41 protein-coding genes, 1 tRNA gene, 2 pseudogenes and 1 other annotated feature (2 of these 45 only partly in view) are annotated in these 57,671 nt (G+C 40.6%); of the genes and pseudogenes, 25 read left to right on the forward strand and 19 right to left on the reverse strand.

The genetic code is table 11. The annotated features are described in order from the left end of the window. Window positions 1-618: IS1 family transposase (locus tag B4K26_RS04050; protein WP_296243718.1), on the reverse strand; the 618-nt coding region annotated here is incomplete at its 3' end. A 199-nt stretch (window positions 619-817) separates the two neighbouring features. On the opposite strand from B4K26_RS04050, the gene B4K26_RS04055 reads away from it, so the two are divergent. The 8 genes from B4K26_RS04055 to brxL all read left to right on the forward strand — a co-directional run bounded on the left by B4K26_RS04055 (window position 818) and on the right by brxL (window position 17,109). Next, window positions 818-2,575: a DUF262 domain-containing protein gene (locus tag B4K26_RS04055; RefSeq protein ID WP_218690648.1), complete on the forward strand. Its 1,758-nt coding sequence runs from the start codon at window positions 818-820 to the stop codon at window positions 2,573-2,575. Window positions 2,576-2,739: 164 nt separating this feature from the next. Further along, window positions 2,740-3,255, forward strand: a complete 516-nt coding sequence (locus tag B4K26_RS04060) for a BrxE family protein (protein WP_218690649.1) — start codon at window positions 2,740-2,742, stop codon at window positions 3,253-3,255. After that, window positions 3,255-4,046, forward strand: coding sequence for a BrxA family protein (locus B4K26_RS04065; protein ID WP_296243721.1), 792 nt, complete (start codon window positions 3,255-3,257; stop codon window positions 4,044-4,046). Before B4K26_RS04060 ends, B4K26_RS04065 begins: the two co-directional genes overlap by 1 nt. Further along, entirely contained in the window at window positions 4,027-4,608 is a 582-nt protein-coding gene (locus tag B4K26_RS04070; protein WP_296243723.1) for a BREX protein BrxB domain-containing protein, read from the forward strand. Before B4K26_RS04065 ends, B4K26_RS04070 begins: the two co-directional genes overlap by 20 nt. A gap of 63 nt (window positions 4,609-4,671) precedes the next feature. After that, complete coding sequence (gene brxC / locus B4K26_RS04075) at window positions 4,672-8,313, forward strand: BREX system P-loop protein BrxC (protein ID WP_296243724.1); 3,642 nt, start codon at window positions 4,672-4,674, stop codon at window positions 8,311-8,313. Window positions 8,314-8,324: 11 nt separating this feature from the next. After that, window positions 8,325-12,332: a BREX-1 system adenine-specific DNA-methyltransferase PglX gene (pglX, locus tag B4K26_RS04080; protein ID WP_296243725.1), complete on the forward strand. Its 4,008-nt coding sequence runs from the start codon at window positions 8,325-8,327 to the stop codon at window positions 12,330-12,332. Window positions 12,333-12,441: 109 nt separating this feature from the next. Beyond that, window positions 12,442-14,994 (forward strand): PglZ domain-containing protein, encoded by a 2,553-nt coding sequence (locus tag B4K26_RS04085; RefSeq protein ID WP_296243727.1) that lies wholly within the window; start codon window positions 12,442-12,444, stop codon window positions 14,992-14,994. Between the two features lie 3 nt (window positions 14,995-14,997). Next, the gene (gene brxL, locus B4K26_RS04090; RefSeq protein ID WP_296243728.1) at window positions 14,998-17,109 is read left to right on the forward strand and encodes a BREX system Lon protease-like protein BrxL; all 2,112 of its coding nucleotides are present in this window, start codon (window positions 14,998-15,000) and stop codon (window positions 17,107-17,109) included. A gap of 268 nt (window positions 17,110-17,377) precedes the next feature. Here the strand turns inward: brxL and B4K26_RS04095 are convergent, their stop codons facing one another. Then, window positions 17,378-18,241, reverse strand: a complete 864-nt coding sequence (locus B4K26_RS04095; protein ID WP_296243729.1) for a leucine-rich repeat domain-containing protein — start codon at window positions 18,239-18,241, stop codon at window positions 17,378-17,380. A 535-nt stretch (window positions 18,242-18,776) separates the two neighbouring features. Here B4K26_RS04095 and B4K26_RS04100 point away from each other — a divergent pair. The 4 genes and pseudogenes from B4K26_RS04100 to B4K26_RS04115 all read left to right on the forward strand — a co-directional run. Then, a pseudogene (locus B4K26_RS04100) lies at window positions 18,777-18,905 on the forward strand (transposase); the annotation flags it as partial. A 199-nt stretch (window positions 18,906-19,104) separates the two neighbouring features. Then, window positions 19,105-20,082, forward strand: a complete 978-nt coding sequence (locus B4K26_RS04105; RefSeq protein ID WP_296243731.1) for an adenosine deaminase family protein — start codon at window positions 19,105-19,107, stop codon at window positions 20,080-20,082. Continuing rightward, the gene (locus B4K26_RS04110) at window positions 20,082-20,636 is read left to right on the forward strand and encodes a non-canonical purine NTP pyrophosphatase (RefSeq protein WP_296243732.1); all 555 of its coding nucleotides are present in this window, start codon (window positions 20,082-20,084) and stop codon (window positions 20,634-20,636) included. The genes B4K26_RS04105 and B4K26_RS04110 overlap by 1 nt, the downstream gene beginning before the upstream one ends. Beyond that, window positions 20,636-21,433 carry an SIR2 family NAD-dependent protein deacylase gene (locus B4K26_RS04115; RefSeq protein WP_296243733.1) on the forward strand — a complete coding sequence of 266 codons (798 nt, stop codon included), beginning with the start codon at window positions 20,636-20,638 and terminating at the stop codon, window positions 21,431-21,433. Before B4K26_RS04110 ends, B4K26_RS04115 begins: the two co-directional genes overlap by 1 nt. A gap of 431 nt (window positions 21,434-21,864) precedes the next feature. Here the strand turns inward: B4K26_RS04115 and B4K26_RS04120 are convergent, their stop codons facing one another. Genes B4K26_RS04120 through B4K26_RS04130 form a run of 3 tightly spaced genes read right to left on the reverse strand, consistent with a single transcriptional unit; the run spans window position 21,865 to window position 23,631 of the window. Then, window positions 21,865-22,158, reverse strand: coding sequence for a hypothetical protein (locus B4K26_RS04120; RefSeq protein ID WP_296243734.1), 294 nt, complete (start codon window positions 22,156-22,158; stop codon window positions 21,865-21,867). Continuing rightward, on the reverse strand, window positions 22,155-23,399 hold the full coding sequence (locus B4K26_RS04125) for a site-specific integrase (protein WP_296243735.1): 1,245 nt from the start codon (window positions 23,397-23,399) through the stop codon (window positions 22,155-22,157). The genes B4K26_RS04120 and B4K26_RS04125 overlap by 4 nt, the downstream gene beginning before the upstream one ends. A gap of 16 nt (window positions 23,400-23,415) precedes the next feature. Next, window positions 23,416-23,631: a hypothetical protein gene (locus B4K26_RS04130; protein WP_011513303.1), complete on the reverse strand. Its 216-nt coding sequence runs from the start codon at window positions 23,629-23,631 to the stop codon at window positions 23,416-23,418. A gap of 196 nt (window positions 23,632-23,827) precedes the next feature. On the opposite strand from B4K26_RS04130, the gene B4K26_RS04135 reads away from it, so the two are divergent. Continuing rightward, complete coding sequence (locus B4K26_RS04135) at window positions 23,828-24,052, forward strand: helix-turn-helix domain-containing protein (protein ID WP_062844818.1); 225 nt, start codon at window positions 23,828-23,830, stop codon at window positions 24,050-24,052. A gap of 428 nt (window positions 24,053-24,480) precedes the next feature. On the opposite strand, the gene B4K26_RS04140 is transcribed toward B4K26_RS04135, so the two are convergent. After that, a tRNA-Gly gene (locus tag B4K26_RS04140) sits at window positions 24,481-24,555 on the reverse strand. 259 nt (window positions 24,556-24,814) lie between these two features. Here B4K26_RS04140 and B4K26_RS04145 point away from each other — a divergent pair. The 3 genes from B4K26_RS04145 to B4K26_RS04155 all read left to right on the forward strand — a co-directional run bounded on the left by B4K26_RS04145 (window position 24,815) and on the right by B4K26_RS04155 (window position 29,173). Continuing rightward, window positions 24,815-26,479, forward strand: a complete 1,665-nt coding sequence (locus tag B4K26_RS04145) for an alpha-keto acid decarboxylase family protein (RefSeq protein ID WP_296243737.1) — start codon at window positions 24,815-24,817, stop codon at window positions 26,477-26,479. Between the two features lie 247 nt (window positions 26,480-26,726). Further along, entirely contained in the window at window positions 26,727-27,062 is a 336-nt protein-coding gene (locus B4K26_RS04150; protein ID WP_296243739.1) for a GlpM family protein, read from the forward strand. A gap of 320 nt (window positions 27,063-27,382) precedes the next feature. Beyond that, window positions 27,383-29,173 carry a potassium/proton antiporter gene (locus B4K26_RS04155; RefSeq protein ID WP_296243740.1) on the forward strand — a complete coding sequence of 597 codons (1,791 nt, stop codon included), beginning with the start codon at window positions 27,383-27,385 and terminating at the stop codon, window positions 29,171-29,173. Window positions 29,174-29,358: 185 nt separating this feature from the next. Here B4K26_RS04155 and B4K26_RS04160 read toward each other — a convergent pair whose 3' ends face one another. The 5 genes from B4K26_RS04160 to B4K26_RS04180 all read right to left on the reverse strand — a co-directional run bounded on the left by B4K26_RS04160 (window position 29,359) and on the right by B4K26_RS04180 (window position 34,917). Next, entirely contained in the window at window positions 29,359-29,892 is a 534-nt protein-coding gene (locus B4K26_RS04160) for a DUF2058 domain-containing protein (protein ID WP_296243742.1), read from the reverse strand. A 315-nt stretch (window positions 29,893-30,207) separates the two neighbouring features. Further along, window positions 30,208-31,713 carry a tripartite tricarboxylate transporter permease gene (locus B4K26_RS04165; RefSeq protein WP_296243743.1) on the reverse strand — a complete coding sequence of 502 codons (1,506 nt, stop codon included), beginning with the start codon at window positions 31,711-31,713 and terminating at the stop codon, window positions 30,208-30,210. Between the two features lie 5 nt (window positions 31,714-31,718). Then, window positions 31,719-32,174 carry a tripartite tricarboxylate transporter TctB family protein gene (locus B4K26_RS04170; protein WP_296243746.1) on the reverse strand — a complete coding sequence of 152 codons (456 nt, stop codon included), beginning with the start codon at window positions 32,172-32,174 and terminating at the stop codon, window positions 31,719-31,721. Between the two features lie 117 nt (window positions 32,175-32,291). Beyond that, entirely contained in the window at window positions 32,292-33,329 is a 1,038-nt protein-coding gene (locus B4K26_RS04175; protein ID WP_296243748.1) for a Bug family tripartite tricarboxylate transporter substrate binding protein, read from the reverse strand. Between the two features lie 298 nt (window positions 33,330-33,627). After that, a complete protein-coding gene (locus tag B4K26_RS04180; RefSeq protein WP_296243750.1) occupies window positions 33,628-34,917 on the reverse strand; it encodes an SLC13 family permease in 1,290 nt (429 codons plus the stop codon). 304 nt (window positions 34,918-35,221) lie between these two features. Here B4K26_RS04180 and B4K26_RS04185 point away from each other — a divergent pair, with 304 nt between their 5' ends. Then, complete coding sequence (locus tag B4K26_RS04185) at window positions 35,222-35,947, forward strand: GntR family transcriptional regulator (protein WP_296243751.1); 726 nt, start codon at window positions 35,222-35,224, stop codon at window positions 35,945-35,947. A gap of 457 nt (window positions 35,948-36,404) precedes the next feature. Here B4K26_RS04185 and ppc read toward each other — a convergent pair whose 3' ends face one another. After that, complete coding sequence (ppc, locus tag B4K26_RS04190; protein WP_296243752.1) at window positions 36,405-39,185, reverse strand: phosphoenolpyruvate carboxylase; 2,781 nt, start codon at window positions 39,183-39,185, stop codon at window positions 36,405-36,407. 449 nt (window positions 39,186-39,634) lie between these two features. Here ppc and B4K26_RS04195 point away from each other — a divergent pair, with 449 nt between their 5' ends. After that, the gene (locus tag B4K26_RS04195; RefSeq protein ID WP_296243754.1) at window positions 39,635-41,017 is read left to right on the forward strand and encodes an SLC13 family permease; all 1,383 of its coding nucleotides are present in this window, start codon (window positions 39,635-39,637) and stop codon (window positions 41,015-41,017) included. A gap of 139 nt (window positions 41,018-41,156) precedes the next feature. Here B4K26_RS04195 and B4K26_RS04200 read toward each other — a convergent pair whose 3' ends face one another. Beyond that, window positions 41,157-42,068: a LysR family transcriptional regulator gene (locus B4K26_RS04200; protein ID WP_296243756.1), complete on the reverse strand. Its 912-nt coding sequence runs from the start codon at window positions 42,066-42,068 to the stop codon at window positions 41,157-41,159. A gap of 264 nt (window positions 42,069-42,332) precedes the next feature. Here B4K26_RS04200 and B4K26_RS04205 point away from each other — a divergent pair, with 264 nt between their 5' ends. The 5 genes from B4K26_RS04205 to B4K26_RS04225 all read left to right on the forward strand — a co-directional run bounded on the left by B4K26_RS04205 (window position 42,333) and on the right by B4K26_RS04225 (window position 47,961). Continuing rightward, the gene (locus B4K26_RS04205; RefSeq protein ID WP_296243757.1) at window positions 42,333-43,178 is read left to right on the forward strand and encodes an FAS1-like dehydratase domain-containing protein; all 846 of its coding nucleotides are present in this window, start codon (window positions 42,333-42,335) and stop codon (window positions 43,176-43,178) included. A gap of 77 nt (window positions 43,179-43,255) precedes the next feature. Then, the gene (locus B4K26_RS04210; protein WP_296243758.1) at window positions 43,256-44,422 is read left to right on the forward strand and encodes an acyl-CoA dehydrogenase family protein; all 1,167 of its coding nucleotides are present in this window, start codon (window positions 43,256-43,258) and stop codon (window positions 44,420-44,422) included. Window positions 44,423-44,556: 134 nt separating this feature from the next. Then, on the forward strand, window positions 44,557-45,723 hold the full coding sequence (locus B4K26_RS04215; RefSeq protein WP_296243759.1) for a CaiB/BaiF CoA transferase family protein: 1,167 nt from the start codon (window positions 44,557-44,559) through the stop codon (window positions 45,721-45,723). Between the two features lie 50 nt (window positions 45,724-45,773). Further along, the gene (locus tag B4K26_RS04220) at window positions 45,774-46,628 is read left to right on the forward strand and encodes an HpcH/HpaI aldolase/citrate lyase family protein (protein ID WP_296243760.1); all 855 of its coding nucleotides are present in this window, start codon (window positions 45,774-45,776) and stop codon (window positions 46,626-46,628) included. A gap of 124 nt (window positions 46,629-46,752) precedes the next feature. Beyond that, window positions 46,753-47,961, forward strand: coding sequence for an MFS transporter (locus B4K26_RS04225; protein WP_296243761.1), 1,209 nt, complete (start codon window positions 46,753-46,755; stop codon window positions 47,959-47,961). Between the two features lie 562 nt (window positions 47,962-48,523). Here B4K26_RS04225 and B4K26_RS04230 read toward each other — a convergent pair. The 5 genes from B4K26_RS04230 to B4K26_RS04250 form a co-directional block, all read right to left on the reverse strand. Beyond that, complete coding sequence (locus tag B4K26_RS04230; protein ID WP_296243762.1) at window positions 48,524-49,972, reverse strand: alanine/glycine:cation symporter family protein; 1,449 nt, start codon at window positions 49,970-49,972, stop codon at window positions 48,524-48,526. Between the two features lie 59 nt (window positions 49,973-50,031). Continuing rightward, window positions 50,032-51,516: an aldehyde dehydrogenase gene (locus B4K26_RS04235; RefSeq protein WP_296243764.1), complete on the reverse strand. Its 1,485-nt coding sequence runs from the start codon at window positions 51,514-51,516 to the stop codon at window positions 50,032-50,034. A 53-nt stretch (window positions 51,517-51,569) separates the two neighbouring features. Then, window positions 51,570-52,433, reverse strand: coding sequence for a 4-hydroxy-tetrahydrodipicolinate synthase (gene dapA, locus B4K26_RS04240; protein ID WP_296243766.1), 864 nt, complete (start codon window positions 52,431-52,433; stop codon window positions 51,570-51,572). A 96-nt stretch (window positions 52,434-52,529) separates the two neighbouring features. Continuing rightward, window positions 52,530-53,777 carry an NAD(P)/FAD-dependent oxidoreductase gene (locus B4K26_RS04245; RefSeq protein WP_296243768.1) on the reverse strand — a complete coding sequence of 416 codons (1,248 nt, stop codon included), beginning with the start codon at window positions 53,775-53,777 and terminating at the stop codon, window positions 52,530-52,532. 124 nt (window positions 53,778-53,901) lie between these two features. Next, window positions 53,902-54,894 (reverse strand): proline racemase family protein, encoded by a 993-nt coding sequence (locus B4K26_RS04250; protein WP_296243769.1) that lies wholly within the window; start codon window positions 54,892-54,894, stop codon window positions 53,902-53,904. A gap of 342 nt (window positions 54,895-55,236) precedes the next feature. On the opposite strand from B4K26_RS04250, the gene B4K26_RS04255 reads away from it, so the two are divergent. Then, window positions 55,237-56,040, forward strand: a complete 804-nt coding sequence (locus B4K26_RS04255; protein WP_296243770.1) for a helix-turn-helix domain-containing protein — start codon at window positions 55,237-55,239, stop codon at window positions 56,038-56,040. Between the two features lie 103 nt (window positions 56,041-56,143). Further along, window positions 56,144-56,284 (forward strand): transposase, encoded by a 141-nt coding sequence (locus tag B4K26_RS12850; RefSeq protein WP_068407396.1) that lies wholly within the window; start codon window positions 56,144-56,146, stop codon window positions 56,282-56,284. A 519-nt stretch (window positions 56,285-56,803) separates the two neighbouring features. Here B4K26_RS12850 and B4K26_RS04260 read toward each other — a convergent pair. Then, window positions 56,804-57,671 (reverse strand): annotated as a pseudogene (locus B4K26_RS04260) (IS3 family transposase); it runs 357 nt beyond the window's last position. Beyond that, window positions 57,637-57,671 (reverse strand) — a sequence feature (AL1L pseudoknot) (it continues 82 nt past the right edge of the window). It overlaps the preceding pseudogene by 117 nt.

A 57,671-nucleotide genomic window follows, 5' to 3' on the forward strand; every position in this document is an offset into this window, starting at 1 on the left:
GGATTTGACGGCAGGGGTCAATCGGTGTCTCAAGCGACAGTTATTGCCTTCTATACCTACTGTATGCTGTTTGCCAATGCGTTTGTTATCTAGCTTGAAGGCAGTGATAAAGCTGTCCCAGTTATCCATGCTAACAGAACCGTAACTTACTTTAAGTTGCTTAAGACGACATCGTAGCTTTCTTGCCGTTTTTAGGTCACGCTTGCCCCATACATAAGCGACAATCTCACTGGTAGCACGGTCATAAGCGTAAATGAGCCAAACTTTACGTTTCTTGCGGTACACGTAAGTCCAAAACTCATCAACCTCTAAGTGCTCATAGTAGCTCTTTTTAGGGGCAATCTTATAAATCGATGAGCCTAAGGTGCTAAGCACTTTGCCAATACTAACTGAGGCTATAATAGCAATGTCTCTAACACCACAACCTCTAACCGTCATTAGCCGTATAATGTCTTCTATTTTAGAATGACAGCCATGATAAGTTAAGGCATGATCGCCAATAAACTGACGCTTGCAGTCTTTACATTGGTAGTTCTGCTTGCCATAGCTTTTGATGCCATTCTTCTTTAAACTGGGACTGTGACAGTCGGGGCAGCTGATTTCTATTTGTGTCTTCATAACCTCAAATATATCAGCTTGCTTCGGCTGTCACTCCTCCTTTTATTTCCTCAGCATACTTTCTGATACACCACCAAATAAGTTAATGGCCTGTACTGTTGAGGGTGGGATTAACTAAATAGGTGATCCCAAAGTGGTTAGCAGGAAAGTTTAGAAGATAATGATAAAAATTTAAAACTATATTAAAGAGATTCTTATAATGGCGTACCAAACCCCTATCACCATCAAGTCAGCTATTGATAATATTAAAAAGCGCAACTATGTACTGCCCTCTATTCAGCGTGAATTTGTTTGGGATACATATCAAATCGAAACTTTATTTGATTCATTGATGCGAGATTATCCAATCAGTACCTTTCTTTTTTGGAAAGTAAATAAAAACAAAATAAAAGATTTCCAGTTTTATGAGTTTCTAAAAAACTATCATGAAAAAGACAATAGGCATAACCGTAAAGCAGAGTTGAGCGGTGATGAAGATATCATTGCGTTACTAGATGGTCAGCAAAGAATGACTTCAATGTATGTTGCGCTCACTGGAACGTATGCAAAGAAAATACCTTATTATCGGTGGGATAGTGCACATGCTTTTCCTGCTAAAAAACTCTATTTGAATTTACTAAAACCAGCAGAAGAGCTTGAAGTCGAATACGACTTTAAATTCTTAACAGAGGATGAAGCTCAACCTACAGATGGTTATTTTTGGTTCGAATGTGGGAAAATATTAGAAATTACTGATATGGGTAAATCATCCATGTTTCTAGTAGAAAACAAATTGATGGATACTTCTGTTTACAGCGGGGAGGAGTGCGCATTTGCCATTAATACACTTAATGGCTTTTTCAATGTGATCCACCAAAAAGGTACCATCAGCTATTACTTAGAAGAAAGCGAGGAACTTGACAAAGTCTTGCAAATATTTATTAGAACCAACAGTGGTGGAACCAAGCTAAGCTATTCTGACCTTTTGTTATCTATCGCAACAGCAGAATGGCAAGAAAAGGCTGCACGTGAAGTTATTCATGAGTTTGTTGATGAGATAAATATGATCGGGGATGGTTTCGCTTTCAACAAAGATATTGTTCTGAAATCATGTCTCGTATTAGCAGATTTCGATGTTAAGTTTAAGATCAATAACTTTACTAAGAATAATATGATTGTGATTGAGCGTAATTGGGATGAAACCTCTCAGGCAATGCGCTCTGCCATTCAGTTAGTATCTAAGCTTGGCTACAGTCGAGATAATTTAACGGCAACTAACACGATCATCCCGATTGCATACTTTATTTATAAAAACAAATTCTCAGACAGTATCGTCCATTCTAGCCAGCGTGAAGATGATAGAAAAGCAATTAAAGAATGGTTAGCAAGAGTGCTATTGAAGGGCGTGTTTGGTGGTCAACCAGATAGCATTTACCCAAAAATGCGTGATCTAGTTAATGAAAACTTAGGTAAGTTTCCGTTACAAGAAACGATTGCATATTATAGAGGAAGTCGTAAATCTATTAGTTTTAGTGAGGATGATATTGAAAGCTTGCTAGACCTGCAGTACGGTAAAGCTAAAACCTATTGCGCTCTTACTCTTTTATACCCAGGCTTGAACTACAACTTTAAATATCACCAAGACCATATTCATCCATCATCTTTTTTTAATAAAAAATACTTGCGAAAAATGGGGTTGAGTGAAGAGGATGTTGAAGCTTATATTACTGTATGCAATGGCTTGCCGAATCTACAATTACTGCAATCGACACAAAACATCCAAAAAAGCGACAAGTCTTTAGTTGATTGGTTGTCGCTCACTTATACGTCTCTTTCTGATAAAGAGAGCTTTTTAAGGCAGAATTATATTGGTACTAGTGACTCTCTGAGCTTTGATGATTTCCTTGATTTTATCGTTGCTAGACGCACAGCTTTAAAAAATCAGTTTATGAATATGCTTAATGTTAGCTCTGTTTAGATGTTATCACTTGATAAGCTTACTCAGAGACTCAGTTAAAGTGAACCTTTGAATTCAATATCTTAAAACACATTACGTCCAGACCTAGTAAGTTAGGGCTATAAATAAAACCTAAATGCGAACATTTTAGGAATTAATAAGTGGAAATTAGGAAGTAATAGTCCATGAATCTAAACGAGTTAATAGCAAAGACTAGAGTATTGATAGGATACTTAGGCGAAAGCAATCAGTTCAATTGGTGGAGTAGTGGTTTCTATACGCCAGCTAGTATGGCTTATCTATCCCCGATATATCCAAGAACGATATTTCTAGCCCAATATAATGGAGTTTGTGAAGCATCTAGAAAAACACATGATGAGCACATTGGAGTGGGAAAGACCTACCATCTATATAGACTGCCTGATGCTATAGAGCGCAATGTCTTTAGATGTATTCAAGATCAAAATTTAGAAAGTTATTTAAAAGACATTATACAAAGCTCTGAGAGCGCTATTGATGCACTAAGTGAGTTAGTAAATAAAGAACTTCTGAATAAAAGTAAAGATCGAAATGAAGGGCCGACTAACATAGGTGTCTATAACGATGAAGAATTAGAAAACTCTTTATTAAAGATGATTGTTCATTATATAGATGCGTTCGAAAACAATTATAAATGTTTTCCTTATTTAAGGGAGTCGTAATGAGCTCTGAGAGTGATAAAAAGTACTATACAACTCAGCTTGGAGCTGGATTAGGACTGATTGAAGAAACAAAGATATTGCTTAACTTATATCAGCCAGGAATGACAGTCGCTGAGCTTTATGAAATTGCCTTAAGTTCGGGTTACTTCCCTTCTGTAACTGCACGGCGATTACGGAATATTATCGCAGAGTGTTTTTCTCCACGTTATATGAAGACCGATAGTGCTGTCCATTTAAAATCACTTAGTAATGCTATGTCTTCACAAAGCATCAACCAAGTTCTTCTTATTCATACTGCTCTTGCAAACCAAGTTTTAGAGGACTTTATTATAGAAGTTTATTGGCAGCGCTATATAGGAGGTTATGATGAGATATCTGTTAGCGAAGCTAGAGAGTTTGTTACGAATGCAGTAAATGAAGGGAAGACGCAAAAACCGTGGGCAGAATCAGTTATAAAGCGAGTATCCTCCTATGTGGTTGGGTGCTGTGCTGACTACGGGCTTTTATCTTCTGGTAGAGCTTCAAAACGAGCTATATTACCAGTAAGGATCCAGGGTGATGTCTCGTTATATTTGGCCTACTGGTTGCATCTATCTGGTTTAGGAGATAACGCTGTTATTAATCATTCAGCATGGAAGTTATTTGGTCTGGAACCGATGGATGTACGCGAAGAATTGAAAAAAATGGCAAAAAATAATTGGTTAATTGTCCAGTCTGCTGGCGAGGTAACTCGTATAAGTTGGCAGTTCAGTACTATGGAGGAGGTAATAAATGTCATCTCTAACAAATGACTTTAAAGGCCTAATGGAAAAAGTTGATGCAGGCAGAGAGTTTGGGCACGCCAGCTTTGAACCAATCTATTATTTGATCTTTGCTCCTAGCCAAATTTTAGATGTGAAGCGTGAGCTACCAGCGTGGATAGCGACTTTAAAAAATAATGGCTGGGATGTCTCTGTTTTTTCTATGACTCAAGCGATCCAAGAGCTTTTTGATAGTATGCCTCCATTTATTAAGAAGACTTGGACAACTCAAGATGCTAAGTCACCTTTAGACTGGGAAAAGACAAACAAGTCACTTGCCGAGGCTGTTAATAAAAAAGGGGCTTTACAGTCTCAATTAGAAAAAAAGCTAAAAGAGTTAGAAGAAGACTCAAAAGCCATTTTGCTAATAACCGATACAGAAGCACTACATCCCTATATACGCATAGGCTCTATAGAAAGTCAGCTATATGGAAAGTTTAAGGTGCCGACCATCATCTTATATCCTGGTGTAAGTACGGGAAAGACCCAGCTAAAGTTCTTAGGGTTTTATCCAGAAGATGGTAACTACCGTTCAGTTCATCATGGTGGTTAATTAAACAAAGCATGAAAAATCGACTATAAATAACCAATAAATTATCCATCAAAAGAGAAGAAAATGGAAATTAAGACCCTATTTGATAGTAATAAAGACATATATCGTAATATTGAAAAAGTTATCACCTATGGCGTGTCTCAAGAAGACCGTTTGCGAGCTGAGATTTCGGAGTATGTGGTTACAGACAGTATAGAAGACCAGTTCGAAAAACTGCTGAGAAAAATGCAGGATGCTATGGAAGCAGGTGGTCAAAATGAAGTAGGTGTTTGGGTATCTGGATTCTATGGTTCAGGTAAAAGTTCTTTTACCAAATACCTTGGGTTGGCTTTTGACGATAATGTCACTATTGATGGCACACCTTTTATTCAGTACTTAGAGGATCGGTTGCAAAGGGCTACGACAAAGGCACTATTGAATACCGTTGCAAAGCGATTTCCAGCGGCTGTGATGATGTTGGACTTGGCTAGTGAACAGCTGGCAGGTGCAACCATGGAGGAGGTGTCTACTGTTCTTTATTATAAGGTTTTACAATGGGCAGGGTATTCAAGAAACTTAAAAGTCGCTGCCTTTGAAAGAAAGCTGAAAAAAGACAATCGGCATGAAGAGTTCCAGAATGTATTTAAAGAGTATACCCAAGGGTTGGAGTGGAGTGAATATCGCAATGATGAGTTAATCGTTGATAGTACCATTCCTTCTATTGCGCATCAGATGTATCCAGAGGTTTTTAAAACAGAGAGTAGCTTAAGTACAGAAGATTCAGACTTCATACGTTTTGAGAATGACCGTGTTGAAGAGATGATTGAAATTGCCCGAGAGGCCTCAGGTAAAGAGCATATTATTTTTATTGTGGATGAGGTCGGTCAATATGTCGGCTCCAAGCAAGACCTAATCTTAAACTTAGATGGCTTAGCTAAAAACCTGAAAAATATTGGCGATGGCAAGGTGTGGCTAATAGGTACGGCTCAGCAAACGTTAACAGAAGATGATCCAAAAGCATCTTTAAACTCACCAGAGCTATATAAGCTTAAAGATAGGTTTCCAATCCAAATTGACTTGGAAGCCAATGATATTAAAGAAATTTGTTATAGACGCTTGTTGAGTAAATCTGCGCAAGGTGAACAAACTTTAGGCGACCTGTTTGATCAACATGGTCAAGCATTACGTAATCATACTAAGCTTGAGAACACTCAAGTATATGGTACAGACTTTGATAAACAAACATTCATTAATTTATATCCGTTTTTACCTGCGCACTTTGATATTTTACTACATCTCTTAGGTGCTCTTGCAAAGTCAACAGGCGGATTTGGGCTACGATCAGCTATTAAGGTGGTTCAGGATATATTGGTAGGCAGTACTAATGAGCACATCGCTATTGCGAGTCAACCAATAGGTTGGCTAGCCAGTACTGTCACTATTTACGATGCACTTAGAAAAGACATTGAGAAAGGAGCGCCTTCTCTCTATCAGTCAGTACAAAAAGTAATTATTCAGTACCCTAATTCAAAAATTCATCAAGAAGTCGCAAAAACAGTTTGTGTACTTCAAGTGTTGGGTAATCTGCCTATTACTACTCAAAACATCAGTGGTTTAATGCAATCTAGTATTGATACCAGTCTTAATGTGGATGAAGTGAAAAAAGCCGTTAATGATTTAATCAGTAACCAATTTATACCTTTTGGTGAAAAAGAAGGGTCATTTTGCTTTTTCAGCGAAAAGCTAAACGACATAGAGCAAGACCGTGCAAACTTTGCTTTAAGGAACTCTGAATTACAACGCATTCAAAATGAGGCTCTAAAAGAGGCCTATAAACCTTTGCCGTCAGCTAAAGTGAAGGATGGGGTATTAGTGGTATCCACTGGATTAAGAGCTGTTAATTCAGATGGCAGAGAGGTCATTATATCTGGGCATGGTAGTAACGCTATACAAACTGTGGTTGAGTTGGTTGACCCTCAGCAATATGAAAATATAAAAGAACGACTCATCGATGATAGCCGACAAAAACTAAATGTACATAATATCTATCTCATCGGCCGTAAAAAACTAGATATGCAGAACTTAGCAGCTGATGTTTTTAGATGTATGGAAGTTGCTAATAAATATCGTAATGAGCCTGACCAAGAAGTTAAAGAGTATTGTGCGAGTCAAGGAGAGATCGCCAATCGTAAGCGTAATGAGTTAGAGCGATTAATTAAAGGTGGTTTACTTCAAGGCTCGTTTATCTTTAGAGGAGAAGTAGTCGCTGTAGATACGCTAAGTCAGGATTTGACTCAGGCAGCCAATAAGCATTTAGGTGGTGTTGCAGAGCAGGTATACAATCGACATAGTGAGGCTCCACATAGAGCCCAAACCAATCTTGCTGAGAAGTTTTTGGGCGCAAACAGTTTAAATGGTATCACAAGCGATATTGATCCTTTAGGTCTAGTGAAGCGTGAAAAAGGAACGCCTACAATTAATATCGAGCATAAAGCGCTTATTAGTATTAGGGATATCGTTAAGCGCCAGGGCAATATTGAAGGCAGTCGTTTATTGGATGTATTCGCAGATGCTCCTTATGGTTGGTCTCAAGATACCATACGTTATTTGGTTGCGGCAATGCTATATGCTGGTGAGATAAAGGTTAAATCTGCCGGTCGTGAAATTGTAGTGACTGGGCAACATGCTATAGACGCTTTGAAAAATAATAATAGTTTTAAGAAAATAGGCATATCACTGCGTGATGAACGTCCAAGCAGAGATGTGATGGCCAAAGCTTCTGAGAGGCTAACAGAGTTGAGTGGAAACACAGTAGTGCCGTTAGAGAACGAAATTAGTAAGGCCACTACTAAGCTTTTCCCTACTCTACAACATCAATATGCTCCTCTGGCAGGCAAGTTAACTCGTCTCAGTCTTCAGGGTGTTGAGAGGCTAGAAGCTTTAGCGAATGATCTCAGAGATATCTTATCTAATGACGGTTCAGATGCACCAACTCGGCTAGGAGCCGAAGATTCTGAGCTTTACAGCAGCTTGAAGTGGGCCGCAGAGCTTGATAGAAGCTTTAAAAATGGTTTGGATGAGACGTTGACATTATTGCAATCGCATAGAGATGGATTGAATGATTTTCCTGATAATGGAATCCCCGGACAACTGAAATCGGATTTAGCAGAGATGCTTGAAAGCCTAGATCAGCGTCTAATGATGCCTGATTTTTATAAACATAGCACTGATTTTTCCTCCGCTTTAACAGAGATAAAAAGTAAAGTAGCGCAGACTGTTGAGCAGATGTTACATAAACAAAGTGAGAGTATAAAATCCGCAAAGCAAGATTTACGTAACGTGCCTGAATGGTCAGCATTGATTCAACAAGAGCAAGATAATGCAGTGAGTGGGCTTGATGGAGTATTCAAATCTGTATCCAAAGATATAGAGGGATTAAAAGCCTTACTGCGACAAGAGCATGATTTTAATTACTTGTTGCAAGACATTAAATCTAGCGTGGTTAAAACGGTACAAAAGCGCCAGCAAGAAAAAGTAGTCGAAGAGCAAAAGATAGACTATCAAGAAGGTAGGACTGTATTGACTCGGAAAATGACGATTAAGCCAGCTATTACTAGTATGACAGAGTTAAATCAGCTGATTAATGAGTTGAAGCGTCTGCAAGGTGAGCTACAACAGGCTCATGAGTTTGAATTAAATTTGTCTTTTGATGATACTAACGAGTAGGAGAAGTACTTATGGCATTTGATCAAACTACTCGTAACCGCTTACAGTCTTTTGTTAGTAAAGCACGAGCTATCTTGAGTGAAGAGTTTACGCGGCAGCTGCAAGCGACATACGGATTAGATCCCAAGCAAGGGACAATTGCTGATATAGATTCACTGAGCCATTTAGATAACTATCAGCTGCAAACGGCTCATATCTTACGTGATACATTGCAGCATTATATGACTACAACGGCCAGTAAAACTCAAAAAGAACAAGTCAAACTTGTGTTAGAGCGTATTGTACGAGAGCAGGCTTTTACGGTTCTAAATCGCTTAGCTGCCTTACGTATGGCAGAAGCACGTGGCTTTCTACTGGAGTCGATTGGCTCTGGATATAGTTCGCAAGGCTTTCAGCTCTATCAAATGCTAGAGGACGGGAGCCATGGAGAAACAGGTGACGCATATCAGAGCTACCTGTTTAGCCTATTTGATGAGTTCGGTCTGGATCTAGCGGTATTGTTTGATCGCTTTAGTGTTCAAGGTCGCTTATTCCCTCGCGAGACGGCTTTATTGCAGTTGCTTGAACAAATTAATGACTACGAAATTGAGCCTTTATGGGCAGAAGATGAAACTATTGGGTGGATTTATCAGTATTTTAATTCTCAAGAAGAGCGTAAAAAAATGCGCTCTGAGTCTTCAGCGCCTCGTAATAGCCGTGAGTTAGCTGTTCGAAACCAGTTTTTCACCCCACGCTATGTGGTGGAGTTTTTGACTGATAATACCTTAGGACGCATTTGGTATGAAATGACTAAAGGTAATACTGCGTTGGTTGATAGCTGTCAATATCTGGTTAAACGCCCTAACGAGGTATTTTTAAGTCAAGGCGAAATCAGCCCTATTCAAAGTGAGTCAAATCTTGATGAGAATGTAGAGGCGATGACGCAAGAAGAGATTTTGAGTCAGCCTGTTTATATTCCGCACCGACCGCTAAAAGATCCTCGTACTATTAGAATGTTAGATCCGGCATGTGGATCTATGCATTTTGGTCTCTACGCCTTTGATCTATTTGAGCATATTTATCTCGAATCGTGGCAAATTGAAGCAGAACAAGGTGCAGACGTATTTAAAAGAGAATCAGATTTAGTATCCTTGCACAGTACTTTTGAAGATATAGAGTCCTTTAAACAGCAAATTCCGAAGCTGATTATCGAATACAATATTCATGGTGTAGATATCGATCCACGAGCTGTTCAGATTGCAGGACTAAGCTTATGGCAGCGCGCGCAGCGTGCCTGGCATGAGCAAGCTATAAAACCCAATCAGCGTCCCACGATTGTAAAGTCAAACATTGTCTGTGCAGAGCCGATGCCAGGGGAGCAGAACTTATTAAAAGAGTTTGCCAGCACTTTAAACCCTCCTGCATTAGGTCAACTAGTAGAAGTTATCTTTGAAAAGATGGCGCTGGCAGGCGAGGCAGGAACGTTGTTAAAAATAGAGCAGGAGATAGAGTCTGCTATCAGCAAAGCCCGCCAACAATGGGACAAAACTAAAGATGTTAATGGCGGCATAAGAGATCTTTTTGCAGAAGAGCTGTTAGCAGCTACTCCTCAGAAAGAGCTAGGTTTTGACCTAAGTGGTATTGATGATGAAACCTTTTGGGAAGATGCTGAGCAGCTTATTTTAAAGGCATTAAAAGACTACTCAGAAAAAGCAGGATCATTAGTAGCTGAAAAACGACTGTTTGCTGAAGACGCTGCTAAAGGCTTTGCTTTCATTGATTTAAGTCGTAAACGGTTTGATGTAGTATTAATGAACCCACCATTCGGGGACTCAGCTATAAAAGCAAAAAAATATGTTATAGAAAATTATGATGACTGTTTTTATGATGTATTTGGAGCTTTTGTAAAGCGTGGTTCATATATGTTAGTTAATGGGGGTTTGCTAGGAGCATTAACTAGTAGGACTGGCTTTTATCTATCTAGACTTGAAAGTTGGAGAAGAGATATAGTTTTTGGAAACTCTCAAATGAGACTTATGGCTGATCTAGGGTTAGGGGTGCTTGATAATGCTATGGTCGAAACAGCTGCTTATACATTGGAGAGAGATGTTGGTTCAGAAAATTCAAAAGTCTGTTTCTTTGGGTTGATGGATGAAAAGGATAAAGAATCAAACTTGTTGAAGGCTACACAAGGTAAAGGTAATGACATAACACACTTAGCAAGTTCGAAAGCTTTGAGTATCTTGCCAGGCGCACCCTTGTCATACTGGGCCTCTGATATTAAAAGGCAAGTGTTTTCGAAATATCCTTCGTTTTCAGATATTCAAGGAGAAATTAAGCAAGGTTTAGCAACTGGAGACGATTATAGGTTTCTGAGATCTATATGGGAGGTTCCAGAAAAAAATATGGGTATTGAAAAAACATGGATTCCTTTTGCAAAAGGTGGAGAGTATCAAAAATACTATTATGACCTTGATCTAGTAGTTAACTGGAGCAAAGGAGCTAAAGAAACTTATAGTCTTAGAACTACTCAGTTTCCTGTCTTATTAACTAAGAACGCAGATAAATACCTTTACCGTAAAGGTTTGACTTATCCGCAGCGAACCCAAAAAGGGTTTAGCGTAAGGCAATTGCCGGAAAACTGCATTTTTGGTGGTAAGGGACCAGCAATATTCCCGGAAGATGATAGTGAACTTCTATACTACCTAGGATTATTTAACTCGGATATAGCAGAAGAGCTAATTCAGTTACTTATCTGCTTTGGTTCATATAATGAGGGGTATGTTTCTAAACTTCCTATACCTAAAGCTAGTAAAGAAGATAAAGATCTAGTTTCAAAAATTACATTATTATTGGCGGGTCAGAAGTGGAGCGCCGGACTCTCTAATGAACTCACTTTAAACTACCAGAATCCTTATGTTGGAAATCTATTAAGTGATAGTGATGAGTATGCCCTAGCTCTATTTTTAAATAGGTATGTTATGTTTTTATACGGTTTAGAAGATAAGCCAGTAGGAAACCCTTTAGTTAATATAAATCTAAACAAAGGAGGCAATAAGAAAAAACAAGTTGAGCCATATGATGAACTTTCGTTTTTAATGGGGCTGTACTTTGGACGCTGGGAAAGCCAACCTTTAGATTATCAAATAAATATTGATGATTTTAGTCCCTTCAGTGAATATAGAATTCAGAGCCAAGATAATAAATACGTAAGTCAAAAAAATATTTTTGAATTGGATTATAGGGATAATAATATCAGCAATATTTTTACTGACATTGCCAATAAGGTTGATATTGATATATATAGTATTGAAAAGAAAATAAGCATTGATACTAAGTATGACTTTAATAAACTTTTAATCTCTACCAATAACTTTTTTGATTACCATATTAAAAAGTATTCGAAAAGTCGCCGTCAAACCCCTATCTACTGGCCACTACAGACTTCATCAGGCTCATATACACTCTGGGTCTATTATCACCGTTTAAATTCGCAAACACTATATAGCTGTGTTAATGACTTTGTCGAGCCAAAGCTAACATTGGTTACTGAAGATTTAAATGCTTTAAGCAATAGATCTAATCGTAGCAGCACAGATGAAAAAGAGCTGACTAAACTCACTGATTTGCAGAATGAGTTAAAAGACTTTCGAGACGAGCTACTGCGCTTAGCAAAAATATGGAGGCCCAACTTAAATGATGGGGTCCAGATTACAGCAGCGCCATTATGGAAGCTATTTCAGCATACTGCTTGGCAGAAAAAGCTAAAAGAAACCTGGGAAAAGCTAGAAGAAGGTGAATACGATTGGGCACATTTAGCAGCCAGTATGTGGCCAGATCGTGTGCTAAGAAAATGCCATCAAGACAGAAGCCTTGCTATAGCACATGATGTAGAAGATGTGTTTTGGCAAGAAGTCGAAGTGCCAATTATGCGTGGGAAAAAGCCCACTGGAAAAACTAAGCTAGAATGGCAACCCATACCCGCGTCTGAAACTACGCTGAATGATATGGTCAATGAGGCTAAAGCCCGATTACAATAATTTAGTAGGCCAAGCTTGTGATTTTAGTTAGTAAGCTTGGTCTGTCATAACCCAAGTTTGACTGCTTATAAGGTGCAGAAAGCTGCATGTCTTAGGATATAAATAACGTATGAATATTGAAGATTATATTAAGCAACAAAAGCTTGAGCCTTTATTGCAAGCCAAGCAAGTATTGATAGTATATGACACAGATCAAAGGTATCGAGAGATCTGTCTCAGTATGGCACAAGATACAACCATCGTGGTAGATACAACTGAGTCTAGTATTATTAGTCGTGCAGCTGCCCTAGATGCACTTAGCAAGATTGGAACAAAAGAGGTCGATGAGCTGCTAGTATACGTGCCTGCCAGCCCACCATTAACTGATGAGCAGAAACAAATTGACCCATTCTCTATCTATGCAGAATGTGGCGCTGTATTTCCTGATCCCAAAAAAGACAGCGATAGCTTTTTATCAATCTGCCTAACAGCCAAACCAGATTATGCGGCTCAAATACGCAATATATTTAAAGAGGATAGTAGCCCAAGCTTTGCTGTTATTAATGCAATAGGGGGCGGGGATAGCTGGCCAAACTTGAAGTCGTTATTAAATACAGATTCGGCCAATGAAATTATTCTGGCGTTGCTGCATCCTAATGACATGCAAGAAGCTGCACTTAGTAATAGTGATAAAGACCCCCAAATTTGGATTAGTGAAGCCGAGAGGCTACTAAAAGCTATTATTGGTCTTAATCTGAAGAAGACACATAGTAAATCTTGGTCAGTTATATCTGATGAGCTGTGGCGTTATGTTTTATTTAGTGAGTTTGTGTTTGATTTGCCAGAATCACTGCCTTCTAAGCTAGAGGATGTGGCTAGAGCAGATGATAATGCGGTACCTACCATTGAAAAGATATGTGCAAGACTTCGCAATGATATACGAACGAGAGATATCTATATAGATAAAGCTCAGGAAGTCGAAAGGGATCTAGGTTTGGCTGCTATTTGTCAAAGTATTAGTGATCTAGGCGTAAAAGACACCTTCCCGTTTGAAGAAAGAACTTTCTTATCCACAGCAATAAGCGCCATGCAGCGACATGATATGCGGGCAGCGCGAGATATTATCTCAAGACAGTCTGATTCTGTATGGATGAGCCGGGGTGAGAGTCAGCTACAGTGGGATTTATTAAGATCTGCATTGGCCTTGTTAGAATCCTGTACTGAGTATGAAGGGATGATTCCAAGTAAGGCTCGGAATATGGATCAGCTTATCGAGCTATATACTAGCCATTTGCGTGAGGTGGACCGTCTACACCGTGAGTTCGAGCAAGCGGTAACTTTATGTAGTGGGCAAGACTTTGAAGAAATAACCAAGCCAATTCAAGCTCAAGCTCGCCAACGATACGGCAAGCTGATGGAGAAAGTTCAATCGTTATTTACTCGGTATTTACAAAATGAAGGTTGGCCTGTCTTAGGTTATCTCCCCAATACTGATGTATTTGATAAACTAGTAGCGCCAAAATTACAGCAAAATGGCTATAAAGTGGCCTATCTGATGGTTGATGCTTTACGCTATGAAATGGGTATGGCTTTAAAGGAGCAGATTGAGAACGAAGGAGCGGTTGAGATAACGACAGCATTGGCTCAATTACCCAGTATAACCTTGGTAGGCATGGCAAGCTTACTTCCTGGTGCCAGTACAGGGTTTAGATTAGAAAAATCTGGAAAAGATATTGTACCTTATATTGACGATCAAGAAGTCAAAACAGTTGAGCAACGTATGAACTTAGTACGAAAGCGCTATGGTCAACGGTTTGATGAAGGAAGGCTTGAGAAATATGCGCGAGGTACAGGTAAGAAAGTTGATGAGAACGTTGAGTTGTTTATTCTTCGGTCAGTTGAGATAGACAGTCAGTTTGAAAATCACCCCGAAACAGCACCTGATGCAGTGACTAGTGCGCTCAAAAACATTCGCACAGCCATCCTTAAACTAAAAGCGATTGGATTTAATGAAGTTGTTATAGTGACTGATCATGGCTTCTTTATGAATACGCATGCAGAAGCGGGTGATACTTGTAATAAACCGCAAGGCGACTGGAAAGTAATTCATGAGCGCTGCGTATTAGGAGATGGTGATAGTGACTTGCATCACTATCGCCTAAGCAGTGAGCAGGCAGGAATCAAGGGTGACTTTAAGCAAGTTGCAGGACCGCTTTCATTTGCCACTTATAAATCAGGCATGCTTTATTATCATGGTGGAGCATCACTTCAAGAGTGTGTTGTTCCGGTTATTACAGTGAAGCTAGATGGTTCAAAAGATAGCCAGGTTTCGGTAGAGAAATTCAAAGTGGCCATTAATTACAAAAATGGCGCTAAAAGAATTACCACAAGAATGCCGGTAGTAGCACTTACATTACAAACCGAAGATATGTTTTCTGTAGATGCGCAAGTAGAAGTCTTGTTAGAGGCACATAATAAAAAAGGTGAGATAGTTGGCGAGGCAAAAACCGGGGGTCTGGTTAATACTGCTACAGGTACCATTATGATGACACCGAATAATGAACAAAAAATAACTCTGAAAATGGATATGGAGTTCGAGGGTAAGTTTATCTTAAAAGCGTTTAATCCTTCGACCATGGCAGTATATGAGCAGATAGAGCTTGAAACAGATTATACGGTGTAAATTATGGATGCTTTAGACAAAAAACTAAATGAGCTTTTTGATGGCAAAGTAGTCAGAAAAGACTTGGTACATCGGATCAAAAAAGGCACGAACGTTCCTACATTTGTGCTTGAGTTTTTATTGGCACGGTATTGTGCGAGCGATGACCCAGATGAAATTAAAGCTGGTATGGAAGCCGTATTAGAGACTTTAAATGACAATTATGTGCGGCCCAATGAGGCAAATCACGCACAGTCTAAAGTAGCTACTAAAGGTAAATTCCGTTTTATTGATAAAGTGCATGTGAACTATATTGAAAAAGATAAGAGGCACTGGGCAGCTTTAGAAAACTTCGACTCTAGAAGAATTGCTATCAGTGAAAAATATTACAAAGATCACGATCGTCTTTTACAAGGTGGGCTCTGGGCGGAAGTAACCATTGCTTATAACGATATTGAAGAGGATGATTACGCTTTTTATATTGAAGACTTACGACCGATTCAGCTCAGCCGTTTTAATTTCAACCAGTACTGTGAAGGGCGAGCTCAATGTACCCGTGATGAATGGCTCAGTTTTATATTACGGTCTGTCGGCCTAGAACCTGACAAGTTAACGCAACGAGTTAAGATGCATTTTTTAGCTCGTTTAATGCCTTTAGTGGAGCCAAACTTTAACTTCATTGAGCTTGGCCCACGAGGTACAGGTAAGTCGTACTTCTTCAGTGAATTTTCACCTTACTCTACGTTAATCAGTGGTGGTCAGGCAACTAAAGCGACTTTATTTTATAATAACCAACGCAAACAAATTGGATTAGTAGGATTCTGGGATACGGTTGCTTTTGATGAAGTTGGTGGTATCAAGATTAGAGATCAAGATACTATTCAAATTATGAAAGACTTTATGGCGAATGGTCGCTTTTCTCGAGGGGTGGAAGTCATTGCAGATGCTTCAATGGCTTTTGTGGGTAATTTAGATTTATCAGTAGAGCAAGTCGTAAATTCCGAAGTGTATGATCTTTTTCAGCCACTACCTAAAGAGTTTGATTTAGCAATGATGGACCGTTTTGCTTGCTATTTACCAGGGTGGGAAATGCCTAAAAATAGTAGCGAGTTTTTAACAAGCAACTATGGGTTTATTACAGACTATATAGCGGAAGCATTTCATTACCAGTTAAAACAGACTAATCGTTATGAAGAGGTGAGTAGCCGTATTAAATTAGGTAATGCAGTAGAAGGGCGTGACGAAAAAGGTATAAAAAAAATAGTTGCTGCATTCCTTAAGATATTACATCCAGATGGACCACCTAGTGATGAAGAGTTTGAAGAGTATGTGGTTTATGCCATTGAGTCTCGTCGTCGAGTAAAAGAGCAAATGAATAAGCGTAAGTCAGATGATGAGTTTGCAAAAATTAATTTATCTTATATCAATACTAAGGGTGAAGAGGTTATCGTTTACTGTCCAGAATCGCGTTTTGCGCTTGCAACACAAGATCCTTACCGTAGAAATATCCATGTCGATCATGATTTAAGCTTTGGAAAACAAGATTTATCTGGCACTAAAGAAAAGGACAATCCGGTAACTATTAAAGAGTCTGTAGCATATGTAGATGATTCAGCCATACTGAGCAGAGGAACTGAAGCTCAAGATGTTGATCTTTTGGAAGATAAAGTAGTAGAGAGGCACTTTGAGATTCGCTACGGTGATACTGGGTATAGTTATGAATCAATAATTGGACCTTATTTGAAGGGTGTCAAATCTGTTGAAATAGATGATCCATATATTAGAGCATCTCACCAGGTTCATAACTTTGTTAGGCTTTGTGAAGTTTTTGTCAAAGTACCAAGTATTAAAAAAATTGTATTAGTGACTAGTTACGATCAACAAACTGACGTCAAAGAAATGTCAGATCGTTTAGGTGAACTTAAACAAAGCCTTTTGGAACTTGATATTGTACTTGAAGTTAAGGTCAATGAGGATTCACATGACTGTGAAATTAGACTGGATAATGGCTGGATTATAAAAATTAGTAGAGGATTAGATTTTTATCAAAAACCTGAGCTTTCGTTTGGTATTGGTAACAATGACTTAGCCTTAAGGAAATGTTTAGAGACTAAGGTGGATATCTTTAAAGCTTAAAGGCTCACTCAAATCTTAAGTTTAACTATTAGCACAGGCCTAATAAGGCACAGAATCTGGGATACTCTTAATAGTAATCAATAACCATACATGATTCGATTTTATAATTTAGGCCATTAAATGTTAGATACATTAGAGTACAAATGTATCAGTGATACCGTTGTACTCAGCATAATCTAATGTTTTTATATAAAGTCTTGTATTGCAATGATTGACGTGTTTAAGTAATTGAGTGAGCCTGGAAACCAGTTGCGTGTTCTACTTATTTCTAAGTCACCTTACCACCAGTATTCCCCAAAAATCGACTTACAGTTTCTGATATACCCGATAAAGAGTTTTCACTAACATCGAGTTGTTCCAGTGCTTGTAGGTTGGTAATGCTGTCGGGTAAACTTTGCAGACCATTTTGATATAGGCCAAGACTTTTCAATTGATGTAGATTTCCTATGGAATTTGGCAAGGTTTTGAAATCAGAAGCACGTATGTCTATCTTTTCAAGGTTTGTTAAATTTCCGATACTATCAGGCAAGGCTTTCAATTTTTCGTTAGCATACAGCTCAATACTTGTGAGTTTGCTTAGATTGCCAATAGCGTCTGGTAACTCCTGAACCTGCGTTCCTCTCATATCAAAATGGGTAAGCGATGTTAGATTTCCGAGCTCATCAGGAAACCTCTCCAAGCTTTTTGAAAAGATATTAAGCGATTTAAGATTCTTTAACTTACACAGTACCTTTGGGAACTCAGTAAAAGAGCACTTCATATAAACCAGCGTCTCTAAGCTATCTAATTGAGCAATCTCTTCTGGTAGTTCATTAAAACCTCTTAGTCTAAGGTACTTTAGATTTGTTAAATTGCCGATAGCGCCAGGTAATGGCTTAGTAGACTCACTTTCGCTTTGTAATACTGATTTATTATCAATATAGCTATAACGTTTAGATTTTCCATATCCCAAATCCAGTCGCTCTAACTGGCGTAATGCTTCAGGATCACGAGGTACAGTGCTGTCAGAGCTGCCTTCTATATTATGGTTATCAATCCAGTCCCATATCTCTGTCATCCAGTCTTCAACGCGCGTATCTTGATTGCGAGTGGCGTTGTTATGTTGGTTGGTTTTATCACTATATACTGTCATAAGGTTACCTTTTAATAATCGTTAAATGAGGTGAGTGCATTCGAATTTTTAGCTGGTCTTATTACTGTGCGTCAAACTGCAGAGTGGATGGGCATAGTAATAAACCAAGGTAAGCCATATGCTTAACAAAGCTTGGTATACCAGTGGCTGAGACTGATAAAGGTTTATGAAGCCATTTAGAGGGTTTGCTTAAAAAAGCGGAATAGCATAAAGCGCTCATAAGACTCAGTAACTGAGTATGAGGAGAATGTTTGAGAAATATAAAGGTTGGAATCAATCGACTGGAAGTAGTCATAAAGAAATCTCCTGTTGCTCTGTCTGTGCCAAATTGAAACGACACAGTCACCTTACAGAGCGAAAAGGAGTTGTGCGTTTTACCAGTCTTTGTTTTTCATCGCGCTGGAAGTAGCCGTAAACCCACGATGTTTTTTTATCATAACAAGCTCTTTATTATTTGTCAAAATTGAAATTGAGCGGTGCTAAAGAAACCCTAGAATTAAAGTCGGTAAACTAACGACTCGATGAGGAGTTTACTATGACTAAGAAAATAAGAACTTATAGCACAGAATTCAAAGCCGAAGCCGTAAAGAAGATAGCATACAATAACGGCAATATTTCAGCTAGTGCAAGGCAGCTAAGCATAGCAATGCAAAAATTATCTAACTAGCAGAACAAAGCGAATGAAGATTGTCGTATACTTTCAGCATGTTTAGTCTCTAGCAGTACTGAGGCGGCTCAGCTATAAGTGGTCTATTGATAGGTGTAAAGGGCGAAATAGCTAGTTACCTTGAAGTATAAAATGTAAGATCCGACTAAAATCTATGGCATACCTAATTTCAATAAACTAACTAATGTGATAATAAATGAATTTAGACAGTATAAGGAAAATGGATAAAGGCGAGCTACATGTTCATCTAAATGGCTTAGTAAGCACTGAAGTTATAAAAAAAATGGTTGAGAATGAGTTATGTGAAATACCTGAAAATTTTGACTTGAGTGTGGATTTAAACGTATTAAGGCCTGCAAAATCGCTTGTAGACTATCTGCTACCTTGGCAAGTGTTAAGACTTATACCAAGAAATAGAAATAGTCTTAGACTTATCGTAGAAAGTGCATTTGAAAACCTGAAGGCTGACAGTGTTTCTTTTGTTGAAATTCGGAATAGTGTAATTTATATAGCTTCTCTTAATCATATTTCTGTAGATAACGCTCTATTTTGGCTTATCGAGGAGATAGAGGAAGCATCACATAAATATCAGATTAAAGCAGGTTTGATCCTAACAGTCTCTAGAGGTATTCGTACTAATGAACATCTTAAGATGTTACTTCAAGCATATAAAAACCTTAGTTTTCCCGAATGTGTTATAGGACTTGATCTTGCAGGTAACGAAAACATTGACCCTCCGAAAGAGACAGCTCCTTCGTTTCTAAAAGCTAAATGTGAGTATGGTCTTAAAATTACTATCCATGCTGGAGAAACAGGCAGTTACGAAAATATTAGGAAAGCTATTATAGAGTTTGGTGCAGATCGGATTGGACATGGGACGGCAGCAGCGAAATCGGATGAGGTTATGGGGCTACTCAAAGATAGAGATATATGTCTTGAGGTGTGTCCTATTAGCAACAGACTGACCAAAGCAGTTGGTGAATATGAAGATCACCCTGTCAAAATTTTCATTGCTAATGATGTGCCTTTTGTGATTTGTTCTGACAATCCAGCAATTCATGCTTCTTCTCTTAGTTTTGATTATTACAGATTCCTATGTGAAACGAATAGTGAACAACATCTAAGATATATGTATTTAAATCAGAAAAAATATAGCTTTCTAGAGAGAATATAATGAAAATTCGATTTCTTACCAAGAATGATCACAAAGCGGCTGAAGTTAATGCAATCCTTATGGAAACAGGTTTTGAAGTTATAGCCGCTAAGCATGTAATTAACGAAATTCAAACTGAAGACGTTAACATGCTCGTTAGAGATAAAGTCTTAAAAGCTTTTGAAATAGTCGGGCGTCCGGTGTTTGTTGAACATACAGGGTTATATATAGAGAGTTTAAATGGATTTCCAGGAGGTTTAACTCAAATATTTTGGGATAAACTGCAAGCAGACAAATTTTCTGAGCTTTTTGGTTCTTGTGAAGATAATAGGCTAATAGCAAAAACAGTTATTGGTTATTGTGACTCTATGAAAATACATATGTTTGAAGGAGATATCAGAGGGACGGTTGTTGATAAACCAAGAGGAAACCGTAATTTCCAATGGGATTGCGTTTTTATTCCAGAAGGAGAGACGGAGACGTTTGCAGAGATGGGTTCACGCAAAAATGACATTTCAATGAGAAAAATTGCGTTTGATAAATTTAAATCATTTTTGAAGGACTCTACAAAATAATGGAACAACTTCTATCATCCTTTGAACAAGGAAATGTAATACTATTCGTTGGAGCAGGTGTTTCAATGAACCTAGGCTTACCTTCATGGAGAGCACTGATTGATAAAATTGCTGAAGAGTTGGACTATGATCCTGATATATATCAAACTTTTGGAAATAACGAAACCTTAGCGGAATACTATAAACTTAAAAAAGGTAGCATCGGGCCATTAAGAAGTTGGATGGATAGAAACTGGCATGCAGATAGCATTGATATCTCCACATCAAAAATCCATGAGTATATTGCAAGAGCCAAGTTTCCTATAATCTATACAACAAATTATGATCGCTGGATAGAGAAATCATTAAGTCATTATGAAATGCCATATACTAAAATAGTTTCTGTGTCCGACCTAACTAAAGTAGATAGCAACAGTACTCAGGTCGTTAAATTTCATGGTGACTTTGATGATGATAGTTCGATAGTACTAGGTGAAACAAGTTATTTTGAACGTCTAGAATTTGAGACGCCGTTAGACATAAAGCTACGCGCAGACGTTTTAGGTAAGTCAGTTTTATTTATTGGATATAGACTAGATGATATCAACTTAAGGTTTCTGTTCTATAAATTAGCTAAGTTATGGAAGAATAGTTCCAACGGAAATTCACAGCCTAAGTCATATATTTTCTCTCCTAGACCTAACCCTATCCAAGAGACAATACTTGAACAATGGGGAATAGATGTAATTTCTTCAGAAACTGAAGATTTAGGTTATGCTCTTGAAGAGTTTCTTAGTAAGTTTCAGTCAACTGAATGAGAGTGTAGAAGTCTAATAAATTTAAACTGTATTTAAGAGAAGAAATGTTTCGCACGAAAAAGCCAGGCAACCTAAGCTGCCTGGCTTTGATATTTATAACAACTTATCTATGATTATGTTCCTGCCATACAGCATGCTCACATACCTCACAGCACCAACTGTCTTTTGCTCGCATGTATGGGATGTCTGCTGGTATCTGTAAAGGGCACACATAACCACAGTACTCGCATCGCACATCATCTAAATAAGCAAAGCACTCACTGATTGTCTTGAACAGTACTTGAGCGCTAATCTTATACTTTTCACAGACCGTGTCTACATGCGCGATATAATCACTTTCGTTATCATATGCCCAGTAATCCTCACAGATTTTTAGATCGCGTGCGTTCTGCGTCATATTCGGCTGAAGTTTTACACTCATCACATTCTCCTTAGTAGCCGACATAGTCAGACTGCGGTAATAGCTCATAAAGCTCGCTCTGAAGCTGACAACGCATATCCTCTATCACATAGCCAAGATTCGCATCCAAACGCTTCTGTACCCATACACGCATCGCCATATCGTTATCAAAGCAGCGCTTTACTCCCAAGAAGCGAGTGAGGTTATGACCCGATGAAACATACAACTCACGCATCAGTACATTAGCAATCTCATTCGCATCATCACTGATTGCACCGTCCCGTTTAAACTCACCAAACAGCTCTTCATAATTGATAATTGTCATAGTGACGTCTCCTTGTCTGTTTGTGCACTCGTAGCTGTTCCTTCAGTTTCAAAGCTATTTGATGCGCTGGTCAGCTTCTCTTTGCTCGCCAGTAGCAAATTATCCATGGCTGAGCCATCTTGACGGGTGATATCAGGCACATAACGGCTATACACCCGAAACAGCATCTCCGTACTACTGTGACCCATCTGCCGAGCGATCCACTCAGGGTTCTCACCAGCAGCGAGCCAAAGCGTCGCTGCGGTATGTCGAGTCTGATAAGCACGCCGGTGCTTGAGACCGAGTAGGGCAAGGGTGGGTTTCCATACCCGCCGATTCACATTACGGTACTCCATCGGATTGCCTTGTGAATTGCAGAACACAAACTCTGACTTACCAAAGGTACGTGCCTTCTGCTCTAGTAGTGCGTCATAGACCAACTGCGACATTGCGATATCACGTTGTGAGCCTAACGTCTTTGTCGGACCCATCTCACCGTTGACTAACGCACCACGTATACTGATCTCACGGCGATCAAAGTTAATACAGTCCCACTTGAGCCCATCAATCTCACTGGTACGCATCCCAGTAAAGAAGCGAGTAGTATAGTAGGGCTTATAGTCAGCACGGACATGCTTTAAAATCAGCCATACCTCACTCAATGTAAACGGGTTTACATCCGGACGAGCTTGTTTGAGATTCTTAATATTTTTATAAGGCATCTCAAACTCATGGCGATCTGACGCTTCTTCTAGTATCATACGAAGAAGTATCATAATCTGATTGATTCGTGCTACTGACAGACTTGACTGACCATCTTTACCGTAACGAACTTTGGCGAGAGAGCTACGGAAGGTCAGCAAGTCTGGTTTTTTTATCGCATGTACTGCTTTACCACCAAACTCAGGTAACAAGTACTTGTTCAGAATAATCTGCGTCTTTTGCCGATAGCTCGGCCGCCATTCAATCTTCTTCTCCTCATACCAAATCTCTGAAAACTGCCTAAAGGTAGGGTTGCGACTGATACAAGCTTCCGCTCTATCAGCCAGTGCATTCATTTCCTGCGCTCTTTCACTCTTTGGGAAGTAAGACGCGTAGTCAAAGATACCTAGGGTGATTTCAGCTTCCATTTTTTTCAAGACTTGCGCTAATTTTTTACGATTAGCTGGATTGTCTTCTAAACTGGTTTTCTCTCGACAGCGCTTACCTAAGTAGCGGAAGTCAACGACCAGCTTGCCAAACCGTCCTCGCATAGTAGCCATAGTAATTCTCCTTTTATTACTGAAGTGCCATACCGTTGATGGCGCTCATAACCGGCTTGCACATATCCTCTTCGATACGCTCCCATACGTACAAAATCTTGCGGCCGCCGAAAGGACGAATGTAATGGATGTTTTCAATCAAAACAGTGTCTTTCATTTGATTGCGGATAGTACGTGCGTCGTACTTGATGCGTTCAGCTAACTCATCAGTTGTTAAATAAGTATTGCTCATGGTGTTTACCTCTTTTCAGTTATTAAGTCATTGCATTAAGTGATAGAATAGAAGTTATTTTATCAGCCTGTAAAAATGCACCTTTGAAGTATCAGTTATAATTTACCCGCTTAGAGGTAATTATTAACCGATTTGTGTACTATATTACCTTTTTACCTCAATGTAAAGCATTTTTACCCGAAAAGAGGTATTAATTATGATTGTGTCTAAACTCCCTGTGATTCTGGCAGAGAAAAAGTTGCGTGTAGCAGATGTTGTAAGAGCAACAGGTATGAGTAAATCAACACTTCATAAGCTATACAATGAAGAGTCATCAAGAATTGACTTCAATACCATCGACCAGTTATGTGAGTTTTTAGATGTACAGGTGGGTGACTTATTTATTTATAAGCCAAATAATAAAGATGATGAAGAGTCTTGAGGATCTTCAAAATTGAAAAAGATGTGCAGAGGAATAAGTGGTAGAGCCTTATATATATGACGTTCCAAGGCCTAAAATTAAGGTTGGGGTTATTTTAAAAACTTACTTTTTCATGATTTGGTCACGTTTTGGTCACGCTATGAGCTCAATATAAAAAAGCAGTAAAAAAGGAAAAGCGATGTTAAGAAAATATTTCTTAGCATCGCTTTTTATAAAGATAAGAATAATAAGTTGGGGTCAATTACGAAATCAGTGTTTATAGCGTGGGCACGAAATGGTCACGTTTTGGTCACGGTGCTGATTTTTGAGCTTTTAATATATTAGATAAACTTAGCAATTAGACTGAATAACTAATACTGGAAAACGCTGTAGCCCTTAAAACTCGGACAAAAAAAAGCCTCACTGTTAAGTGAGGCTTTTTAAGTATTTGGAGCGGGAAAAGAGATTCGAACTCTCGACCCCAACCTTGGCAAGGTTATGCTCTACCACTGAGCTATTCCCGCTAATAATCAATTAACTATCGTCAGTTGATGAAGGCGTATTATACGCAATTTTTTTTGTCTGTCAACACCTAGCGCGAAAAAAATGAAAGTTAGCAAAACAGGCATGTCATCCCGCCCTTAATTTATGTTATAACAGTTTATTATAATATGCATTCCAAAAGCTTTGTATGGAAGAAATAGGCTGGGATGCATTTTATAAGAAATTCCATTCTTATTGATAGTTATCAATATTTACAATCGTAAGCATTAAGGATAAAAAATGAGTCAACAATATACCATCGCGGACTATTTATTTGATCGTATCGCGGAAGCGGGCGCAACTGAAATATTTGGTGTGCCTGGTGATTTCAATTTAACGTTTTTGGACAATATTATCGCTTCTGATAAATTGCGCTGGGTGGGTAATACCAATGAGCTAAACGCAGGTTACGCGGCCGACGGCTACGCACGAGAGCGTGGGTTTGCGGCGATGGTGACAACCTTTGGTGTCGGTGAGCTATCAGCGATTAATGCCACCGCAGGCTCTTTTGCAGAGTATGCACCAGTGCTGCATGTGGTCGGAGCGCCAAGTACTGCGCTGCAAGATTCAAAACGCCGCATTCACCATACCTTAGGTGATGGCATATTCAACCATTTTATCAAAATGGTCGAGCCAGTTACCGTGGCACGAGCGCAAATTACGCCAGAAAATGCCGCTTCAGAGATTGATCGCGTCATTCGTCTGGTATTGAAAAAGCATCGTCCTGGGTATTTAATGCTATCACCAGACGTGGCAAAAATGCCCATTTACCCGCCAACGACTAAGCTTGATGACAGCCAAGAAGATATCACTAGCCAAGCGGCGTTGGCAGATTTTAAAAAAGCCCTGATAGAGTTTTTGCCAAATAAAACCACGACATTGATGGCAGACTTAATGGTGCATCGATTGGGATTACAAAACCAGCTAAAAGCTTTGATTGCTGATACCGATATTCCTTATACGACATTATCGTGGGGCAAAACTTTGCTTGATGAAAACAGTGATCGTTGGGCGGGAACTTATGCGGGCGTGGCATCGCGTCCTGTGGTTAAAGACGCGGTAGAAAATTGCGAATGTTTGATTAAAATTGGTGTGCAGTATACTGACACAACGACCGCAGGTTTTAGCCAAAATATCGATGAAAAAGTCGTGGTTGATTTACATTATGAGCGGGCATCGATTAGCGGTCAGAATTTTGCTCCCATTGCGTTAGAGGACGCCCTACAAACATTGCATGAAGTCATGACCTCAGGCATTAATATCGTACCTAAGCAATTTAGCAAAAAAAGACAGCCGCATGAGCAAAACGGCAAAGACGATGAACCGATTCGCCAAGATGATTTGTGGCACATCATCGCCGATGCGCTTGATGATAAAAATTTGGTGTTCTCTGACCAAGGTACCGCCTATTTTGGTATCAGTGATGTGCGTCTGCCAGAAGGTGTGACGTCTTATGGTCAACCGATGTGGGGTTCGATTGGTTATACCTTGCCCGCCAGTTTGGGCGCTGCCATTGCCTCACCGCATAAGCGCAGTATTTTATTGATTGGTGATGGTTCGGCGTTATTAACGGTACAAGAAATTGCCGTAATGATTAAAGAAGGCATCAATCCAGTCATTGTACTGATTAACAATGACGGCTATACTGTTGAGCGAGCGATTCATGGGGAAAACCAGCGCTACAATGATATCCCTAAATGTGATTGGCAGATGATGCCAAAAGCCTTTGGCGCGACAGAAGAAAACAGCTTAATGCTGAAAGCAGAAACCGCTGGCGAATTAAAAGCAGCTCTCGAAAAAGCGGCTGCTACCAAAGATAAACTGGTGATGTTAGAGGTGATGACAGATAAGCATGATATTCCGCCATTATTGGCTGATATCAGCGCTGCCCTTAAGCCTAAATAGCCTAAGTAAAATACTTTTGTTAAAGTGGATTCATATCTATAATTTAAAAGAAATAATGATTAAGCCTTTATAAATAAGAAAAGCCCTATTTGGCGTCATGCTAAATAGGGTTTTTTTATGTTGAAGTACGATAGTTTTATGAGGTTGGCGATTTATAGATTGAATAATTTATTATCAACCATTTTGCTCAGGGCGTTCATTGTCGTGATAAATTAAGCAATTAACACATGATAGGAGATGGGCCATCATGATTTGGCTAAAAATGCTTATTGGCGCTTTGATGGTATTACTGATTCAACTTTTTGCGCAGACGCGATTCTTTTATTTGGCAGCCTTGGCACCGCTGTTTCCCACGTTTACTTTGATTAGCCATTTTATTGTTGGCACTGAGCGTAGTGCTGCTGATTTAAGGGTAGCGCTGATTTTTAGCATGCTGGGTGTCATACCGCATCTTATTTACACCTTTGTGGTATTTTTTAGCATCAGCTACGTCAGCTTATATAAAGCGCTTTTATTGGGCGTGGTCGCTTGGACGGTGGCAGCGGCTATTCTAGTGATCGCATGGCAATATATTCAAGCTTAGAATGGGTTAAAAACGTCATTATTTTCTATCATTCGAGCAAAAGTAGTGTTTTAGAGCTGATAAAGCACATCAAACGATTCATACATGATTAACAATGGGTTTTAAGACGATTGCTATAAATATAGGCTCTTTAGCTTTGGTCAACGATATTATTCTTAAGGACAGTTTCATTATTTTATCTGCAATGTTAAACACAGCGCTATCTACTGCAAAGTAAGGCTCACGCCAATATCAAGGGCACGAATAGGGTCATTACTAAGATCAGCACTATCATAACCATTCAACTCGTTATCACTGATAAAAATAGGGCTTAAAAAAAGATGGATACCTTAAATATCCTGTATCTCGTAGGGGCAGTTTTAATTTTTGCCAGTATCATGGCAAGTACGTTATCAGCGCGTTTGGGCGTTCCGCTATTATTGTTGTTTTTAGTCGTTGGGATGCTTGCTGGTGAAGAAGGCATCATGGGGATTGAGTTTTCTCAATATGGTATTGCTAACTTTGTTGGGCAGGCGGCGCTGGCGTGTATTTTGTTAGATGGTGGACTGCGTACCTCCTTTAAATCTTTCCGAGTTGGATTAAAACCGGCTATTACGCTTGCCACGTGGGGCGTACTAGCAACGGTCATGATACTGGGCATATTTGTTACTTGGCTGCTTGATGTCGATTGGCGCTTTGGTTTATTGATGGCGGCAATCGTTGGTTCGACCGATGCAGCCGCGGTATTTTCATTGCTACGAAATGGCGGGGTAAAGCTTAACGACCGCGTCCAAGCCACGCTCGAATTAGAATCTGGTGCCAACGATCCGTTAGCTATTTTATTGGTAACAGGATTAATTGCTTTAAATGTTGACCCTGCTGGGCAAACGGTATTAGGCTTTTTAGGGTTACTATTACAGCAGCTTAGCTTTGGCCTTGGTATGGGATTACTGTTTGGATATTTACTAGCGAGGTTATTACCTAAGATACGACTGGCAGAAGGCATGTATGCCATTTTGATATTGTCTGCTGGCTTGGCGGTATTCGCGGCGACCAACTTAATCGGTGGTAGTGGGTTTTTAGCGGTTTATCTGGCGGGGGTGTTGATTGGTAACCATAAAGTACGCTCAACCGAGCATGTCATGCGGGTGATGGACAGCTTTGCTTGGTTATCACAAGCAGTATTGTTTGTGGTGCTAGGTTTATTAGTCACACCATCAAACGTGATTAACGTTTGGTATTATTCGGTCGCTATCGCCGCCTTTATGATTTTGATTGCCCGTCCTATCGCGGTTTATAGCAGCGTGAAGCCGTTTAAGTTTAAAGACAGAGAAATAGGGTTTATTTCTTGGGTTGGCTTGCGCGGTGCAGTTCCTATTACTCTTGCTATTTTACCAGTGATGGCGGGCATTAATAATGCTTTTATGCTGTTTGATATTGCCTTTGGTGTCGTGGTTTTATCTTTAATTTTGCAAGGTACAACCATTCCTTTTATGGCAGATTTATTTAAAGTACGTATTCCCAATAATAAAGACCCCGAAGAGAAGCATGAGGTTTGGGTATCTGATAAGGCAAGTATTACTTTATATCAATTTCAGGTAAAGTCAGGAGCATTTGCGATTGGACGCCATCCCAGAGGTATCTCTAACCATGTCAATCCTGATGAGATTAGTATTTTTGCCTTGGTACGTCAGCAGCAAATTGTGATTGTTGATGAAGATACCAAGCTTAAATTTGGCGATAGCGTTTGGTATGCGATGCGAGGCAACCATGCCAGCCAAATTGCTAAGATTTTTAATGATACGACCTTGGATCGTAAAGCCATCGATGATTTTTATGGTGATTGGCTACTATCACCAAGTGTCAAACTTGGCGATTTGCCATTTTTTACTGGGGTGATGACCTCCGAGTCTTTGGTTGATAAGCTTAAATCTAAACCTGAAAATAGCGAAAAAAATATGTGGGCGCAAACGGTTGCTGAATATGTCAAAGATAGCTTGGATACCGCGCCAGTATCGGGTGATATGGTGGCGATTAATGATGAATGGTCGTTGGTCATCAAAGAAGTTGATGATAACGGTAAACTTAGAACGATTGGCTTAAAACATGAAAACTTAGCCAAACCCGCTTAATCAATAATATTGTCAATAGTTTGCAAGATGACAGAAGAATAGGTGATGAGTGGTTGGGCGGTTAATAAATGATGGTTATGTCTGATAAGAAACCTATTTTTTAAGAAATCTATTTTTAAAACAAAAAAAGCCCTGTCAAATTGATAGGGCTTTTTCTTGTGTATTAAGCTATTTTTACCGCTCAATTACCACATCAAATCATCTGGAATCACATAAGCGGCATAAGGATCATCTTCTTCTAGCTCAGATTCCGTTTTATCATTCGATACCACGATAAAGCCTTCTAGTTTCGAGTTGATACGGTCAGCTAATGGGCGAGGGAGTAGCGCATAATCGTCTTCTAAACGCGCAATTACTACGTGTCCTGCCACGATTTGGTCATATAGCTTTTGAGTAATATAAACCTTTTTAATCTTAGTATCATCAACGAACTGATAGCTGACTTCACCGTCTGTCTCAGTGATTTGGTGTTGCTGAATCATTTGAATAACATTGGCTCTTAGCGTTTTTTGTTCTAAAAGTTGCTGTTTTTCCTGATTGAGCTTTTGATCTTTCTCTATCTTTTTGGCTTGCGCTTCTGCCAAGGCTTTTTTGGCTTCAAGGTTTGATACATCGCCGGTGCGCTTGGCATGTTGTGACTGTTTGCTGATTTTTTTGGCTTTTTTGCTATCCACCAATCCAGCTTTTAAGAGTTGTTCTTGTAGGGCGTTTTTGGCCATGTTTGTGTTACCTAAATAAATTACCTAAATAAAATTGGCTAAATCGTAGTATCTAAAAAGTTATGGTAGCAAATTTTACGCTGATATGTCAGTACATTGAGATTTCTAATGGCTTGTTTTAGGCTTAGCTTGAACGGGTTGCATTATAAATTTAGCGAAAGCAGGAACAGATGCTTAAAATGAGACAATTTTCCACAACCAGTTTTCCACAATTAATAATGATAATTTTTTAGATGTTCTAGCCAAAAAAAACGGTAGTCACACATAAAGCATAACTACCGCCGGAGAAGACTTTGAGAACAGTACAATTAAAACTTAAGCAGCAGATTTATTAAAACGTCTACGATAAATGCTACGTAGGATTGGCATAAATACCATCAAAATAGCCAATAACCATAGCACTATAGTAATCGGGCTGCTCCATAAGATACTTAGCTCACCTTGAGAAATAGATAGCGCGCGTCTTAGATTAGATTCCATAAGCTCACCCAATACATAACCCAAAATGAGCGCTGATAATGGGAAGTTTAACTTACGCAAGAAGTAACCGAATACCCCAAGTGCGACCATAAATACCAAATCAAAGGTCGTGCTATGAATCGAGTATACGCCTACAAAGCTGACCGCAGCGATGGCTGGTACTAAGATATAGTTTGGCACATTAAGCAGTTTGGCAAACAAACCAACCAATGGGATGTTCATTACGAGCAAAATCACGTTACAGATAAATAAAGACGCAATCAGACCCCAAACGATATCAGGCTGCTCCGTAAATAACTGCGGTCCCGGCGTGATATTATATAAGGTTAAAGCGCCCATCATGACCGCTGTCGTACCCGAACCCGGTACCCCAAGCGTCAACATTGGCACAAATGAACCGCAAGCTGACGCATTATTTGCCGCCTCTGGCGACGCCACGCCGCGCAGATCACCGTCACCGAAAGTACCGGTATCACCAGCGATTTTGCGTTCACTGGCATACGTCATAGCACTTGCAATGGTCGCGCCAGCACCGGGTAAAATACCAACGACAAAGCCCATTAAGCCGCTTCGTAACATGGCGCCCAAAGAGAACAGAAATTCTTTAAAGTTTAATAAACTACGTTTGCCTTGCTCAATAACCTTGTGACCCGTGGTGGTTTTTTCGAGTAGGATTAAGATTTCACTGACACTAAAAAAGCCAATAACGATGGTAGTAAATTGGATGCCATCGGATAGGTGAACCGAATCAAAAGTAAATCGGTAAATGCCAGTCACTGCATCGACACCAACCGTCGCTAAGCCAAGACCAATAAGCGCTGAGATTCCTGTTTTAATGGGTTGATCACCGACCAAACCACTCAAACAGGTAATCGCAAATACCATTAAGACAAAGTATTCAGCCGGACCAAAAGAGATGGCCCATTTAGCTAATAAAGGCGCGAATAAAACCACACCGATCGTGGCAATCGTGGCACCAACAAAAGAGCTTACAGCAGATAGCGACAGCGCAATACCCGCTTTACCTTGCTTCGCCAGTGGATAGCCATCTAACGTGGTCATAATGGCGCCAGCATCACCTGGTACGTTAATGAGGATGGCGGAGATACGACCGCCATATTCACAACCAAGATAGACCGCGGCAAGTAAGATTAGCGCACTCTCTGGTGGTAACCCAAGCGCAAAGGCGAATGGCAGTAAGATTGCCACACCGTTGATTGGACCAAGTCCAGGCAACATACCCACAATCGTTCCTAAAAAAGCGCCGATAAGTGCAATCAGTAGGTTTTCTGGCGTGGAGGCAATCGCGAAGCCATGCATTAAAAAATTAAAAGTATCCATATTGGCTATCCTCTTATCCCTGATAACAATCCAAGTGGTAACTTGACATCTAACAGAATGTCAAATAAGACGTACAAGCCAATACTGATTAACACTGAAAAGATAAAGCTTTTAAGCGGTTTGCCAGCAAAGAGTAAACCGATGGCAAAAGACATCAGAATGGTGGCAAGAATAAAGCCCAATACCTCAAAAATCAAACCATAGACGAGTAATGCAAGCGCACAAAGTACCAAGTTTCTAATAATTGGTTTGGTAAGCCCTAATTCTATCGGCTTAGTAAAGCTCGCTGGACGAAAAGCAACGACTAAAGCGCCAAATGCCAGCAATGAAAAGATTAAGATGGGGTAAGGGCGCGGGCCAATTGGATCATAGGCGATAGGAGCGACATAGCCAATGGCTAAGTATATTAAAAATAAGCTCACCAGTGCCATTAGCCCAGAAAATAAGCGTTCTATAGTCATAAGAAGACTCCTAGGATTTTAGGGCAAAAAGGCTGGCATATCTATTTTTTGCCAGCCTTTTCAGAATACGGTCAAGCGTTCATACTCAATCAATAACGTGATCGAATATTAAGCGCACTATTTGGCTTCAGCCTCAACAAGACCGTATTCAGCAGACAACTCACGAAGCTCGCCCGTACGCTTATAAACATATTCTTGAAGCTCATCACCGGTCATAGAGAATGGCAATAGCTCTTGCTGTTCACGTAGCTCGGCAAATTTTGGATCAGCAAGCATCTTATCAAAGGCATCTTTCCACCAGTTATAAGCACTCGGACTGACATCTGGTCCCATATAGTAACCACGAACGACCGGCCACGTAACATCATATCCTTGCTCTTTAGCAGTAGGAATGTCGCTCATAGTGCCACCGAGTCTTTCATCAGCAAATACGGCCAATACGCGTAATTTTCCAGCAGTGGTTTGTGGCATAAGCTCTGCAATTCCGGCACTAACGGCCGTGATGTGATTTCCCATTACTGCTGTGATGGCCTCACCGCCGCCTTCCATTGCTACATAGGTCATGTCGTTCGGATTGACACCAACGGCTTTAGCTAGCATAGCAGTTTGCATCCAATCCTGACCACCGACACTACCGCCTGCGCCAAAGCTGACTGATTTTGGATTTGTTTTTAAAACCTTAACTAAGTCGTCTAGGGTCTTTATGTCTGAGTCAGCATTGACTGCGACAGCGCCATAATCTGTGCCGACACCAGCCAGCCATTTCACATCCTTTTCGGTAAATTTACCAAACTTACCTTGTGATAAATTAAGAATAGATCCCGTAGAGAAGGCGATGATGGCATCGCCATTATCACGATCATTGGCAACAATTTTGTTATAAGCAACAGCACCGACGCCGCCTGGCATGTAAGTGACGCGCATCGGGTCTTTTAAGATACCAGTGTCTTTTAAGCCGGCTTGAGCAAGTTTACAAGTCAAGTCAAAACCGCCACCTGGTTTGGCAGGTGCAATACATTCCGGACGTGAAGGTGCTGTCAGCTCGCTTGAGCCATCTGCAGAAGTCGCATCTGTACTTGCAGTTTCGTTAGCATTATTACAGGCAGTCAAAGATAAGATAGACAGGCCAAGAGCCAGATAAGATAGTTTTTTCACACAACACTCCTTGTGTATGGTTACACCAAAATTCAATGAGATTCTAATTAAAATAATCCTGTTTCGAGGCTTAAACTTAGGATTAAATTAATGAGGTTACTAGACTTTATCTAAATATGTTTTTTCGTCACTATGTAAAAGTAACAGAATATCTCTAAAATAACAAGAAACATATGTATGTCTGTATGAATTTCTATTGTACTATAAAGATATAAGAATCTGTTGATTGTTCTTTTTAGGAGAATCTTGCAATAAGATATGGGAAGTTAATTGGATGGTTTTGCTTGCTTATAGGCAGTTAAAAGATGAATTGGATAATTAAGATCGCTATTATTCCAACACAAATATCTAAGGGCACAGCTTTGAATAATAGAGCACTAAAAAGCTTGTTTTTTTCTATAACGACTTGAGAGGCGCCTAACATTAGACTTCCGCCTGATGAGAAAGGGGACAGCGATGAGCTTTGTGCTCCCACAACAATACAGGTAAATAGTAATAAAGGGCTTATTCCAGAAGCAACGGCTAAAGGCAGCACTATAGGAAATAAAGTAGGGGCAACTACGCCAAGTGTACTGGCAAATATCGACATGATGGCGCTGATAACGAAGACTAAAGTTGGTATCATCCAGATAGGAACATTGGTACTGAGCCATTCTGTTAGCTCGTAAATGACCCCAACCTCTACTCCGAGGCGAATTAACATACCGACGCCACAAATCATAATAAGCGTATTCCAAGGTATGAGTGCAATCACGGCTTTTTCGTCACCTAACTTTAAAAATAGGCTAATCAAAGCAAAAATAATAGCAATAAAACCAATGTCAATCCGAGCATTCAAAAACTCAATCGCTGATACTTGCGGCATGAGTAGGTTTAAAATGGGCACAATGAGCACAGCCGCCATCATAATAAAAATCAGCATAATAGATTGTTTTTGCTTACTATCAAAAGGCTCTGGCGCTGTCGTTTGAATTGCAATTTTGCTATTTTTGGCATTGAATACGCTATAACCACCCAATAGAATCACAGGAATTAAAAAAGTAGCGGTAAAGATGCCTAAAACATAGGTAAAGCTATTGTCATTGGCGACACCTGCGCCGCGCATCAGCTCCCTAAAAATAACCCCGCTTTGTGAGGTGATAAAGTTAGCGCCGGCAAGCGCACCATAATTTACTGATAAAGTGGCAATGACGATATTTAAATTGGTTCGTTTAGACAAGAGCAAAATCATCGGTGCCATCGTCGCTAAAACGGTGTAATAGCCAGCACCTAAGCCTGCGACAACCGTGGCGACAAGGAATATAACCACTGGCAAAAATGATGGAAAATGACGACACTTATAAATCAGATGGCTCGATAGCTTCTCTAAAGCGCCATTAGCAAGAGGGAAGTTATAAAAGAGGGTCACGGCAAAAATAACAAAGAAGATTTTTAGCGGCCATAGCTCGATAATCTCATGAGCCTTTAGCCCCATTCCGAAACAACCGATCAGGTATGAAAACGCAATAGCAAATAAGCCAATATTGATTTTGGTGGTATAACCTAAAATGATACAAATTACTATCGCAGCTAAAATATAAAGTGTCACGACTGCCTCTTAACCTTAACAGGATGAATGCTATAAAGAACCATAGTAGTTTTTACAGAGTAAAGCGCATTACGCTAGTATGGACAAATAGCCTTTAAGTAATGCTAAAAAACGTATAAGTCCGAACAGCGTCTCTAGTTGAGAAGAATGATAGCAAAAAAAGCCCAGTAAATTAGATAAGATTGACTATAAAGAAATGACTAGGATGCCACATTAAAATGATCATAAACGCCTTGTTTTTTATGGCAGTAACAATCTTTAAAAAGAATTTAGTTCTTAAAAAATTTTCTATGACGGTGAAATAATGATAGACAATTTCAAAAACTTTAAAATGCCACGATATGAGCAGGTAAGGTGGCACATACAAACATTACTAACAGAGAGTAAGTGGGACGAAAATACCCCTTTGCCTAGTGAGCAGGAGTTCGCTGATAAGTATCAAGTATCGGTGGGAACCGTCCGAAAAGCGGTGGAAAAGCTAGTAGAAGAAGGGGTTTTAATAAAGCAGCAAGGGAGAGGGACTTTTTTAAAACGCCCAGATTTTAATAGCTCATTATTAAGATTTTTTAAGTTTCGTGATAAAGAATCTGGCTATGTCACTCCAACGGGCATAATCAAAAAAATTATGATGATAGAAGGGATCGATGATATTAATCTAAAGCTAAATATAGATAAAAATAAAGCGCTCATTTATATAGAGCGCGTTCGTAGCGTCGAAGACAAAGTCTTGCTGAGTGAAAAGATTTGGCTACCTAAAAATCGTTACGAAGCTTTTGCAACCTTAGAGCCTGAAGATTTTGAGAATCTTCTTTATCCTTTTTATTATACGAAGTGTGGACAGTTTGTGTCGTCTGCTGTAGAGACATTGTTTTTTATCACTGATCACAGCGACCCTTATTTAGACAATAGCACCCAAGAAAACTTAGTGAAGGTTTGCCGCATTGCTAAGAATTTAGAAGGTGACCCTATCGAGTATAGAGAGTCTTTTGGACTGGCAGAGAAGTTTAGCTATGAGATTAATATTATTTAATTTAATGGTAAGCGATGTTTCTACAAATGATGTTTTAAATGATATAACCGTGAAGTAGTAGAGGTTATGGCAAAATATACCTTCTAAACACGTTCTACTATAATTTATTAAGATTTAAACAACTTTAAGCCCTTACAGGTCAATGACTGTAAGGGTCTAAATTTATCGCTATTCCTAACTGCCGAGCCGCCGCACTTAAATTGCATTTTTGTTTTCTATCTTTTTGAGAGCGTCTGCTTTAAATTCTGTCCTGTAGCTCTATATTTTCTTAATCACAATAAACTCATTATCGAGTTTTTAGTTTACCAAATTTAGTTGTAACAGCTCATAGACAGCGGTACTTAACCATGTGCCATTTTTTGATTAGCAGTGTTATGGTAGTTTAACTTTGTCAGACGTTTCTACCCGACTAAAGTAAATCTAGCTCCTATATAGTCTGTACGATTCACTTTAGCCATCACCCCGTATTACGCAGACCCGCTGCCAAAGCATTGATACTACGTATTAAAGGATCTTCAACAGCAAGGTCGCCATGGTTAACCTCACCTTTAGCCTCTTTTTGTCTGGCACGTTTTAGTAGCTCGATTTGGATGTAATTCATTGGATCTAAATAAGCATCTCGCCATTGCAGTGATGCGGCAAGGTTTTGCTGATGCGCCAATAACGATGTCTGGTTAAGCAAAGAGTTCAAACCTGAGAAGGTTAGATGATGCTCATCGATTACCGCTTGCATAATCTGTTCACGTAATCCCTCATCTTCACATAACTGGCTATAAGCCTGAGCAATGCTCATCTCAGCTTTGGTAAACGCCATTTCAATATTACTAATAAATACGTTAAAAAATGGCCAGCAATCAATCATCTCTCTCATTAAAGCTTCGTCTTCTTTAACGCTATGAAGAGCACTACCGACACCATACCAAGCAGGCAGTGTAAAGCGTGCTAGCGACCAACCAAATACCCAAGGGATCGCCCGCAAGGTCGTCTTACTTGGCAGACCTTTATTACGGTGCGCTGGGCGTGAGCCGATATTTAATAAAGAAATTTCTGCCACTGGCGTCACTTGTGAATAGAATTGATAAAATCCTTCAGTATGGTCAGTCAGCGTACGATAACGCTGTTCACCCGCATCTGCTAAACGTGCAAAGAGCGCTTCATAAGTTGGCAGCTCAGGCGGCTGCACTACAAACCTTGAGGAGCACGCTTTAAGCGTACCAGTGATGCCCATGGTCAGCTCAAATACCGCTGTATCAGTATTGGCATATTTGGCATAAAGGACTTCACCTTGCTCGGTTACTTTAATTTCACCATGCAATGTCCCCGCTGGCTGAGCGGCAATCGCATTATGCGTTGAGCCACCACCCCGACTGACAGAACCACCGCGGCCATGAAACAAGCGCGTTTTAATACCATATTCATCAGCGATATGGTTAATGGTTTGCTGGGCGCTATACAGCTGCCAGGCAGAGGTAATAATACCGCCGTCTTTTGAGGAATCTGAATAGCCCAGCATGATCTCTTGAGTGTTATCTGAGTGCGCAAGCAACCCTCGATACAGCGGATTGTCCAACACGGCAGGTAAAATCTTATCAATGTTTTTAAGATCTTCGATGGTTTCAAATAACGGTGCGACGGGTAAGTCAGCAGACAGCTGACCTACGTCATCAACCCTACATAATCCTGCAAAGCGCATGAGTAGTAAGACTTCTAATAACTGACTAGCATTGTTGGTCATCGAAATTACGTAACTACCAAAAGTACCTTGGCCGACCAGTTTACGCAATGTTGCCACTGAGTGCATCAAGGCCAATTGTTCGCGAGTTTTATCCGTTAAGTTATCGGTATAAATAAGCGGTGTACCGGGCTTTTTCAGCAAGCGCGTCAGCCATTCTTGGCGCTCGGTTTCATTAAGCGTTTGATAGTCTGGTAAGTTAGAAGCACTAGCAAAAATATCGGCGATTACTTCGCTATGATAAGACGATTCCTGACGGATATCGAGTGCTGCCAAATGGAAGCCACAGGTTTTGACCAGACGAATCATATCGAGCAATAAGCCTTCACCATGTGCTTTGTCATGAGTATTGACACTTTTTCGGATGATGCGTAAATCTTCTAATAACTCTTGCGGGTTGGCGTAAGCATCTTGTTCGGCGTTGAGGTCTGTACCTTTACTTTGAATGTGGCGATTGGTCGCTTTTATCTTGGCAAAGATAATCGATAACAACCTTCGATACGGCTCATTGTTGTAATCATTGAGATTGTAATCAAATACTTTTTGATCGAGAGTGGCGTACGCTTTTATACGAGCATACACATTAGGCTCAATGACAACAATCGTATCGCTGTGAATCAGTTCACGGCGCAATTTCTTGATCAAGACTTGATAATGACGTAGCACGGTATCGGCATGCATCAGCACTGCCATTTCTGTGGTGTCATGAGTGACAAAGGGATTGCCATCTCTGTCGCCACCGATCCAAGAGCCAAAGCTCATAAACGCCGGTAATGGATAATCGGTTAACTCTGGATAGATATCAACAATGGCGTCTTTAATATTGCGATAAACCTTAGGGATGGCATTGAATAAACTGGCATTGAAATAATGCAGACCATTATTGATTTCGTCATAGACCAGAGGCTTACGCGTACGTACTTCATCCGACGACCATAATAAATCAATCGTTTGCGCCGTTTGTTCTTTCGCTTGCTGGCAGGTAAAGCTGACTTCTGCAAGATTGTTTAAGGCATCACTGTACGTAAACAGACTCTGCAGTAGATTCATCGTCGTACGGCGGCGTGCTTCAGTCGGATGGGCGGTAAAGACAGGAATAAACTTCAGCTGCTCAATCAGCTCTTGCATCTGAGTAGGTTCAATATTGCGCTCACGACATTCAAGCAAGGTGCGACGAAACGAACCTTCCCAGCTTTGATCGGATTGCATACGCAAGGCTTGACGCTGCTCGCGCAAGTAATTTTCTTCACTTAGATTGGCCAAGAAGAAATAGATAGAAAAGCTGCGGATGATATTTTTTAAGGTTTGGTTGTCTAACGAGGCGATGAAGTCGATGAGTTGTTGCTGCTTCGCTTCGTTAGGCGCGCGGCGTTGTTGGATAAAACCTTTACGCAGAGTTTCAATGGTATTAAGTGTTTGTTCGCCCGTCTGCCGAGAAACCGCATCTCCTAGAAAGGATCCTAATAAGCTGATGCGTTCGCGTAATACGTCGTTATCAATAGTCATCCTTGACCTTCTCATTAAATTAGTGGGTGAAAAACTAGCAAGAATACTAAATTGGTAAGCTCTTACAAAGATAGATCTCGTTGGCTAGATCTCGTAGCATGTTTACTGCTTATTAATTTAAAACAAATATTAATAATACTTAATTTGCATGATAGAAATTTATCAACAATTAAAAATAATATCTCTCAATTCAGCTCTCTACCATAGCAAAAATTTTACAATTGAGTAGGTCGATTTTAGCGCCATGAGTATATACAGCAAAAGGGTAGTCAGGGCTTTATATCTGTTCTGTCTAAAATTATAAATGAAGATAAGAAGGTCTGGCGTTCATATTTATTAAATGCGAGCTTTAAAAATGGTGAATTCCACTAATGAGGTGAGGAGGTATAAGCTTTAGCAACTTGGGTCATAGCGTTGACCCAAAACTGTCTGCTACAAGGAATGTTATCATGACAACTCCGTCTGAATATCAATCAGAACATCACCCTATAAGCCGTTTTAGAGGAATTATTATCATTGCCATTGCAGCGCTCGGTGCTCTGGCATTGTGGCAGTTTTTGCCATTTACCAGTAATGAAAATAAAGGTTTAGCCTTATTGTTCTTTGTTGCTGTACTTTGGCTAACAGAAGCCGTGCACACTACTTTTACAGCTATCATGATACCTATACTCGGTGTAATGATGGCTATTCCTGATATCAATACGAGTGTCGCTTTCTCTTCTTTTGCTGATCCTATTATCTTTTTATTCTTTGGTGGTTTTGCCCTAGCGGCTGCTTTACAAACTCAAAAAATGGATAGGAAAATTGCTTTATGGCTTATACATATTGCAAAGGGTAATTTTGCCTTGGTGGTATTTTCTATATTTGTTGCGACGGCATTTCTATCGATGTGGATCTCCAATACGGCAACAACCGCCATGATGTTGCCGTTGGTCGTCGGGATTATGGCAGGCGTAGATAGAGTGAAAGACCGTAATACCTTTGTTTTTGTCTTACTTGGACTTTGCTACTCTGCTGCTGTCGGAGGTATTGGAACGATTGTGGGCACACCGCCTAACGCTATTACCGCCAATGCGTTGGGTTTAACTTTTGCTGGGTGGATGAAGGTTGCTGCGCCTTTTATGCTTATTATGTTCCCACTCATGCTAGGCATATTGTATTTGGTGTTTAAACCCAAGTTAAAGATCGAGATGTCAACCATTCAAGAAGATATTCCTTGGACCGCTCAGCGCAAAATGACGATGATAGTCTTTGCCGTAACAGCACTATCTTGGATATTTAGTAGCTTTATTGCTGATACGACTGGCTGGTCTAGTGTGGATAGCATTATTGCAGTGACGGCAGCAATCGCTGTTGGGGTGCTAGGATTGGCAAGCTGGCAGGAGATTTCTGATAATACCGATTGGGGTATTTTGATGCTGTTCGGTGGCGGTATTACATTAAGTACTATTTTAAGTAATTCTGGTGCCTCGTTAGTCTTGGGTCAATCAATCGCACAGTTACTACAAGGTTCACCGACTATTGTTATCATCGCTGTGGTGGGTGTATTCATTGTATTCTTAACAGAGTTTAGTAGTAACACGGCGACGGCAGCTTTGCTCGTACCGGTATTTTCAGGTATTGCCGTGCAAATGGGTATCCCTCAAGCAACCCTAGTGTTGACTATTGGCTTGGGCGTTTCTATGGCCTTTATGATGCCCGTTGCGACACCGCCAAACGCTATTGTTATGGGCTCAGGGCTAATAAAGCAGAGTGAGATGATGAAAGCAGGTTTTTGGCTAAACCTGGTTGGAGTCGCAGTATTAGTCGTCTATATAAAATTTTGGATATAAAATGATATTTTAAGCGCTATTAGTGATTGCTAAGACAGCAGGTATTTTAGGTATTTGCTGTCTTTTTATTACTCATTATATTTATGATTTTCTAAGAACAAATTAAATAAATGAGAAGCCGTATAATAAGTAATAGGTATTAATTTCTAGAAAAATAAGGCATCTCATAAGACGCTAAAATCTCTTGTACCAATGCTTGAGCAACCGGTTCAAGCTTTTGGTAATCCTGCACAATCATACTACGCTCACGCGCGGCCCATACCTCATCTAAATATATTTTATGAAGATTCATGGTTCGTTGATGTCGATTAGCGGAAGACTCAGGAACAATGCTAATGCCTACACCTGCCTCTACCATACGACAGATGGACTCAAAGCCTGAGACATTAACTCGTGTATCCATAGTAACACCCATACGAGATTGTAAATCGGATAAAAAATCGCCTAGCGTACTACCTTGATGGAAACCAATATAGGGATGATCTAGGGTTTCAGAGAACTTTAGGCTTTTCTTTTTCGCTAAAGGGTGGTTGATAGGGGTGACAACGGCCAAGCGATCGCTGCTAAAGTTAATGACCTCAATAGACTCTGCCATCACAGGTCCCGATAAAATACCAATATCTGTCGTGCCACTCACAACACCGCGAATAATTTCTTTAGTTAATCGCTCTTGCAAATCAATCGTTACTTCTGGGCGCTGAATCAAAAAATCGGCCAAAATTTCAGGTAAAAAATCAGTCACTGCTGTGGAGTTTGCATAGATACGAACATGTCCAGTAGCGTCAGAGCGATACTCAGAAAAGCTATTTTTTACTTGCTGGATTTGAGCCAATATGCTGCGGGCGTGAACCAAGAGCTTGAGGCCATCATCAGTCAGCTGCATTCCTTTGTTATGACGATAAAACAGACGAGTGCTAAGTTGCGTCTCTAGTTTTTTGATACGAGTACTGGCTGCCGCAGGAGAAATAAATGTCTTTTTCGCTGCCTGAGTCAGACTAGGTGACTCTGCGATAGCACAAAAAAGCTGTAAGTCAACAATATCAAAGTGCATGAGAAAAGGGACCTATTGTAGAAAGATAAATATGAATCATTAAAAATTAATATAAAGACATTTATAAAATTTTCTGAGAGTTAGCCATTACTATCGGCATTAGTGAAAACGGAACGCTATGTTAATAAACCAGTAATTTTCAGAAAGCAGTTTTGTTGGCATAATTTCTTTAACGTCATTTAATGATAGCAATAATATAGTTATTCAGGTGATTTAGATGCCTCTAGTTTGTAGGTTTTTATTCAACATATAAGGGAATATATAATGCAAGCCGCTACCTCTAATTCAGAACCCAATCTTAGCGAATGGATTGGTAATCATCAGACTACCCAAGATAGCATTTGTGAGGTTTTAGTTCGCCGAATGGCAGCGACCTTAGGTGTCACAAGTCCCAAGATTGGTGAGCCACTACCTGCATTATGGCATTGGATGTTTTTTCAACCTGAGCTTAATAAGACTGAGTTAGGCGTAGACGGACATCCACAAGTGGGTGGCTTTATGCCTCCGGCATTTGGTCGTAATAGGATGTGGGCGGGGGGCAGCTTAGAGTTTAGTCAGCCTTTAGTTATTGGCAAACCCGCAACTTGTGACTCTAGTATTGAGAACATAATAGAGAAGGACGGATCTACAGGCTCTTTAGTCTTTGTCACTGTTCGTCATGACTATACGCAAGAAGGTGAGCATAAATTTACTGAACGTCAGAACATCGTTTATCGTCTTCCAACGCCACCAAAGCATACCTCAGATGCAGCCCCAAAAGCTCAGTGGTCAACCCATATTATGCCAGACTCTACATTGTTATTTCGCTATTCTGCGGTCACCTTCAACGGTCATCGTATTCATTATGACTACCCTTATGTTACCGATACTGAAGGCTATAACAATCTTGTCGTCCACGGTCCATTAATGGCAACTTTAGCACTACATGGCTGTTTAAACGCTCATCCTAATAGAGTACTAAAAAGCTTTAAGTATCGCGGTGTACGACCAGTGACTCTAGGTAATGATATTCATATCGAAGGTAAAATGATAAACGATAGCCAAGCTGACGTATGGATAAGTAATGACAATGGTGTTATTCAACAAGGGCAAGTTGAGTTTGCAGTATAAACTAACAAGACTTATGTAAATTATCAGAAGATAAAACATCCAAAAAATTATTCGCATAGTAGCGCAAGGAGTTTCTTATGACAAACGAAAAAATAGAACATTTAAATACGATTAGAGAGGGCATCAAAGGCTTGATGTCAGGATTTGGTAGTGAATACTGGCGCGAACTTGATGCGACAAAAGGCTTTCCTGATAGGTTTGTAAAAGCTTTGAGTGAAGATGGTTGGTTATCAGCGTTAGTACCAGAGGAATATGGCGGCTCAGGACTGGGTATCGCAGAAGCTTCAGTGATTATGGAAGAAATTAATCACTGCGGTGGCAATGCCGGTACTGTACATGGTCAAATGTATAACTTGTTTACGCTGGTTAAGCATGGCACGTCTGCACAAAAAGAGCGCTATTTATCTAAGCTAGCCTCTGGTGAGTTACGTTTACAGTCGATGGCAGTGACTGAGCCAACTAGCGGTACTGATACGACAGCTATCACGACGACAGCCGTAAAAAAAGGCGACAAATATATTGTCAACGGTCAAAAGGTATGGATATCACGTGTTCAGCATTCTGACTTGATGATCTTATTAGCCAGAACCACGCCAATAGCGGAGGTCAGTAGCAAAGTAGATGGCTTGTCGATTTTTTTAGTTGATTTACATACTGCCATTGGCAATGGCTTGACCGTACGTCCAATCGAAAATATGGTCAATCATGAAACCAATGAATTGTTTTTCGACAATCTTGAGATTCCAGAAGAAAACTTAATGGGAGAAGAAGGCAAAGGCTTTCGCTATATTCTTAGCGGTTTGAATGCTGAACGAACCTTAATCGCTGCTGAATGTATCGGTGATGGTCGTTGGTTTATTGAGCAGGCCAGTAATTATGCTAATGAACGTGAGGTGTTTGGGCGTCCAATTGGTAAAAATCAAGGCGTACAATTTCCAATTGCTGAAGCGCACATAGAAGTGGAAGCAGCTGATTTAATGCGTTGGAAAGCCTGTGAGGACTATGAGAACGGTAGTACGAATGCCGGTGCGTCAGCGAATATGGCAAAGTATTTAGCAGCAAAGGCATCTTGGGAAGCAGCAAATGCTTGTCTACAAACCTTTGGTGGTTTTGGTTTTGCCAACGAATACGATGTTGAACGTAAATTCCGCGAAACTCGATTGTATCAAGTTGCGCCAATCTCAACCAACTTAATATTATCTTACGTTGGCGAAAAAGTACTAAAAATGCCAAGAAGCTTTTAGAGGTATTTACTTAAGAATGATAGTAGAAACGTAAACGGTCTATTTGAAAGAACACTTTTCTCAGCCAAGACCGTTTAGCACTCTGGTTTCTTAGCTACATTAGCCAGTGTATTGACAAGATAACAGGACATATTATGACTAACCATACAGAGCAAAAGCGCCCGCTTGATGGCATCACCGTCATCAGTTTAGAACATGCCATTGCAGCGCCATTTTGTACTCGTCAGCTTGCAGACTTGGGTGCTAGAGTCATCAAAGTTGAACGCCCTGGAGTAGGAGATTTTGCTCGAAATTACGATGAGCGTGTTGATGGTATGTCTTCGCATTTTGTGTGGGTCAATCGCGGTAAAGAAAGTCTTGCCTTAGACTTAAAGTCGCCTGAAGCACAGCCAGTATTAGACAAACTATTATCGGAAGCTGATGTATTAGTACAAAACCTTGCGCCAGGGGCTAGTACAAGGATGGGACTTAGCTATGAGGAGCTACATAAGAAGTATCCACAATTAATTGTCTGCGATATTTCAGGCTATGGAATGAGCGGTCCTTATGAGAAGAAAAAAGCCTATGACTTATTGATTCAAAGTGAAAGCGGTCTGTTGTCAGTGACTGGTAATGATAATGAAATGGCAAAAGTAGGAGTCTCCATCGCTGATATCTGTGCCGGCATGTATGGATACTCATCAATCTTAGTCGCACTACGATTACGCGATCAGACTGGCGAGGGCAGCCATATCGATGTATCGATGCTAGAGTCATTGGTCGAATGGATGGGCTTCCCTCTATATTATACTTATGAAGGGGCTGCTGCACCTACTCGTAATGGCGATTCTCATGCAACCATCTATCCTTATGGTTCGTTTGTCACTGCTAATGGTTCAGTAATGTTCGGACTGCAAAATGAGCGAGAATGGCAAATATTTTGTGAAAAGGTGCTTCAAGATGCAGACGTTGCTCTTGATGAACGCTTTAGCAAAAATAGCCTCAGAGTACAAAATCGCGACGCGCTAAAAAATATTATCGAAGAAAATTTTGCCAAGCTTACCAAAGCTGAAGTCATCCAACTTTTAGATGCTGCTCAGATTGCTAATGCTCAAGTTAATGAGATGCCAGACGTTTGGGAACATCCACAATTGCAGGCACGTAATCGCTGGCGCACTATCAAAAGTGGCGAAAACGAGTTACCAGCTATGCTTCCTCCTGCAGTGAATAATCAGTTTGAGTATGCTATGGGCAATGTTCCAGCGTTAGGTGAGCACACACAAGCAATTCTACATGAGTTTGGATTTGACAAAATAAGCTAAAATAAACGGTCTAAAGTGATTTATTCATAATTATATTTCAGGAGCAAAGCATGCAAACCTCTATCGATAAAGACACAGCTGCTTTGACAGTTGGTCTTGCTAACATTCATACTTGGTTATTTGTCCCCGCCACGAAAATAGAGCGAGTCGCAAAAGCATTCGATAGTGGCGCAGATGCGGTGATTGTCGATTTAGAGGACGCTGTTGCACAAGCAGACAAGGCACAGGCTCGCGATGCATTACAGCAGTACTATGACAGCGCTGACTATCAACCGGTCTGGGTACGCATCAATCAGGCCGGTAGTACAGGCTATGCTGAAGATATAAAACTATGCGAGCAGCTGCCTAATCTCGCTGGAATCATATTGCCCAAAGCGGAGCAGGCTGCAGATATTGAATATATTCATCATCTCAGTTGTTTGTCAATAATAGCATTAATCGAAAGTGCCGTTGGTTTACACAATCTTGATAACATGGCCGGCGCTTCAGGATTAGTCGCTTTTAGTTATGGATTTCTAGATCTTTGCAATGATTTGCGGGTACAAGTAGGTACAGCAGCGGCGGATATTATCGCCAATCAAATTCGCTATCAGTTACTTATTAGCTCAAAAGTACATCAATTATCGGCACCTATTGACACCGTCTATCCAGAATTTAATGACAGTGAAGGTCTCAGTCAGCGCGTCCAGCTATGGTCACAAATTGGCATGTCAGGCATGCTCTGTATCCATCCTAAACAAGTCGCTACCGTCAAAGAGTCTCTCAGGCCTTCAGACGCTGATATTGAGTTTGCAAAGCGTGTTATAGCAGAGTACGAAAGCACTGGAAAGGCAGTGTTTAAAGTAGAAGATAATATGATAGATGCACCAGTGATTAAGCGCTGCTATCAACTGTTAAGTCGATAGGTTTTTTGCGCCGATACATTTGTATCGAGTATAACGTGCTTTGAGTCTTATAGCTTTATCTCAACTATTCACGCTCACCAGAGCGTATAACATAGTCAAATCCCTCATGAGCAATTCTATAAATATGACTAAATGTAGAGCACAGTTATCTCACCCAAAAAATAATACACCTTCATGGATGTTAAAATTTACCATTGGCTTAATTGGTATGTTTGCTTTTTTGCAAGTATATTCTGTACAGGCAATACTGCCAGTGCTAATGATGGATTTATCGGCGACCGAAGTAAAAGCTGGGATGACGGTGGGGGCGACAGTCATGGCGATTGCGATCATGTCGCCATTTTTAGGCATGCTATCAGATGCTATAGGTCGTAAGCGTATTATCGTAGGATCGCTATTATTTTTAGCAATACCGACAGCAATGATTGCCCAAAGCCCTAGTATTGAGTGGATGTGGTTATGGCGCTTCATGCAGGGACTGTCTGTGCCAGGCATTACGGTAGTAACTATAGCTTATATTGGTGAGGAGTTTGAGGGACGATCAGTGACAGACTTGATGTCTTTTTATGTCTCAGGCACTGTATTTGGTGGCTTTATGGGGCGCTTTTTACTTGGCCATTTACATGAACTGCTTGGCTGGCGTCATGGGTATTATGTGATGGCAGCGATGACATTGATAGGAACAATTTGGGTAAGTAAGGCACTGCCAACATCACGTTCTTTTGAGCCTAATCCAAACTTCCGCTCGGCGATACAAACCCTTGGCAAGCATTTAGTTAATCGCTATGTGGTTACTGCCTGTCTACTTGGCGCCTGCGTGCTGTTCTCACTAGTCGGATGCTTCACTTTTATTAATCTACATCTTGCAAAAAGTCCGTATGAGCTCACCACAGGACAATTGGCCAATATATTTGCCGTATATTTAATTGGAGTGCTTATTACGCCTTTATCAACGACATTATTGCGCCGCTTTGGATCAGCACGTACGGTGCGCGTAGCTGTATTCACCTCAATGGTTGGAGTGTTGATAACTTTATTTACACCAATCTGGGGTATTATTATTGGGCTAACGATCATGTCATCAGGAGTCTTTATTACTCAAGCAGCGACTATAAGCTATATCGCTATCAATGTGAAAAAGGGCCGTTCATTGGCTTCTGGGTTGTACTATATGTTCTATTATACTGGCGGGACGATAGGTGCGTGGCTATGTGGCATAGCATATGCAAATGGGCAATGGCCGCTAACAGTTTGGTTGTTGTTATTTATACAGGTCTTAGCATTGTTGGTTGCGAGTTTTGGAATGGTTAAAACTAAAACCTATACTGCATAGTGTAACTGCTGTTTAATAAGCTATGCTTTCAAACCTGTAGAAATGAATTTAGGAGATTTTAACTAAGTGTTTTGACTGTAAAAATATTGGATAATTCTTCGCTATCGATATTAATTTCAAAACTATCTCTTAATAAAAATAAACAGCAAATAAAAATTCTTTAAAATTATAATTTCCTAAGTTAATGTCTATGGATTCTTCGGCATAGTTCACTATAAAGATACTTGTCCTAACTGGTTACCTGAGAATACTAGACTATCTAGCAGATAGTGACTATCAACATTTAGCAAAACTACATAACCAAACCTTCACGTCACAATAAACCTCGTGGTGGTTAGTCATTAGAGATATGCAAACAGACCAATCACTATCTGGCAAATTTCCTTATTATGGTTGAACATAGAATAGGATTAATTAAACGGTTCAGAGTAGTGGCTCATAAATATCGTAACCGTCGTCAGCGCTATGATCTTAGAATGCGGCTGTTTGCTGGTATCGTTAATATTGAGCTTAACCTATGACTTTTGCAAGAGGTATATTGTTTAAAAAATAGGTAAGACTATTATTTATGACCATGTTCATCACTGTAGCCTATCCAAAATTCTGCATTATCCACGCCAGCCTTTCTAGGATCAAAGATAGGATTAACCCCTAACTCCATCTGCGTATCGTAGTCTTTGAGCACCTTTAATGCAGTTTTGCTAAGTAGTAAAATGGCGATAAAGTTTAGGTAACACATACTGCCAAAGCCAATGTCGCCTAGCGCCCACATCATACCGACAGATTGTACACTGCCTGAGAAGCAAACAATTAAAAAAATCAGTTTTAGTAAGTGCTTAAGAATGGGGTAGCGCAACTTGTTATCCAAATAAACCAAAGTAGTTTCGGCGATATAGTAGTAGGCAATCAAACACGTGAATGCGAACAGGAAAATAGCAATGGCGACAAATCCACTACCGTATTGGCTAAAAACAGTAGATACCGCTGCTTGTGTAAATGCAGTGCCGGCCTCAATGCCAGGCATATTCTCGACCAGCGCTACCCCTTCTGGGGTAGTTACGTTATACATGCCGGTTGATAGAATCATCAAAGCGGTAGCGGTACAAACGAGTACGGTATCAATGTAGATAGAAAAGCTCTGTACCAATCCTTGCTTAGCAGGGTGAGAGACTTCTGCAGCGGCTGAGCTAAAAGTAGCTTCTCCAGCCCCTGCAACATTAGAGAATACAGCGCGACGTACGCCCCATGAGATAGCAGTACCGACCATGCCGCCGAATACAGCATCCATACCAAAGGCACTTTTGAAAATGAGCGCAAACATAGAAGGAATATTGTGAGCATTAAAGACCAACACAATGACCATCATAAAGATATAACCAATTGCCATAACCGGAACTACTTTGCCAGCGAAACTAGCGATACGTTTTACGCCACCAAATATGATGATGGCTAGCAGCACGACAATTATGATGCCAGTCACAAATGGAGGGATGTTAAATGCAGTGTTAAAGGAATCCGCAATAGTATTTGCCTGAACTCCAGGCACTAATACGCCATAAGAGAGACAAGTCACAGCAGCAACGACGATAGCAAAAGGCTTTAACTTGAGACCTTTTTCAATATAAAACGGCGAACCGCCTCGATATTGGTCGTCTACCTTATGCTTATAAACCTGGGCTAAAGTGGATTCAATAAAGGCACTGGCGCCGCCCAAAACACCCATGAGAATCATCCAAAATACCGCCCCAGGGCCACCAGCTGCTATAGCCGTTGCGACCCCAGCAATATTACCGACACCGATACGTCCGGATAGGGCCATACAGAAAGCCTGAAAAGAGCTAACACCTGCTGATGAAGTCTGTTTATCGAATAACAGCTTGATCATCTCTTTAAAATAGCGAATCTGCACAGCGCGGGTCATGATAGTAAAATAGATACCGACGCCTAGTGCAAGATAGACCAGCGCGTCGCTCCAAATATACCCGACGATGGTATTAATAATGTTTTCCATAACTTTACTTCCTTGTAATGTTTTTGGCTACGCTGACTTAGTTCTTGGGACGTCTTTGCTTAATTTACCAACCAGATAGTTTTAGTTTGAGTGTATTGAGATAGTGCCTCAAGGCCATTGTCACGCCCACCGAAGCCCGACTGTTTATAACCACCAAAAGGCGTCGTAATATCCCCTTCAGAGAAGCCATTAATCGAGATGGTACCTGCTTTAATAGCGGCTGCGACACGGAAAGCACGGTGGATGTTTTGAGTATAAAAAGACGCAGCTAGGCCATAGCTACTTTGATTAGCAAGCGCAATGGCTTCTTCTTCAGTCTCAAAGCTGGTGATAGCGAGAATCGGACCAAATACCTCTTCCTTGAACAAGGTCATATCTGCGCTAACATTATCAAAAATGGTAGGCTCAATATACCAACCACTGCCAACTTCCTTATGGATACGACCGCCTGCAGCCAAAGTAGCGCCTTCAGCTTTAGCAGTATCAAGATAGGTAACTACCTTATCGAAATGTGCCTTTTCTATCATAGGCCCAATAGCAACTTCAGGGTCATAGGGCAGGCCTACTTTCCATGATTTGAGCCCTTCTTGTAGTAGGCTCAATAAAGCTTTCTTTTGGCTAGAGTGCACTATTAATCGTGAACCACAGCTACAGTTTTCGCTCATATTCCAAAAAGCCGCTGACAAAATATGCTCAACGGTTTGCTCATTGATGAGGGCGTCGGCAAATACCACTTGTGGACTCTTACCGCCGCACTCTAAGACCACTTCTTTTAGGTTACTTTGCGCAGAATATTGCAGAAATAATCGACCGACTTCGGTAGAGCCGGTGAAGGAAATCATATCGACATCCATGTGCTGCCCGAGTGCCGCGCCGACTTCTTCACCAAGGCCGCAAATCAGCTGTAAGGCCGATTTTGGTACACCGGCTTCATACGCTAATTGTGTCAAGCGATAAGCTGATAGTGACGTTAGTTCGGCAGGCTTAACAATCACTGAATTTCCGGTTATTAGCGCTGGCGCGACCTTCCAAGCGTACATTTGTGCAGGGAAGTTCCAAGGTAATACTGCGCCAACCACTCCAATTGGTTCTTGTACGATAAGCCCTAGTGCATCAGATCCAGTAGGTGCGACTTTACCAAAAACTTTATCCGCAGTTTCGGCGTACCATTCAAAGGTTTCGATCGTAGCGGGTAGATCGGTGTCGAGGCATTCTGTGATTGGCTTGCCTGCATCGACACAATCTAAGGCCGCAAGCTCATCAATATTTTCATGCATTAATTGGCACCAACGCTGCATTATAACTTTGCGCTCTGCAGGTGACATCCGACGCCATTCTCCATTATCAAAAGCATTACGAGCTGCAATCACCGCAAGGTCAACATCCTGATGATTGCCTTTAGCAATACTACCGATACAGTTATTGTCGATAGGACTATGGTTAGGCAGTGTAGCGTCTGAGACCTGCTCAGCGGCTATAAGATGGCCTGCCCAAAGTTGTTGTTGTTTTGAGAGTTCGAATACTTGCGCTGTGGTCATACTCATTAGACTGTCCTTTTATATAAAGTGGTATTGTCGATACGAAGGTAGCTTAACGACTATGACAATAGCGTTAAGAATTTTTGGGTATCTTCATCTGACATGGGAGTCAATGGTATACGTACAGATCCGACATCGATGGTACCGTTGATGCATCCGGCTTTAGCTTTTTGATTATAGTTGCCAGACTCCATAGAATGGATCGCAGGGTACATGTGAGTCATCAGTTCTTTAGCACGATTCCAATCGTTTTGTTGTGTCGCTTTATATAGAGCAACCTGTTCACCAGGGAAAACGTTAGCCGCACCTGCGATCCAACTTTTTGCACCCCAAAAGAAGAAGTCGACCGGTTGATCATCACAACCACAGACTACTTCAAAATTATCTAAGTTAGCTTGTAGCATGCGCAGCGCATGGCTAAAATCGCCACTACTTTCTTTAATGCCTGCGATATTTGGGTGTTTGGCTAGATGAGCGACCGTTTCAAATTCAATGCTCACACCTACGCGCGCGGGGAAGTTGTACATAATGATAGGCAGGTCTGTCGCATTAGCGACTTTTTCGAAATGAGCGATAATACCTTCTTGATCTGGAAGGCTATAAGGATTGGCTGATAGCATTAAACCATCGTAGCCCAGCGCTTTTGCTTGATGTGCCAGATCAATGGAATGATTAGTCGAAAGGCTGTTAATACCAGCGATTAAAGTGACTTTCCCCTTGGCAGTATCAGCAATAGTACTCAGGACGAGCTCGCGCTCTTCAGGTGAAAAAGTATAGTATTCGCCAGTGGTACCACAGGCTACGATACCGGTGACGCCTTTTTCTATAAAGACATTGACTAGTTTGGTTAGAGTTTGCGTGTCAATATCACCATTGGCATCAAAAGGAGTAACGATAGGGACTAAAACGCCATGAATGTTCATATAAATATCCTTATTTAATATTAAAAGTCGTTAGTAGGCAGCATGCCAATAGCGACAGTGAAGATTCTATGAATGATCATAGAAGTAAGGTCTTAATTATTTAAAACGATTTAAACGATAAGAAGCGGGGTCTATAATAGGAGTTTCATCGAAATATAAAGCTGTGATCATCTCGGCACTGACGACGGCTTGGGTTAATCCTAAGTGTTGGTGGCCAAAATTTAAAAGGACGGAACCGCACTTGTCGATAATGGGCAGCGAGTCGGCGGTCGAGGGTCTAAAACCCATCCACTGCGTGCCATTTTCACTATCGAGCGGGGTTTTTAGCATTGCTTGTGCTTGTTTGAGCAACATTTGCGCTCGGCTCATATTTGCCGGAGCCTCGAGCCCTGCATATTCTACTGTGCCTGCTAAGCGTAATCCTGTGTCCATGGGTGTCATAATAAATCGACGATCCATACTCGAAACGGGTAGGTTTAAGCGTGTGGTCTCGTTAGGGAGCATGAAGTGATAACCACGTTCCGTATCGAGAGGGACTGAGACGCCCGTCAACTGTTTGGCTAAGGCTTTAGAATGCGCGCCTGCTGCTAACATGACTTTTTTAGCATTAATTTGTTGGTTAGCCGTCGTTAAAGTGATGCCATCGGCTGTCACTTTTGCATCCAAGACACGGCAGTTTTCAAAGACTTGGCCACCAAGCTCTCTGAATGTATCAGTTAATTTCTGAGCCATGGCTTCGAGGTTAGTGATGTGTCCGGTCTCTGGGAAAAACAAAGCACCCAACTGGTTATCTTTTAACCCAGGCTCAAGGTCTAAGAGAGCAGATTGAGAGAGCAGTTCGTTATTCACTCCAAGGTCATTGAGACGATGGCCATGTGCTTTTAATATATTGAGGCCAGTGCTCTTTTCGACTGTTAATAAAGACCCTTGCACCTTAATCCACGATGTTAATTGCCATTTGTCGGCAAAATCCTGCCAAGCTTGTAGGCTTTGACTATTGAGAGCTAATAGGGCTTGATGGCTATGAGCAAAAGGTTCTGGGCGCATATTTAGTAGCAGCTTAAAAGCCCATGGCATTAAGCGTGGTAGGTAGCGCCAGTCTATGCGTAGCGGTCCTTCAGGGTTTAATAACATAGCTGGTACATGCTGCAATATATTGGCATCAGCAATAGGAAAGACCTGCTCGGTGGCAATATGACCGGCATTGCCATAAGAGGCTCCGCGGGCGATTTTATCAGCTTCTAGGATAGCGACTTGCACTCCACGAGCTTGCAGACTAACGGCAGCGCATAAGCCAATGATACCGCCACCGATAATATGTAAATCAAACTCTTGATTGCCCATGCTGCTCTCACTTCCTTGTGATTATTAATATGATGCGTCTTGCTCGATCTAATACTGCTTTTAGTCCCTACTTAAAAATCTTATAAATGTCTCTTAGAAGAGGTTTGTAAAAGAATCTATGCTGTTATAAAAATATACCCCATTTAAATGGGTCGCTATTTTGGACAATTAGAGAGGTCTCTGCGCAGACATGAGCATAACCACGAATTGTAGGGATGATAGTATTGTCAGGATAAGGGTGAGAAACGGACTGATTTTCGCTAAGCCTTTCAGCAGGTTGATAGCTGGCGCTAAATATACTACCGATAACGCTTTCTTGAACCCAAGTCTGCCCAGGAGCTAATAGGTTATCCGCTGCCAAACAAGCTAATTTGGCACTGGTACCGGTCCCACAAGGAGAACGGTCATAAGCGGCACCTGGGCATAAAACGAAGCTTTTGCTATTGGCGCTGGCGAGCTCACTCTGACCAAACAGCTCTATATGATCTATTTCGCCATTATTAGCGCCAGTAATGCCAGCTTCATGAAGTGCAGATTTGATTTGTAAGCTAAACTGGGTAAGCGATTGGACATTACTCGCTTTGATGGCTTGGGGATGCTCACTCACTAAAAAGAACCAATTGCCGCCCCAAGCGATATCTCCATACACAGGACCAATATTCGGGACTTGAACTGCGACTTGTTTTTGGTAGCGATAAGAAGGTACATTTTGTACACTACAACTGCCGTCTTCATGCAGAGTAGCTTTTACCAAACCAACAGTTGTCTCAAGGTAATGCTCGCCTGGAGTAATCTTTTTCTGATAAGCAAGTGAGGCAATTACACCGATAGTGCCATGACCACACATACCTAAATAGCCACAATTATTGAAGAAAATAACGGCAGCCTTGGCGCGAGGGTCAGTGGACTCACACAGTAAAGCGCCAACAAGTACATCGTTGCCACGTGGTTCTAGAATGATGCTTTGACGTAAATGATCAAAGTTTTGTTTAAAGTCGTGGAGTTTTTCTTGAATGGTATACCCATTAAGGTTTGGGAAGCCTTCGTACACCATGCGAGTAGGCTCACCGCCAGTGTGCGAATCAATGATTTTAAAATTAAAAAGTATGACAGACATAATTAACTTCCCGATTCATCCATGAATTAAGGTGTGTTCGTAGCACTTAATTATTAATAAATAGTGCATAGATATAGAATGCCCCGTTTCGTAAAAGGGGGCTTGTTGTTTTTCCATGAATAAATGCGCATTTCTGCATAGGTTATAGAGCGATATAACGGTATAAAGGTCATATGTTATTAACCTAACGTGCTAAATAGTTATTAGGCTCTAGGGAAGCTCAGGGTAAAATGATTTTAAAGTTTATTTTTCTAATGAAGTATTTATGTACAGAGCCTAAATAGTAATAAGGTTTCTTTAAAATGTTTTTAGGGTTTAGCAGGAGAGCCCAAGAGAGGCTATATGGAAAATGTGCAAATGCTATCGTTAAGAGAGCCGACAAATGGATTGTCAAAACAGCTACAGGCTTATCGACCAAAAAACTTGCAGGAGTTTGTTGGTAACGTATCATTATTAATACCTTTGCTCGATACTATGGCGAACACGGTATTTTTTGTGAAAGACAGCCAAGCATGTTATCAATTAGTAAGTAGGACACTGATTAAACGTAGTGGGTTCAAAGATAAAAAAGAACTTGTAGGGCTAACTTCAGAGCAAGTGTTTTCAGAGCCTCAAGGCAAAGATTACCTTAATCAGGATATGAAAGTGCTGAAAGAGGGCAGGGAGATTACTGATAGACTGGAGTTACATAGCTATGCTTCTGGACAGCTAGGGTGGTGTATCACGCAAAAGCTACCGGTATATAATACAGAACGGCGTATTGTAGCAATGGTGGGCATATCGGTCGATATCGATGAAGATAATGAGCGAATATTGCGTAAGCACGCTCGCTTGGCAAGTGTAGAGGAGTATGTACGAAACAACATTGATCAAAAGATTCATATTGTGCATTTAGCGACGCTGGCGAATCTTAGTCAATCACAACTAGAGCGTACTTTTAAGGCAGTACTTAATATGTCACCGATTCAGTTTGTACAAAAACTTCGTTTAGAGCATGCTATTCGTCTTTTGGCAGATTATAAGCTCACAGTGACGCAAATCTCTTTAAATTGTGGTTATGGTGATCATAGTGCTTTTAGTCGGCAGTTTAAGCAATTTACTGGAATGTCACCTATTAAGTTTCGTAAGATGCATTTTAAAATATAGTGACCAAGGTTTTTCTTTCGTATCATATTATAGGGTTGTGTAGTAGTACCATTAAATTGGATAGCTACTAAGAAGTTATGCTAACTCAAAGAATGAACATAGTATGACCAGCAAACGCAATCAATATACCCGAGAATTCAAGCTTGAAGCTATTAGTTTAGTCGTTGATCAAAAACGTAAAATACCTGACGTGGCCGATTCCTTAAGGATAGGCAAATTTACCTTTCAGAAATGGCTGATCTAGTATCGACAAGAAATGAACGACCAAGCACCTACAGCTGGCAATTCATAAAACGCATGACAATATCCTAGCTCGCAACTTTAGCCCAACAGCGTCCCATCAAGTTTGCACGGATGATGTGACTTATATCCGTAACAAAGGTGGCTGGTGTTATTTAGCCGTCGTTTTAGACTTGTACGCTCGTCGTGTGGTGAGATTTACCGTGCCAGAATTTCTGACAGTGTGCTGACCGCTAATGCGTTGCAGATAGCATATCAAAGTAGAATCAGACCCAGTGGTGTGTTATTTCACTCCGATCAGGGAACCCATTATACCAGCAAGAAATTCGCTGAATCCGCGGCAAGTTGTAAGGGTATGACACAAAGTATCAGGCGTCGTAGTAATCCACTATGGGCACAGCTCTTCGTCTTGCACTCGGGCAAAGCAGTGCTTTGCTAAACCTCGCTCATGGGACAACGCCCCAACTGAAAGGTTCTTCAGGAGTGAACCGCCCCGACTATATCGGAGAGTGATTTACTTGAGTCAGGCAGCCATGTCTGACAGGATTAAATTGTCATAATACCGCTTTTCAAACTCAAAGGGCGACACATAACCAATCGTGCTATGCAGTCGTGTTTTATTGAACCAATCTACCCACTCAAGGGTTGTTAATTCAACATCGTTCACACCAGTCCAGTTCTGCTTTAAATAATGAATCACCTCAGACTTGTACAGCCCATTGACCGTTTCAGCCAATGCATTGTCATAAGAATCGCCTGTTGTACCAACAGAAGCAATAACACCGCTGTCAGCCATCTTATCGGTGTAGCGAATGGATAAGTACTGAACGCCTCGATCACTGTGATGAATGACATCCTTAGGGTTATTCCTGTCTGTTAGCGCTTGATTTAATGCCGCCATCACCATATCAGTGTTCATACGATTAGAGACTTTCCAGCCCACAATAGCGCGAGCAAACACATCAATAATAAAAGCGGTATATACCCAGCCGCTTGTCGTCTTGATATAGGTAAAGTCCGCCACCCATAGCTGATTAGGGCGATGGGCGCTAAAGTTACGATTGACCAAATCATCAGCGCGCTTTTGGTCATCACGGCTGTTAGTGGTTATCTTATCTTACCCTTACCACGCCAAGTGCCTTGTAGACCATACTGCTTCATTAAACGCTCTACGGTGCAACGCGCAACCTTTAACCCCTCCGCTTTCATCTGTTGCCAGACTTTACGCGCACCATAACGACATTTACTGTCCTGCCAAATACGTTTAATCTCGCTGAGATAATAGTCGTCATGTTGACTGCGTAATGAGCGCTTCTGAGGGTTGTTGCTTAAGTCTTTAGCACAATAATAAGTCGACGGGGCAATCGGTAGGACTCTACAAATCAGCTTGA

The organism is Psychrobacter sp. UBA6766 (assembly GCF_002453355.1).
Lineage (GTDB): Bacteria > Pseudomonadota > Gammaproteobacteria > Pseudomonadales > Moraxellaceae > Psychrobacter.

Bases quoted from the DNA above. Each gene is read 5' to 3' on its own strand.
- B4K26_RS04055 (WP_218690648.1), top strand. From the start codon at position 818: ATGGCGTACCAAACCCCTATCACCATCAAGTCAGCTATTGATAATATT.
- B4K26_RS04060 (WP_218690649.1), top strand. From the start codon at position 2,740: ATGAATCTAAACGAGTTAATAGCAAAGACTAGAGTATTGATAGGATAC.
- B4K26_RS04065 (WP_296243721.1), top strand. From the start codon at position 3,255: ATGAGCTCTGAGAGTGATAAAAAGTACTATACAACTCAGCTTGGAGCT.
- B4K26_RS04070 (WP_296243723.1), top strand. From the start codon at position 4,027: ATGTCATCTCTAACAAATGACTTTAAAGGCCTAATGGAAAAAGTTGAT.
- brxC (WP_296243724.1), top strand. From the start codon at position 4,672: ATGGAAATTAAGACCCTATTTGATAGTAATAAAGACATATATCGTAAT.
- pglX (WP_296243725.1), top strand. From the start codon at position 8,325: ATGGCATTTGATCAAACTACTCGTAACCGCTTACAGTCTTTTGTTAGT.
- B4K26_RS04085 (WP_296243727.1), top strand. From the start codon at position 12,442: ATGAATATTGAAGATTATATTAAGCAACAAAAGCTTGAGCCTTTATTG.
- brxL (WP_296243728.1), top strand. From the start codon at position 14,998: ATGGATGCTTTAGACAAAAAACTAAATGAGCTTTTTGATGGCAAAGTA.
- B4K26_RS04095 (WP_296243729.1), bottom strand. From the start codon at position 18,241: ATGACAGTATATAGTGATAAAACCAACCAACATAACAACGCCACTCGC.
- B4K26_RS04105 (WP_296243731.1), top strand. From the start codon at position 19,105: ATGAATTTAGACAGTATAAGGAAAATGGATAAAGGCGAGCTACATGTT.
- B4K26_RS04110 (WP_296243732.1), top strand. From the start codon at position 20,082: ATGAAAATTCGATTTCTTACCAAGAATGATCACAAAGCGGCTGAAGTT.
- B4K26_RS04115 (WP_296243733.1), top strand. From the start codon at position 20,636: ATGGAACAACTTCTATCATCCTTTGAACAAGGAAATGTAATACTATTC.
- B4K26_RS04120 (WP_296243734.1), bottom strand. From the start codon at position 22,158: ATGACAATTATCAATTATGAAGAGCTGTTTGGTGAGTTTAAACGGGAC.
- B4K26_RS04125 (WP_296243735.1), bottom strand. From the start codon at position 23,399: ATGGCTACTATGCGAGGACGGTTTGGCAAGCTGGTCGTTGACTTCCGC.
- B4K26_RS04130 (WP_011513303.1), bottom strand. From the start codon at position 23,631: ATGAGCAATACTTATTTAACAACTGATGAGTTAGCTGAACGCATCAAG.
- B4K26_RS04135 (WP_062844818.1), top strand. From the start codon at position 23,828: ATGATTGTGTCTAAACTCCCTGTGATTCTGGCAGAGAAAAAGTTGCGT.
- B4K26_RS04145 (WP_296243737.1), top strand. From the start codon at position 24,815: ATGAGTCAACAATATACCATCGCGGACTATTTATTTGATCGTATCGCG.
- B4K26_RS04150 (WP_296243739.1), top strand. From the start codon at position 26,727: ATGATTTGGCTAAAAATGCTTATTGGCGCTTTGATGGTATTACTGATT.
- B4K26_RS04155 (WP_296243740.1), top strand. From the start codon at position 27,383: ATGGATACCTTAAATATCCTGTATCTCGTAGGGGCAGTTTTAATTTTT.
- B4K26_RS04160 (WP_296243742.1), bottom strand. From the start codon at position 29,892: ATGGCCAAAAACGCCCTACAAGAACAACTCTTAAAAGCTGGATTGGTG.
- B4K26_RS04165 (WP_296243743.1), bottom strand. From the start codon at position 31,713: ATGGATACTTTTAATTTTTTAATGCATGGCTTCGCGATTGCCTCCACG.
- B4K26_RS04170 (WP_296243746.1), bottom strand. From the start codon at position 32,174: ATGACTATAGAACGCTTATTTTCTGGGCTAATGGCACTGGTGAGCTTA.
- B4K26_RS04185 (WP_296243751.1), top strand. From the start codon at position 35,222: ATGATAGACAATTTCAAAAACTTTAAAATGCCACGATATGAGCAGGTA.
- ppc (WP_296243752.1), bottom strand. From the start codon at position 39,185: ATGACTATTGATAACGACGTATTACGCGAACGCATCAGCTTATTAGGA.
- B4K26_RS04195 (WP_296243754.1), top strand. From the start codon at position 39,635: ATGACAACTCCGTCTGAATATCAATCAGAACATCACCCTATAAGCCGT.
- B4K26_RS04200 (WP_296243756.1), bottom strand. From the start codon at position 42,068: ATGCACTTTGATATTGTTGACTTACAGCTTTTTTGTGCTATCGCAGAG.
- B4K26_RS04205 (WP_296243757.1), top strand. From the start codon at position 42,333: ATGCAAGCCGCTACCTCTAATTCAGAACCCAATCTTAGCGAATGGATT.
- B4K26_RS04210 (WP_296243758.1), top strand. From the start codon at position 43,256: ATGACAAACGAAAAAATAGAACATTTAAATACGATTAGAGAGGGCATC.
- B4K26_RS04215 (WP_296243759.1), top strand. From the start codon at position 44,557: ATGACTAACCATACAGAGCAAAAGCGCCCGCTTGATGGCATCACCGTC.
- B4K26_RS04220 (WP_296243760.1), top strand. From the start codon at position 45,774: ATGCAAACCTCTATCGATAAAGACACAGCTGCTTTGACAGTTGGTCTT.
- B4K26_RS04225 (WP_296243761.1), top strand. From the start codon at position 46,753: ATGACTAAATGTAGAGCACAGTTATCTCACCCAAAAAATAATACACCT.
- B4K26_RS04230 (WP_296243762.1), bottom strand. From the start codon at position 49,972: ATGGAAAACATTATTAATACCATCGTCGGGTATATTTGGAGCGACGCG.
- B4K26_RS04235 (WP_296243764.1), bottom strand. From the start codon at position 51,516: ATGAGTATGACCACAGCGCAAGTATTCGAACTCTCAAAACAACAACAA.
- dapA (WP_296243766.1), bottom strand. From the start codon at position 52,433: ATGAACATTCATGGCGTTTTAGTCCCTATCGTTACTCCTTTTGATGCC.
- B4K26_RS04245 (WP_296243768.1), bottom strand. From the start codon at position 53,777: ATGGGCAATCAAGAGTTTGATTTACATATTATCGGTGGCGGTATCATT.
- B4K26_RS04250 (WP_296243769.1), bottom strand. From the start codon at position 54,894: ATGTCTGTCATACTTTTTAATTTTAAAATCATTGATTCGCACACTGGC.
- B4K26_RS04255 (WP_296243770.1), top strand. From the start codon at position 55,237: ATGGAAAATGTGCAAATGCTATCGTTAAGAGAGCCGACAAATGGATTG.
- B4K26_RS12850 (WP_068407396.1), top strand. From the start codon at position 56,144: ATGACCAGCAAACGCAATCAATATACCCGAGAATTCAAGCTTGAAGCT.